Annotated in this window: 56 protein-coding genes (1 of these 56 cut by a window edge); 37 read left to right on the top strand and 19 right to left on the bottom strand. The window is 72.5% G+C overall.

The annotated features are described in order from the left end of the window. The 6 genes from ftsZ to NOD94_RS12870 form a co-directional block, all read left to right on the top strand. Positions 1–663 carry the 3' portion of a cell division protein FtsZ gene (gene ftsZ, locus NOD94_RS12895; RefSeq protein WP_281206003.1) on the top strand. 540 nt of this gene lie to the left of the window's left edge, so only the last 663 of its 1,203 coding nucleotides appear in the window; its start codon lies off the left edge, out of view; the stop codon is at positions 661–663. Next, on the top strand, positions 660–1,409 hold the full coding sequence (pgeF, locus tag NOD94_RS12890; protein ID WP_281206002.1) for a peptidoglycan editing factor PgeF: 750 nt from the start codon (positions 660–662) through the stop codon (positions 1,407–1,409). Before ftsZ ends, pgeF begins: the two co-directional genes overlap by 4 nt. Continuing rightward, positions 1,396–2,115, top strand: a complete 720-nt coding sequence (locus NOD94_RS12885) for a YggS family pyridoxal phosphate-dependent enzyme (RefSeq protein ID WP_281206001.1) — start codon at positions 1,396–1,398, stop codon at positions 2,113–2,115. The genes pgeF and NOD94_RS12885 overlap by 14 nt, the downstream gene beginning before the upstream one ends. Before the next feature lie 170 nt (positions 2,116–2,285). Beyond that, complete coding sequence (gene sepF / locus NOD94_RS12880; RefSeq protein ID WP_281206000.1) at positions 2,286–2,903, top strand: cell division protein SepF; 618 nt, start codon at positions 2,286–2,288, stop codon at positions 2,901–2,903. 60 nt (positions 2,904–2,963) lie between these two features. Next, on the top strand, positions 2,964–3,260 hold the full coding sequence (locus tag NOD94_RS12875) for a YggT family protein (RefSeq protein WP_030155988.1): 297 nt from the start codon (positions 2,964–2,966) through the stop codon (positions 3,258–3,260). A gap of 76 nt (positions 3,261–3,336) precedes the next feature. Beyond that, positions 3,337–4,569, top strand: coding sequence for a DivIVA domain-containing protein (locus NOD94_RS12870; protein ID WP_281205999.1), 1,233 nt, complete (start codon positions 3,337–3,339; stop codon positions 4,567–4,569). A 379-nt stretch (positions 4,570–4,948) separates the two neighbouring features. Here the strand turns inward: NOD94_RS12870 and ileS are convergent, their stop codons facing one another. Further along, a complete protein-coding gene (gene ileS, locus NOD94_RS12865; RefSeq protein ID WP_281205998.1) occupies positions 4,949–8,095 on the bottom strand; it encodes an isoleucine--tRNA ligase in 3,147 nt (1,048 codons plus the stop codon). A gap of 514 nt (positions 8,096–8,609) precedes the next feature. Beyond that, positions 8,610–9,032, bottom strand: a complete 423-nt coding sequence (locus NOD94_RS12860; RefSeq protein ID WP_281205997.1) for a hypothetical protein — start codon at positions 9,030–9,032, stop codon at positions 8,610–8,612. Between NOD94_RS12860 and NOD94_RS12855 the strand changes: the two genes are divergently transcribed. From NOD94_RS12855 to NOD94_RS12835, 5 genes are all read left to right on the top strand, one after another. Then, a complete protein-coding gene (locus NOD94_RS12855) occupies positions 9,022–9,513 on the top strand; it encodes a TraR/DksA C4-type zinc finger protein (protein ID WP_281205996.1) in 492 nt (163 codons plus the stop codon). The genes NOD94_RS12860 and NOD94_RS12855 overlap by 11 nt on opposite strands. A 215-nt stretch (positions 9,514–9,728) precedes the next feature. Further along, positions 9,729–10,295, top strand: coding sequence for a signal peptidase II (gene lspA, locus NOD94_RS12850; RefSeq protein WP_281205995.1), 567 nt, complete (start codon positions 9,729–9,731; stop codon positions 10,293–10,295). A gap of 52 nt (positions 10,296–10,347) precedes the next feature. After that, positions 10,348–11,289 (top strand): RluA family pseudouridine synthase, encoded by a 942-nt coding sequence (locus NOD94_RS12845; protein ID WP_281205993.1) that lies wholly within the window; start codon positions 10,348–10,350, stop codon positions 11,287–11,289. Beyond that, positions 11,286–11,762, top strand: a complete 477-nt coding sequence (locus tag NOD94_RS12840) for a GNAT family N-acetyltransferase (RefSeq protein WP_281205992.1) — start codon at positions 11,286–11,288, stop codon at positions 11,760–11,762. The genes NOD94_RS12845 and NOD94_RS12840 overlap by 4 nt, the downstream gene beginning before the upstream one ends. A gap of 290 nt (positions 11,763–12,052) precedes the next feature. Further along, positions 12,053–13,645 carry a Na+/H+ antiporter gene (locus tag NOD94_RS12835; protein ID WP_281205991.1) on the top strand — a complete coding sequence of 531 codons (1,593 nt, stop codon included), beginning with the start codon at positions 12,053–12,055 and terminating at the stop codon, positions 13,643–13,645. Between the two features lie 19 nt (positions 13,646–13,664). On the opposite strand, the gene NOD94_RS12830 is transcribed toward NOD94_RS12835, so the two are convergent. Then, positions 13,665–14,702, bottom strand: a complete 1,038-nt coding sequence (locus NOD94_RS12830) for a mechanosensitive ion channel domain-containing protein (RefSeq protein WP_281206014.1) — start codon at positions 14,700–14,702, stop codon at positions 13,665–13,667. Positions 14,703–14,750: 48 nt separating this feature from the next. On the opposite strand from NOD94_RS12830, the gene NOD94_RS12825 reads away from it, so the two are divergent. Continuing rightward, positions 14,751–15,329 (top strand): dienelactone hydrolase family protein, encoded by a 579-nt coding sequence (locus tag NOD94_RS12825; protein WP_281205990.1) that lies wholly within the window; start codon positions 14,751–14,753, stop codon positions 15,327–15,329. Positions 15,330–15,455: 126 nt separating this feature from the next. On the opposite strand, the gene NOD94_RS12820 is transcribed toward NOD94_RS12825, so the two are convergent. From NOD94_RS12820 to NOD94_RS12800, 5 genes are all read right to left on the bottom strand, one after another. Then, positions 15,456–16,409, bottom strand: coding sequence for a zinc metalloprotease (locus NOD94_RS12820; protein WP_281205989.1), 954 nt, complete (start codon positions 16,407–16,409; stop codon positions 15,456–15,458). 221 nt (positions 16,410–16,630) lie between these two features. Continuing rightward, on the bottom strand, positions 16,631–18,304 hold the full coding sequence (locus NOD94_RS12815; protein WP_281205988.1) for an alkaline phosphatase D family protein: 1,674 nt from the start codon (positions 18,302–18,304) through the stop codon (positions 16,631–16,633). A gap of 108 nt (positions 18,305–18,412) precedes the next feature. Next, the gene (locus NOD94_RS12810; RefSeq protein ID WP_281205987.1) at positions 18,413–19,207 is read right to left on the bottom strand and encodes a DsbA family protein; all 795 of its coding nucleotides are present in this window, start codon (positions 19,205–19,207) and stop codon (positions 18,413–18,415) included. A 49-nt stretch (positions 19,208–19,256) separates the two neighbouring features. Next, positions 19,257–19,946, bottom strand: coding sequence for a hypothetical protein (locus NOD94_RS12805; protein ID WP_281205986.1), 690 nt, complete (start codon positions 19,944–19,946; stop codon positions 19,257–19,259). A 62-nt stretch (positions 19,947–20,008) separates the two neighbouring features. Next, positions 20,009–21,343: a DUF2252 domain-containing protein gene (locus NOD94_RS12800; RefSeq protein WP_281205985.1), complete on the bottom strand. Its 1,335-nt coding sequence runs from the start codon at positions 21,341–21,343 to the stop codon at positions 20,009–20,011. Positions 21,344–21,510: 167 nt separating this feature from the next. Between NOD94_RS12800 and dnaE the strand changes: the two genes are divergently transcribed. Continuing rightward, entirely contained in the window at positions 21,511–25,053 is a 3,543-nt protein-coding gene (gene dnaE, locus NOD94_RS12795; protein ID WP_281205984.1) for a DNA polymerase III subunit alpha, read from the top strand. A 70-nt stretch (positions 25,054–25,123) separates the two neighbouring features. Here the strand turns inward: dnaE and NOD94_RS12790 are convergent, their stop codons facing one another. Beyond that, positions 25,124–25,291 (bottom strand): hypothetical protein, encoded by a 168-nt coding sequence (locus NOD94_RS12790; protein ID WP_281205983.1) that lies wholly within the window; start codon positions 25,289–25,291, stop codon positions 25,124–25,126. Between the two features lie 213 nt (positions 25,292–25,504). Here NOD94_RS12790 and NOD94_RS12785 point away from each other — a divergent pair, with 213 nt between their 5' ends. The 4 genes from NOD94_RS12785 (at position 25,505) to NOD94_RS12770 (ending at position 29,435) form a co-directional block, all read left to right on the top strand. Next, positions 25,505–26,809: an NYN domain-containing protein gene (locus NOD94_RS12785; RefSeq protein WP_281205982.1), complete on the top strand. Its 1,305-nt coding sequence runs from the start codon at positions 25,505–25,507 to the stop codon at positions 26,807–26,809. Between the two features lie 85 nt (positions 26,810–26,894). Next, positions 26,895–27,869, top strand: a complete 975-nt coding sequence (locus NOD94_RS12780) for an ABC transporter ATP-binding protein (protein WP_281206013.1) — start codon at positions 26,895–26,897, stop codon at positions 27,867–27,869. After that, the gene (locus NOD94_RS12775; protein ID WP_281205981.1) at positions 27,866–28,639 is read left to right on the top strand and encodes an ABC transporter permease; all 774 of its coding nucleotides are present in this window, start codon (positions 27,866–27,868) and stop codon (positions 28,637–28,639) included. The genes NOD94_RS12780 and NOD94_RS12775 overlap by 4 nt, the downstream gene beginning before the upstream one ends. Positions 28,640–28,673: 34 nt before the next feature. Next, on the top strand, positions 28,674–29,435 hold the full coding sequence (locus tag NOD94_RS12770) for a hypothetical protein (RefSeq protein WP_281205980.1): 762 nt from the start codon (positions 28,674–28,676) through the stop codon (positions 29,433–29,435). A 96-nt stretch (positions 29,436–29,531) separates the two neighbouring features. Here NOD94_RS12770 and ybaK read toward each other — a convergent pair whose 3' ends face one another. Genes ybaK through NOD94_RS12755 form a run of 3 tightly spaced genes read right to left on the bottom strand, consistent with a single transcriptional unit; the run spans position 29,532 to position 32,410 of the window. Beyond that, entirely contained in the window at positions 29,532–30,029 is a 498-nt protein-coding gene (ybaK, locus tag NOD94_RS12765; RefSeq protein ID WP_281205979.1) for a Cys-tRNA(Pro) deacylase, read from the bottom strand. Between the two features lie 16 nt (positions 30,030–30,045). Next, the gene (locus NOD94_RS12760) at positions 30,046–30,786 is read right to left on the bottom strand and encodes an LON peptidase substrate-binding domain-containing protein (RefSeq protein ID WP_281205978.1); all 741 of its coding nucleotides are present in this window, start codon (positions 30,784–30,786) and stop codon (positions 30,046–30,048) included. 34 nt (positions 30,787–30,820) lie between these two features. Further along, entirely contained in the window at positions 30,821–32,410 is a 1,590-nt protein-coding gene (locus NOD94_RS12755; RefSeq protein ID WP_281205977.1) for an oxidoreductase, read from the bottom strand. Between the two features lie 123 nt (positions 32,411–32,533). Here NOD94_RS12755 and hisD point away from each other — a divergent pair, with 123 nt between their 5' ends. The 9 genes from hisD (at position 32,534) to NOD94_RS12710 (ending at position 39,600) form a co-directional block, all read left to right on the top strand. Beyond that, positions 32,534–33,865, top strand: a complete 1,332-nt coding sequence (hisD, locus tag NOD94_RS12750) for a histidinol dehydrogenase (protein WP_281205976.1) — start codon at positions 32,534–32,536, stop codon at positions 33,863–33,865. Then, positions 33,862–34,977 carry a histidinol-phosphate transaminase gene (locus NOD94_RS12745; protein ID WP_281205975.1) on the top strand — a complete coding sequence of 372 codons (1,116 nt, stop codon included), beginning with the start codon at positions 33,862–33,864 and terminating at the stop codon, positions 34,975–34,977. Before hisD ends, NOD94_RS12745 begins: the two co-directional genes overlap by 4 nt. Next, positions 34,974–35,567, top strand: coding sequence for an imidazoleglycerol-phosphate dehydratase HisB (hisB, locus tag NOD94_RS12740; RefSeq protein WP_031148346.1), 594 nt, complete (start codon positions 34,974–34,976; stop codon positions 35,565–35,567). The genes NOD94_RS12745 and hisB overlap by 4 nt, the downstream gene beginning before the upstream one ends. Before the next feature lie 2 nt (positions 35,568–35,569). Beyond that, positions 35,570–35,737: a hypothetical protein gene (locus tag NOD94_RS12735; protein WP_281205974.1), complete on the top strand. Its 168-nt coding sequence runs from the start codon at positions 35,570–35,572 to the stop codon at positions 35,735–35,737. Between the two features lie 5 nt (positions 35,738–35,742). Further along, the gene (gene hisH / locus NOD94_RS12730) at positions 35,743–36,384 is read left to right on the top strand and encodes an imidazole glycerol phosphate synthase subunit HisH (RefSeq protein WP_281206012.1); all 642 of its coding nucleotides are present in this window, start codon (positions 35,743–35,745) and stop codon (positions 36,382–36,384) included. Next, positions 36,384–37,124, top strand: coding sequence for a bifunctional 1-(5-phosphoribosyl)-5-((5-phosphoribosylamino)methylideneamino)imidazole-4-carboxamide isomerase/phosphoribosylanthranilate isomerase PriA (gene priA / locus NOD94_RS12725; protein WP_281205973.1), 741 nt, complete (start codon positions 36,384–36,386; stop codon positions 37,122–37,124). The genes hisH and priA overlap by 1 nt, the downstream gene beginning before the upstream one ends. After that, on the top strand, positions 37,121–37,501 hold the full coding sequence (locus NOD94_RS12720; RefSeq protein ID WP_281205971.1) for a RidA family protein: 381 nt from the start codon (positions 37,121–37,123) through the stop codon (positions 37,499–37,501). The genes priA and NOD94_RS12720 overlap by 4 nt, the downstream gene beginning before the upstream one ends. After that, positions 37,498–38,253, top strand: coding sequence for an imidazole glycerol phosphate synthase subunit HisF (gene hisF / locus NOD94_RS12715; protein WP_281205970.1), 756 nt, complete (start codon positions 37,498–37,500; stop codon positions 38,251–38,253). Before NOD94_RS12720 ends, hisF begins: the two co-directional genes overlap by 4 nt. Before the next feature lie 84 nt (positions 38,254–38,337). Then, the gene (locus NOD94_RS12710; RefSeq protein WP_281205969.1) at positions 38,338–39,600 is read left to right on the top strand and encodes an MFS transporter; all 1,263 of its coding nucleotides are present in this window, start codon (positions 38,338–38,340) and stop codon (positions 39,598–39,600) included. A 544-nt stretch (positions 39,601–40,144) separates the two neighbouring features. Here NOD94_RS12710 and NOD94_RS12705 read toward each other — a convergent pair. Further along, positions 40,145–40,777, bottom strand: a complete 633-nt coding sequence (locus NOD94_RS12705; RefSeq protein ID WP_281205968.1) for a TIGR03085 family metal-binding protein — start codon at positions 40,775–40,777, stop codon at positions 40,145–40,147. Positions 40,778–40,861: 84 nt separating this feature from the next. Here NOD94_RS12705 and hisI point away from each other — a divergent pair, with 84 nt between their 5' ends. The 11 genes from hisI (at position 40,862) to lgt (ending at position 49,963) form a co-directional block, all read left to right on the top strand. After that, positions 40,862–41,227: a phosphoribosyl-AMP cyclohydrolase gene (hisI, locus tag NOD94_RS12700; RefSeq protein WP_281205967.1), complete on the top strand. Its 366-nt coding sequence runs from the start codon at positions 40,862–40,864 to the stop codon at positions 41,225–41,227. Positions 41,228–41,242: 15 nt separating this feature from the next. Then, positions 41,243–42,733 carry an anthranilate synthase component I gene (locus NOD94_RS12695; protein WP_281205966.1) on the top strand — a complete coding sequence of 497 codons (1,491 nt, stop codon included), beginning with the start codon at positions 41,243–41,245 and terminating at the stop codon, positions 42,731–42,733. 14 nt (positions 42,734–42,747) lie between these two features. Then, positions 42,748–43,386, top strand: coding sequence for a TIGR02234 family membrane protein (locus NOD94_RS12690; RefSeq protein ID WP_281205965.1), 639 nt, complete (start codon positions 42,748–42,750; stop codon positions 43,384–43,386). 79 nt (positions 43,387–43,465) lie between these two features. After that, the gene (locus NOD94_RS12685) at positions 43,466–43,717 is read left to right on the top strand and encodes an HGxxPAAW family protein (protein WP_281205964.1); all 252 of its coding nucleotides are present in this window, start codon (positions 43,466–43,468) and stop codon (positions 43,715–43,717) included. A gap of 89 nt (positions 43,718–43,806) precedes the next feature. After that, complete coding sequence (locus NOD94_RS12680; protein WP_281205963.1) at positions 43,807–44,325, top strand: DUF2752 domain-containing protein; 519 nt, start codon at positions 43,807–43,809, stop codon at positions 44,323–44,325. Between the two features lie 169 nt (positions 44,326–44,494). After that, complete coding sequence (gene trpC, locus NOD94_RS12675) at positions 44,495–45,304, top strand: indole-3-glycerol phosphate synthase TrpC (RefSeq protein ID WP_281205962.1); 810 nt, start codon at positions 44,495–44,497, stop codon at positions 45,302–45,304. Positions 45,305–45,312: 8 nt separating this feature from the next. Beyond that, positions 45,313–45,522, top strand: a complete 210-nt coding sequence (locus tag NOD94_RS12670) for a tryptophan synthase subunit(beta) (RefSeq protein WP_281205961.1) — start codon at positions 45,313–45,315, stop codon at positions 45,520–45,522. A 208-nt stretch (positions 45,523–45,730) separates the two neighbouring features. After that, on the top strand, positions 45,731–46,984 hold the full coding sequence (gene trpB / locus NOD94_RS12665; protein WP_281205960.1) for a tryptophan synthase subunit beta: 1,254 nt from the start codon (positions 45,731–45,733) through the stop codon (positions 46,982–46,984). Next, positions 46,981–47,796 (top strand): tryptophan synthase subunit alpha, encoded by an 816-nt coding sequence (gene trpA / locus NOD94_RS12660; protein WP_281205959.1) that lies wholly within the window; start codon positions 46,981–46,983, stop codon positions 47,794–47,796. The genes trpB and trpA overlap by 4 nt, the downstream gene beginning before the upstream one ends. A 95-nt stretch (positions 47,797–47,891) precedes the next feature. Continuing rightward, positions 47,892–48,821 carry a thioredoxin domain-containing protein gene (locus NOD94_RS12655; protein ID WP_281205958.1) on the top strand — a complete coding sequence of 310 codons (930 nt, stop codon included), beginning with the start codon at positions 47,892–47,894 and terminating at the stop codon, positions 48,819–48,821. A 110-nt stretch (positions 48,822–48,931) separates the two neighbouring features. Beyond that, positions 48,932–49,963 (top strand): prolipoprotein diacylglyceryl transferase, encoded by a 1,032-nt coding sequence (gene lgt / locus NOD94_RS12650; RefSeq protein WP_281205957.1) that lies wholly within the window; start codon positions 48,932–48,934, stop codon positions 49,961–49,963. A gap of 91 nt (positions 49,964–50,054) precedes the next feature. On the opposite strand, the gene NOD94_RS12645 is transcribed toward lgt, so the two are convergent. The 6 genes from NOD94_RS12645 to NOD94_RS12620 all read right to left on the bottom strand — a co-directional run. Beyond that, a complete protein-coding gene (locus NOD94_RS12645) occupies positions 50,055–50,864 on the bottom strand; it encodes a CoA ester lyase (RefSeq protein WP_281205956.1) in 810 nt (269 codons plus the stop codon). Then, entirely contained in the window at positions 50,861–52,114 is a 1,254-nt protein-coding gene (locus NOD94_RS12640; protein WP_281205955.1) for a CoA transferase, read from the bottom strand. Before NOD94_RS12640 ends, NOD94_RS12645 begins: the two co-directional genes overlap by 4 nt. Further along, positions 52,111–53,019, bottom strand: coding sequence for a ribokinase (gene rbsK, locus NOD94_RS12635; RefSeq protein WP_281205954.1), 909 nt, complete (start codon positions 53,017–53,019; stop codon positions 52,111–52,113). Before rbsK ends, NOD94_RS12640 begins: the two co-directional genes overlap by 4 nt. Continuing rightward, positions 53,016–54,404 carry an ADP-ribosylglycohydrolase family protein gene (locus tag NOD94_RS12630; protein ID WP_281205953.1) on the bottom strand — a complete coding sequence of 463 codons (1,389 nt, stop codon included), beginning with the start codon at positions 54,402–54,404 and terminating at the stop codon, positions 53,016–53,018. The genes rbsK and NOD94_RS12630 overlap by 4 nt, the downstream gene beginning before the upstream one ends. Further along, a complete protein-coding gene (locus tag NOD94_RS12625) occupies positions 54,401–55,555 on the bottom strand; it encodes an ADP-ribosylglycohydrolase family protein (RefSeq protein ID WP_281205952.1) in 1,155 nt (384 codons plus the stop codon). The genes NOD94_RS12630 and NOD94_RS12625 overlap by 4 nt, the downstream gene beginning before the upstream one ends. Positions 55,556–55,562: 7 nt before the next feature. Then, a partial coding sequence (locus NOD94_RS12620; RefSeq protein ID WP_281205951.1) for an ADP-ribosylglycohydrolase family protein occupies positions 55,563–56,761 on the bottom strand: 1,199 nt, incomplete at its 5' end.

Below are 56,761 nucleotides of genomic sequence, written 5' to 3'. Positions count from 1 at the left end.
AAGTCGGCCGACCAGGTCCTCCTGTCGGGCGTCCAGGGCATCACCGACCTGATCACCACCCCGGGTCTGATCAACCTCGACTTCGCGGACGTCAAGTCCGTGATGTCCGAGGCGGGCTCGGCCCTCATGGGCATCGGCTCGGCCCGCGGCGACGACCGCGCGGTGGCCGCCGCCGAGATGGCGATCTCCTCGCCGCTGCTGGAGGCGTCCATCGACGGCGCCCGCGGCGTGCTGCTCTCCATCTCCGGCGGCTCGGACCTCGGTCTCTTCGAGATCAACGAGGCCGCGCAGCTGGTCAGTGAGGCCGCGCACCCCGAGGCGAACATCATCTTCGGCGCCGTCATCGACGACGCGCTCGGCGACGAGGTGCGCGTCACCGTGATCGCCGCCGGCTTCGACGGCGGACAGCCCCCGGCCCGCCGGGACAACGTCATCGGTGCCGCGTCCACCAAGCGCGAGGAGCCGGCCCCCGCGCCGGTCCGCGCCCCCGAGCCGGTCCGTCCGGCCTTCGGCGGGCTCGGTACGGTCACCCCGCGTGAGGAGCCCCCGGCTCCGGTGGAGGTCCCGGTCGAGGCGGCGCCGCCCGCGCCGCAGGTCCCGACGGCCCGTCCGTACCAGGACAGCCCGGCCGAGGAGCTGGACGTCCCGGACTTCTTGAAGTGACCCTGGGGCAGCACAGCGAGAGCGGCGCCCACTTCGCCTTCACCGACCGGTGGGGCGGAGTGAGCGCCGTTCCGTACGAGGAGCTCAATCTCGGCGGCGCGGTCGGAGACGACCCGGCCGCCGTTCGTGCGAACCGGGACGGCACGGCACGCGAGCTCGGCATCGATCCGGACCTGGTGGTCTGGATGAACCAGGTGCACGGGCGGGACGTGGCCGTGGTCGACGGACCGTGGGGCGCCGGGCAACCGGTCCCCGCCGTCGACGCGGTGGTGACGACCCGCCGGGGCCTGGCCCTGGCCGTGCTCACCGCCGACTGCACGCCCGTCCTGCTCGCCGACCCCGTCGCCGGGATCGTGGGCGCCGCCCACGCCGGGCGGCCGGGGCTGGTCGCGGGGGTGGTCCCCGCGGCGGTCGAGGCGATGGTGGCCCTCGGCGCCGACCCCGGGCGCATGGTCGCCCGTACGGGACCGGCGGTCTGCGGGCGCTGCTACGAAGTACCGGCCGAGATGCGGGAGGCCGTCGCCGAGGTGGCGCCGGCCGCGTGGGCCGAGACCAGCTGGGGGACGCCGGCCGTGGACGTGGTCGCCGGAGTGCACGCGCAACTGGCGGAAGCGGGGGTGGCTTCCGTCCACCGTTCCCCGGTCTGCACACTGGAGTCGCGGGACCACTTCTCGTACCGCCGTGACCGGGTGACCGGGCGGCTCGCCGGATATGTGTGGTTGGAACGGATTGATGACAGACCGTAAGTCGGAACTCGCGGAGAACCTCGCGCGGGTGGAGGAGCGCATCGCGTCCGCCTGCGTCGCCGCGGGTCGTTCGCGGCAGGAGGTGACCCTCATCGTGGTCACCAAGACCCACCCCGCGAGCGACGTACGACTGCTGGCGGACCTGGGCGTCCGTCATGTTGCGGAAAACCGCGACCAGGACGCCGCCCCCAAGGCCGCGGCCTGCGCGGATCTGCCGCTCGACTGGCACTTCGTCGGCCAGTTGCAGACGAACAAAGTCCGTTCCGTGGCGGGATACGCGCATGTGGTGCAGTCGGTCGACCGGCCGAAGCTCGTCACGGCGCTGTCGGCGGCCGCCGAGGGCGCCGGTCGCGAACTCGGCGTCCTCGTACAGATCGCCCTCGACGCCGAGTCGGGCGAACGGGGCACCCGGGGCGGCGCGGCCCCCGACCTCCTGCCGGAGTTGGCCGACCTCGTGGCGCGGGCGCCCGGACTGCGGATCGACGGTCTCATGACCGTGGCCCCCCTGTCCGGCGAGTACGCGGGACGCGAACAGGCGGCCTTCGAGCGGCTGGTGGAATTGTCATCCAGCCTGCGCGCGGACCATCCGACTGCCACGATGGTGTCGGCCGGAATGAGTGCGGACCTGGAACAGGCGGTGAGGGCGGGTGCGACACATGTACGCGTCGGCACTGCGGTGCTCGGCGCGAGACCCCGGCTCGGGTAACGTCGCGAAGAAAGTCGGACCACAGCAGAAAATATGGTCATTTCCGCAGATGAGCGGACAGACCAAGTGGATCGCGGGCAGTTGGTGACTTTGGTGACACAGCGACCTTGCTGACTGACACAGCGACACCTGCGACAGGGCGATCCACCACAGAGCGGAGGACTCGGAGAATGGCCGGCGCGATGCGCAAGATGGCGGTCTACCTCGGCCTCGTGGAGGACGACCGGTACGACAACCCTGGGTACGACCCCGATGACGAGTTCGAGCCCGAGCCGGAACCGGAACGTCCGCGAGACCGCGACCACCGGCAGCAGCCCGTGCACCAACCGCCCGTAAGGGACGAACCGGTACGAGCCGTACAGCCTCCGGCACAGAGGGAACCCCTCCCGATGCCGGTAGAAAGCGGACGTCCGGCACGAATTGCCCCCGTGGCATCCATCACACCTGACCGCACCAACCTGGAGAAGAACGCCCCCGTGATCATGCCCAAGGTCGTCTCCGAGCGGGAGCCGTACCGCATCACGACGCTGCACCCCCGGACCTACAACGAGGCCCGTACCATCGGGGAACACTTCCGTGAGGGCACTCCGGTGATCATGAATCTCACGGAGATGGACGACACGGACGCGAAGCGTCTGGTCGACTTCGCCGCCGGCCTCGTGTTCGGTCTGCACGGCAGCATTGAACGCGTGACACAGAAGGTGTTCCTGCTGTCGCCTGCTAACGTCGATGTCACGGCGGAGGACAAGGCCCGCATTGCGGAGGGCGGGTTCTTCAACCAAAGCTAGACCGATCCGTCAGATACGGGACCGGGAACAGAGCGGAAGCAGGGGAGAGGGAAGCGCGGGATGGGCGTCGCACTGCAAGTGGTCTACATCGCGCTGATGTGCTTCCTCATCGTGCTGATCTTCCGACTGGTCATGGACTACGTGTTCCAGTTCGCACGTTCATGGACACCCGGCAAGGCGATGGTGGTCGTCCTGGAGGCCACCTACACTGTCACCGATCCACCGCTCAAGCTTCTTCGGCGTTTCATCCCGCCGTTGCGTCTCGGGGGCGTGGCACTCGACCTGTCCTTCTTCGTTCTGATGATCATCGTTTACATCCTCATCAGTTTCGTGAGCACCGCTGCGAGAAGCGTGTGAACGATGTGCTCCCCACACGCGCGGGGATGCTCCAGGTCTTGCCGACTGCCGACGACTACGTAGAGGTGAAGAAGACATGCCGCTGACTCCCGAGGACGTGCGGAACAAGCAGTTCACGACCGTCCGCCTGCGAGAAGGCTATGACGAGGACGAGGTCGATGCCTTCCTCGACGAGGTCGAGTCCGAGCTGACGCGCCTGCTGCGCGAGAACGAGGACCTGCGCGCCAAGCTGGCCGCCGCCACGCGCGCCGCCGCGCAGAACCAGCAGAACCAGCAGCAGCAGCAGGGGATGCGCAAGCCGGAGCCCCAGGACCAGCGCGGCCCCGGTGCCCCCGTGCCCGCGGCCATATCCGGCCCGCCGCAGCAGCAGCAGCAGCCGCAGATGGGCCCGCCGCAGCTGCCGGGCGGCCAGCCCCAGCTGCCTCCGGGCCCCGGTGGACAAGGACCGCAGGGTCCGGGCCCGATGGGCGGCCCCATGCAGCAGCAGTCCATGGGTGGCCAGCACCCCATGGCACCGCAGCAGCAGCAGATGCAGCAGCCCATGCACCAGCAGATGCAGCAGCAGCAGTCCATGGGTGGCCAGAACCAGCTCGGCCAGCCGATGGGCCAGCAGATGCAGCCGATGGGGCAGCAGATGCAGCCCATGGGCCAGCCGATGCACCAGCAGCAGCCGCAGCTCCCGCAGCAGGGCCCCGGTGGCGACAGCGCCGCCCGCGTCCTGTCGCTCGCGCAGCAGACCGCCGACCAGGCGATCGCGGAGGCCCGCTCCGAGGCCAACAAGATCGTCGGCGAGGCCCGTTCGCGCGCCGAGGGCCTGGAGCGGGACGCCCGCGCCAAGGCCGACGCGCTGGAGCGGGACGCGCAGGAGAAGCACCGCGTCGCGATGGGCTCCCTGGAGTCCGCCCGCGCCACGCTGGAACGCAAGGTCGAGGACCTGCGGGGCTTCGAGCGCGAGTACCGCACGCGTCTGAAGTCCTACCTGGAGTCGCAGCTGCGCCAGCTGGAGACCCAGGCCGACGACTCCCTGGCTCCGCCGCGCAACCCCGCCGGTCCCGCGCTGCCGCCGTCGCAGTCCCCGTCCATGGCTCCGGCCGGTGCGATGGGTCACTCGATGGGGAACCCGTCCATGGGTGGCCCGTCCCCGATGGGCGGCCCCTCCCCGATGGGTGGCGGACCGTCCTACGGTGGCCAGCAGCAGATGTCCCCGGCCATGACCCAGCCGATGGCTCCGGTTCGGCCGGCCGCGCCGCAGCCGATGCAGGCGCCGTCGCCGATGCGCGGCTTTCTGATCGACGAGGACGACAACTAGGCGTCGTCGCCGCCCGATCCGTCGGGTCGGCAGTCTTACGGGCCGGGCCCGGTTCCCCTGCGGGGGTGCCGGGCCCGGCCCGTTTCCGTACCCGGGGGTGGGTGGGGGTGCCGTTCCCGTACCGGGGGTGGTGGTGGGTGCCGCTGCGCGGGGCGTCTCCCCGACCCGCCCTTCCTCCGTTCCCCGGGCCGTGCCCGGACCCCGTGCGCGTGCGGCGCCGTTGCCGGGGGCGCCGCCCCCGGGCCCCCGCGCCTCAAACGCCGGCGGGGCTGGGTCGGGGACGGTGGGGCCGGATCGGGTGCGGCGGGGTGGTGTGGGGAACGACGACGGCCCGCACCCCCCCGTCGGGGGAGATGCGGGCCGTTCGCGCTCGGAGGGGTTATGCCTTGCGGAGGCGGAACGTCAGGGACAGGGACTCGTCCGTGAACGGGTCGCCGTACGTGGCGTCGGCCTCGCCCCGGGCGAAGTCGGTGGCCAGGACCTCGTCGGCGATGAGTGCCGCGTGGTCCGTCAGGGCCGTGACGACCTCCGCGTCGGGGGAGGTCCACCGCAGGGCGATCCGGTCCGCGACGTCCAGCCCGGAGTTCTTGCGGGCCTCCTGGATCAGCCGGATCGCGTCACGGGCCAGGCCCGCGAGCCGCAGTTCCGGGGTGATCTCCAGGTCCAGGGCCACCGTGGCTCCGGAGTCCGAGGCCACCGACCAACCCTCGCGCGGGGTCTCGGTGATGATGACCTCCTCCGGGGTGAGGGCCACGGTCTCGCCGTTCACCTCGATCTCCGCGGAGCCGCCGCGCAGCGCCAGCGACAGCGCCGCCGCGTCGGCCGCGGCGACGGCCTTCGCGACGTCCTGCACGCCCTTGCCGAAGCGCTTGCCCAGGGCGCGGAAGTTGGCCTTCGCCGTCGTGTCCACCAGGGACCCGCCGACCTCCGAGAGCGAGGCCAGGGAGGAGACGTTCAGCTCCTCCGTGATCTGGGCCTGGAGCTCCGGCGACAGGGCGTCGAAGCCCACCGCACCGACCAGCGCGCGCGAGAGCGGCTGACGGGTCTTGACGCCCGACTCCGCACGGGTCGCCCGGCCCAGCTCCACGAGGCGGCGTACCAGCAGCATCTGCTGGGACAGGCCCCGGTCGATCGCCGCGGTGTCCGCGACCGGCCAGCTCGACAGGTGCACCGACTCCGGGGCCTCGGGGGTGACCGGGACGATCATGTCCTGCCAGACCCGCTCGGTGATGAACGGGGTCAGCGGGGCCATCAGCCGGGTGACCGTCTCCACCACGTCGTGCAGGGTGCGCAGCGCGGCCGCGTCGCCCTGCCAGAAGCGGCGGCGCGAGCGGCGGACGTACCAGTTCGACAGGTCGTCGACGAACGCGGAGAGCAGCTTGCCGGCGCGCTGGGTGTCGTACGCCTCCAACGCGTCCGTGACCTCGGCGGTCAGGGTGTGCAGCTCCGACAGCAGCCAGCGGTCCAGGACCGTGCGGTCGGCCGGGGCCGGATCCGCGGCGGAGGGCGCCCAGTTGGAGGTGCGGGCGTACAGGGCCTGGAAGGCGACCGTGTTCCAGTACGTGAGGAGCGTCTTGCGGACGACCTCCTGGATCGTGCCGTGGCCCACGCGCCGCGCCGCCCACGGCGAGCCGCCGGCGGCCATGAACCAGCGGACGGCGTCGGCGCCGTGCTGGTCCATCAGCGGGATCGGCTGGAGGATGTTGCCCAGGTGCTTGGACATCTTGCGGCCGTCCTCGGCGAGGATGTGGCCGAGGCAGACCACGTTCTCGTAGGAGGACTTGTCGAAGACGAGGGTGCCGACCGCCATCATCGTGTAGAACCAGCCGCGAGTCTGGTCGATGGCCTCCGAGATGAACTGCGCCGGGTAGCGCTTCTCGAAGATCTCCTTGTTCTTGTACGGGTAGCCCCACTGCGCGAACGGCATCGAACCCGAGTCGTACCAGGCGTCGATGACCTCCGGCACGCGGACCGCTTCGAGCGAGCAGCCCTCGGCGGTGCAGGGGAAGGTGACGGCGTCGATGTACGGGCGGTGCGGGTCCAACCGCGACTGGTCCGTGCCGGACAGCTCGCTCAGCTCGGCGCGGGAGCCGACGCAGGTGAGGTGGTCGTCCTCGCAGCGCCAGATCGGCAGCGGGGTGCCCCAGTAGCGGTTGCGGGACAGCGCCCAGTCGATGTTGTTGTTCAGCCAGTCGCCGAAGCGGCCCTGCTTGACGGAGTCCGGGAACCAGTTGGTCTTCTCGTTCTCCCGCAGCATCGCGTCCTTGACGGCGGTGGTGCGGACGTACCAGGACGGCTGCGCGTAGTAGAGCAGGGCGGTGTGGCAGCGCCAGCAGTGCGGGTAGCTGTGCTCGTAGGCGATGTGCTTGAAGAGCAGGCCGCGCGCGTCGAGGTCGGCGGTCAGCTTCTCGTCGGCCTTCTTGAAGAAGACGCCGCCGACGAGCGGGACCTCCTCCTCGAAGGTGCCGTCGGGGCGGACCGGGTTCACGACCGGCAGGCCGTACGCGCGGCAGACCGCGAGGTCGTCGGCGCCGAAGGCGGGGGACTGGTGGACGAGACCGGTGCCGTCCTCCGTCGTGACGTACTCGGCGTTCACGACGTAGTGGGCGGGCTCGGGGAACTCGATGAGGGAGAACGGGCGCTCGTACGTCCAGCGCTCCATCTCCTTGCCCGTGAAGGACTCGCCGGTGGCCTCCCAGCCCTCGCCGAGGGACTTCTCCAGCAGCGGCTCGGCGACGACGAGCTTCTGCACGCCGTCCGTCGCGACGACGTACGTGACCTCGGGGTGGGTCGCGACCGCCGTGTTGGACACCAGGGTCCAGGGGGTCGTCGTCCACACCAGCAGCGAGGCCTCGCCGGCGAGGGGGCCGGAGGTCAGCGGGAAGCGGACGTACACCGAGGGGTCGACGACGGTCTCGTAGCCCTGGGCCAGCTCGTGGTCGGAGAGGCCGGTGCCGCAGCGCGGGCACCAGGGGGCGACGCGGTGGTCCTGGGTGAGGAGGCCCTTGTTGAAGATCTCCTTCAGCGACCACCACACGGACTCGACGTACTCGGGGTCCATGGTCCGGTAGGCGTCGTCCAGGTCGACCCAGTAGCCCATCCGGGTCGTCAGCTCGGCGAACGCGTCGGTGTGGCGGGTCACCGACTCGCGGCACTTGTCGTTGAACTCGGCGATGCCGTACGCCTCGATGTCCTGCTTGCCGTTGAAGCCGAGTTCCTTCTCGACGGCGAGCTCGACGGGCAGGCCGTGGCAGTCCCAGCCGGCCTTGCGGGCGACGTGGTAGCCGCGCATGGTGCGGAACCGGGGGAAGACGTCCTTGAAGACGCGGGCCTCGATGTGGTGCGCGCCGGGCATGCCGTTCGCGGTCGGCGGGCCCTCGTAGAAGACCCACTCGGGGCGGCCCTCGGACTGCTCCAGGGTCTTGGCGAAGGTCTTGCTCTCGCGCCAGAAGTCGAGGACCGCGTGCTCTAGGGCAGGCAGGTCGACCTGGGCGGGTACCGGGCGGTATTGCGGCGGTGTGGTCATGAGGCTGAACTCTTCCTCCGGCGGGGTGTCACTTCCGTCCGGAGGGACGAGAGCGCAGACGGCTCCCGCGGTACCACCCTCCTTGGCCCCCGGACGTGCCGGCGGCCCCCTCATTGGGGTGCGAAGCCGGTTCTACGGGCCCTGGGGGCTTTCTTCCGGCGGCTCCGGGGTGATCCTTCACATCGCGCTCGCCCCCGGGCTCTCACCGTCCCCGGGTCGCTCCTGGCTGCGTCCGACGCTACTCGTCCCCATCCATGCCTCTCGCTGGGCCCAGTGTACGGGCCGGTGCGCCGCGCGGCCGACCGCTTTACGCCGGTCGGCGGCGGGGCGGGGGGCCGGTGCCGGTATGACCCGAATGGGCCGACGGGCGGGTGCGGGATCCGCCGGGGCGGGCGGGGCGGATTACCGGGCGTCACGCTGGGCACAACGGATGCAGGTTGACCTCGACGGACGCGTGCCCCGTTGCCGTGGGGTCGGAGCCGATTTATCGTTCCGGCACGATTCACAAACAAGATCACAGTATGTGAAAAGGGGCCGCGGCCATGGTGGCGAAGAAGACGGCGACGCAGGAGGTGGCTGCTGTGCCAGGCTCCACGCCTGCCGCCAAGCGGGCTGCTCCGGCCAAGAGGGCGACCGCGAAGAAGACCCCGGCCAAGAAGTCCCCGGCGGTGGAGCCCACCGCGGACGGGACCGGTCCGGCCCCGGCCGGGGAGGCTCCGGCGGAGTCGGCCACCAGAACGGCGAAGGCCACCACGGCCAGAACGGCGAAGGCCACCACGGCCAGGACGGCCAAGACGGCCGGGACGGCGCAGGCGGCCCGGTCCGTCGGGTCCCCGGCGGCGAAGCGCACCACGAGCAAGGCCACGGCCAAGGCGGCCGCGGCCGAGGGGGCGGCCCCGGCCGCGCAGAAGACGGGAGCTCGGAAAGTGGTTGCCAAGAAGACTGCGGGAACGGCCAGGAAGACGGCCACTGCCGCCACCAGCGGGCTCCCCAAGGCGCACGCCACCGCGCCCCTCGCGCCCGGGGAGCTCGCCGTACGCCCCGGTGAGGACCCCTGGACGACCGAGGAGGTCGAGGAGGCCCGTACGGAGCTGCTCTCGGAGGTGCTGCGGCTGCGGGCCGAGCTGGAGGCCTCCGAGGTGGCGATCACGGGCCTGATGCGGGACTCGGGCGACGGCGCGGGCGACGACCAGGCGGACACCGGCACCAAGAACATCACCCGGGAGTCCGAGCTCGCCCTCGCGGCGAACGCCAGCTCGATGCTGGAGCAGACCGAGCGGGCCCTGGAACGCCTGGAGGCGGGCACCTACGGGCTCTGCGAGAACTGCGGGCAGCCGATCGGCAAGGCGCGGATGCAGGCCTTCCCGCGGGCCACGCTGTGCGTGGACTGCAAGCAGAAGCAGGAGCGGCGGCACTAGGGGTTGTCGTCGGACCCGGGGCGTCGTCGGCCTCCTTCACGTTCCGGGCCGTCGCGGCGGGGTCCCGGCCGGATCCCGGGCGGCCCGCCGGCGCGCGAGGAGGCCCGGGCCGGGGCGCCCGCGCACACCCTGACGTACTCTCGTGTACCAGTCAGGGTCCAGGCATCCGGCGCCGTGCGCCGGCCACCTGGTTCGCGCTAGTTCGAGGGACTCACGTGGCAGAGGCGGAGCGCATCATCGGTACGCCGCAGATCGGGGACGGCGCCGAGCCGCAGGCGGAGCCGGACGCGCCCAAGGGGCACCGGCGGATCGTCGCGCTGCTCGTCGTGGCGCTGCTTGCGTACCTGCTCGACCTCGGCAGCAAGATGCTCGTCGTGGCGAAGCTGGAGCACCAGCCGCCGATCGAGATCATCGGCGACGTGCTGAGGTTCGAGGCGGTCCGCAACCCCGGAGCGGCCTTCGGCTTCGGCGAGGCCTTCACGATCATCTTCACCTGCATCGCGGCGGGCGTGATCGTCGTGATCGTGCGGCTGGCGCGCAAGCTCTACAGCCTGCCGTGGGCGATCGCGCTGGGCCTGCTGCTGGGCGGCGCGCTGGGCAACCTCACCGACCGGATCTTCCGCTCGCCGGGCGTGTTCCGCGGCGCGGTCGTCGACTTCATCGCCCCCACGCACTTCGCCGTCTTCAACCTCGCCGACTCGGCGATCGTGTGCGGCGGCATCCTGATCGTCCTGCTCTCGTTCAAGGGTCTGGACCCGGACGGCACCGTCCACAAGGACTGATCGCGGGGCGCTCGCGGGAATCGCCGTCTGTCGAGTCCTGCATACTCGACAGGTGAGTACGATTCCCGAGATCCGCACCCTGCCCGTTCCCGATGGCCTCGAAGGCGAGCGCGTGGACGCCGCCATCGCCCGTATGTTCGGTTTTTCCCGGACGAAGGCGGCCGAACTGGCGTCCGAGGGGAAGGTGTCGGTCGACGGCAGCGTCGTCGGGAAGTCCGAACGCGTGCACGGTGGCGCCTGGCTCGAAGTCGAGATGCCCGCACCGCCGCGTCCGGTCGAGCTCGTCGCCGAGCCGGTCCCCGGCATGGAGATCGTCCACGACGACGACGACATCGTGGTCATCATGAAGCCGGTGGGCGTCGCCGCCCACCCGAGCCCCGGCTGGACGGGCACCACCGTCATCGGCGGCCTCGCCGCCGCCGGCTACCGGATCTCCACCTCCGGCGCCGCCGAGCGCCAGGGCATCGTGCACCGCCTCGACGTCGGCACCTCCGGCCTGATGGCCGTGGCCAAGTCCGAGCGCGCGTACACGTCACTCAAGAACCAGTTCCGCGAGCGCGTCGTGGACAAGCGCTACCACGCACTGGTGCAGGGACACCCGGACCCGATGAGCGGCACGATCGACGCCCCCATCGGCCGCCACCCGAACGCCGACTACAAGTGGGCCGTGACGCAGGAGGGCAAGCCCTCCGTCACCCACTACGACCTGATCGAGGCCTTCCGCGCGGCCTCGCTGCTGGACATCAAGCTGGAGACCGGGCGCACGCACCAGATCCGCGTGCACATGTCCGCGCACCGTCACCCCTGCGTCGGCGACCTGACCTACGGCGCCGACCCGACCGTCGCCAAGCGGCTGGGGTTGACCCGGCAGTGGCTGCACGCGGTGCGCCTCGGCTTCGAGCACCCCTCCGACGGCCAGTGGGTGGAGTTCGAGAGCGGTTACCCGGCGGACCTCCGGCACGCGCTGGACGTGATCCGGGCAGAGAGCCAGTGACGGCTCCCGCCGTCACCGTCCGGGTCGCGTCCTCGGACGCCGACCTGGCCGCCTGCTACGCCGTGCGGACCGAGGTGTTCGTGGTCGAGCAGTCCGTGCCCGAGTCCATCGAGTACGACGCCTACGACGCGGTCGCCCTGCACGTGCTGGCCACCGGCCCGGACGGCGAGCCGCTCGGCACCGGCCGGTTGCTGTACGGGCCCGAGGCCCTGGGCAAGACGGGCTCCCCCGAGGTCGGCTCCCTCGGACGGCTGGCCGTCACCAAGTCCGCGCGCGGGCTGGGCGTCGGGGTGGCCCTCGTCCGCGCGATCGAGGCGGAGGCGGCGCGGCTCGGGCTGGCCGCCGTCGAGCTGGGCGCGCAGACGCATGCGCTCGGCTTCTACGAGCGGCTCGGGTACGTGGCCTACGGGCCGGAGTTCCTCGACGCGGGCATCCCGCACCGCTCCATGCGCAGGGCCCTGGCCGGGCGGTGAGTCGGGGAGGGTGCCGCTGAGCCCCTGACCCCCCGGATCCCCCCGGGGCGGAGCCTCGGCTCGTGCCCCCTTTTTCGTGCGGCGCCGTTGCCGGGGGCGCTGCCCCCGGGACCCCCGCGCCTCAAACGCCGGCGGGGCTGGGATGGGGGTGGGCCGGGACGGTTCGGTGGCCTTTGCGGCCCGGGGCCCCCGCGCCTCAAACGCCGGCGGGGCTGGGATGGGGGTGGGCCGGAGGGGCGACACGGGTTGTGGCTGCTTCGGTGGGCGTGGTGGGCCGGCAGGGTGGGGGAGTGGATCAGCTCGCCCTGTTGTTCGTACTGCTGCTCGGAGCCGTCGTCACCGTTCCGCTCGGGGACCGGCTCGGGCTGCCCGCGCCGGTACTGATGACCCTCGGCGGGATCGTGCTGGCGCTGGTGCCGGCCGTGCCGAACGTGGACATCCCGCCGGACTACATCCTGCCGCTGGTGCTGCCGCCGCTGCTGTACGCCTCGGTGCAGCGGACCTCCTGGCGGCAGTTCGCCGCGAACGTCCGGCCGATCCTGCTGCTGGCCGTCGCCCTGGTGTTCGTGACCACCGCCGCCGTCGCCGCCGTGGCGAACGCCGTCGTCCCCGGCCTGCCGATCGCCGCCGCGGTCGCGCTCGGCGCGCTCGTCGCCCCGCCCGACCCGGTCGCGGCCACCGCGGTCGCCGGGTCGCTGGGGCTGCCGCGCCGGATGGTGTCCGTCCTGGAGGGCGAGGGGCTGTTCAACGACGTCACCGCGATCGTGCTCTACCACGTGGCCGTCGCCGCGGTGGTGAGCGGCAGCTTCTCCTGGCCCGAGGCCCTCGGTGAGTTCGTGCTGTCCGCCGTGGTCGCCGTGGCGGTCGGGCTGGCGCTCGGCTGGGCCACCCAGCGGCTCATGGGCCGGCTCGACGACGCCACGCTCCAGATCGGCCTGACGCTGCTGGTGCCCTTCGTCTCGTACGTCGTCGCGGAGGAGATGCAGGGCTCGGGCGTGCTGGCCGTGCTCACGACGGCGCTGTTCCTCGCCGAGTACGCCTCCGACGCCGATGACGTCCTGGGGCGCCTCGCGGGGCACACGTTCTGGGAAGTCGTCGACATGCTGGTCACCGGGGTGGCGTTCGGGCTGATCGGCCTGGAGCTGCACAACGTCTTCGGCGTCGCCAAGGGCCGCGCCTGGGAGATGGTGGGCTGGGCCGGCGTGGTGATCGCGGTCGTCGTCGGCGTACGGCTGCTCTGGCTGCTGCCGGCCGGCTGGCTGGCGCGGAAACTGCACCGGCGGCGCGACTACGACGAGGAGATCCCGGTCAGCTGGCGGGAGAGCGTCGTCATGTGGTGGGCCGGGATGCGAGGGGTGGCCTCCGTGGCCCTGGCCCTCGCCATTCCGTTGAAAACCGAGGCCGGCGAACCCTTCCCCGGACGCGACGAGATCGTCTTCATCGCCTTCGCGGTGATCATGGCGACCCTGGTCTGCCAGGGGCTGACCCTGCCCTGGCTGGTGCGGCGGCTGGGCGTGGAGGCGGACGTGGACGCCGAGCGGGAGACCGAACGGCAACTGGCGGTCCGCGCCGCGAAGGCCGCCAAGCGGCGCCTGAAGGAGATCGAGGAGGTCGAGGACCTGCCCGACGACCTGGTGGAGACGCTGTACCGGCGGGCCTACGACGTCGGGGCCAGGATCAGCCCCGACATGGTCGACGAGGAACGGCGCGAGGCCTACGCCCAGCGGGTGGAACGCATCCGGCACATCCAGCGGATCCAGCGGGAGATGATGTCCGCCGCCCGCCACGAGGTACTGGCCGCCCGCAGTGAACCCGGCTCCGACCCCGAGATCGTGGACCGCGTCCTGCGCCACCTGGACGTACGCAGCCTGCGCAGCCCATAGGGCGCCCGGCCGGCGCCGACTACGGGCGGGGGACGGCCTCCGACGTCGTGACGCGGGGGAGGGCGTAGGGGTGGTGCTCGGTCAGCCAGGTGATCATCCGCTCGCGCACCGCGCAGCGCACCGTCCAGATGTCGTCGGCGTCCTTCGCGGTGGCCACCGCGCGGACCTGGATGGTGTGCGGCGTGGTGTCGGTGACGACCAGGCCGCAGGAGCGGCCGTCCCATTCGGGCACGTCCTTGAGGATCTCCGTGAGCCGCTCGCGCATGAGGGCGACGGGCGCCGAGTGGTCCAGGTGCCAGAAGACGGTGCCGGTCATCTCCGCGCCGCCGCGCGACCAGTTCTCGTACGGCTTGCTGGTGAAGTACGAGACCGGCATCGTGATCCGGCGCTCGTCCCAGGTGCGGACCACCAGGAAGGTGAGGGTGATCTCCTCGACCTTGCCCCACTCCTTGTCCACGACCACGGTGTCCCCGATGCGGACCGTGTCGCCGAAGGCGATCTGCAGTCCGGCGAAGAGGTTGCCGAGGGCGGCCTGGGCGGCGATGCCCGCGACGATGCCGAGCACGCCGGCCGAGGCGAGCAGCGAGGCGCCGAGGGCGCGCATCGGGGGGAAGGTCAGCAGCATGGCGGCGAAGGCGACCACCACGACCACCGCCGTGACCACCCGCTGGATCAGCGTGACCTGGGTGCGGACCCGGCGGACCCGGGCGTCGTCCGGGGCGCCCGAGGCGTAGCGCGCGTACGAGGCGTCGACGATGGCCGTCGCGATGCCCACGAGCAGCCAGGCCGTCGAGGCGATCATCACCAGGGTCAGCGCGCGGCCCACACCCACGGTGTGGTCGGGCAGGACGCCGGCCTCCCGGTAGCTGCCGCGCAGCAGGGCCGTGCCCAGGACCAGCCGGAACGGCAGGCCGCAGCGGCGCAGCAGCCCCCACAGCGGGGTTTCCGGATGTCGGTCGTCCGCCTTGCGCAGCAGCAGGTCGAGCACCCACCCGGCGAGCAGGGCGAGCGCCAGGGCGAGGCCGATGACGAGGAGGGGACGCAGGACGTTCTCCATATCCATGCCGGAGAACCTAACCGGGGAACCCACCGGGAAACTGGCACGATGGGAGACATGAACATCATGCTCTTCCATTCGACGTACGGGCTGAGGCCCGCGGTGCACGCGGCGGCCGACCGGCTGCGGGCGGCCGGACACCGGGTGGAGGTGCCCGACCTCTTCGAGGGCCGCACGTTCGCGACGGTCGAGGAAGGCATCGCCCACCAGGAGGAGATCGGCCGGGACGAGCTGCTCAAGCGGGCGGTGCTGGCCGCTGCGCCCCACTCCGACCAGGGCCTGGTCTACGCGGGCTTCTCCTTCGGCGGGTCCGTCGCCCAGCACCTGGCGCTGGCCGACGACAAGGCGCGCGGGCTGCTCCTCCTGCACGGTACGGCGGACCTGGCGGAGGACGCCTCGGCCGACGAGCTGCCGGTGCAGCTGCACATCGCCGACCCGGACCCCTTCGAGCCGCACGACTGGCTGACGGCCTGGTACCTGCGGATGCGGCGGGCCGGCGCGGACGTGGAGGTGCACACCTATCCCGGCGCCGGGCACCTGTTCACGGATCCGGACCTCGACGACTACGACGCCGAGGCGGCCGAGGAGGCCTGGAAGGTGTCGCTGGGGTTCCTCGACACGCTGTAGGCGACCCGCGCCCCCGGCGGCGCGATGCCGCGATGCCGGGGTGACGCGGTGACGCGGTGACGCGGGGCACGGTCCGGCGCTCTCCGGTCCGTGCCCCGCGCCCGTCGTCGCCGGGGAGGCGGTGGGTCAGCCCGCCCGGTAGGCGGTCCAACTGCTCGTCATACGAGCCACCTGGCCGCCGGTGAACTGGTACATGCAGGAGTCGTACGTGTAGTCCATGAAGTTGCGGATCGGGTCGACGCCCGGCTTGTTCGCGCAGCTGTCACGGCCGGTCGGGCACTCGTACGCGGCGGTCTTCTCGGCCGGGGTGTCGGAGACGTAGTCGCCGTTGCCGCTGCAGCCGCCCTGGAAGGTGTGGTACAGACCCAGCCAGTGGCCGACCTCGTGGGTGGCGGTGTCGCCCTCGTTGTAGTTGGCGGAGGAGCCGCCGGGCAGCGAGCTGTCGAGCACGACCACGCCGTCCATCTTGGGGCTGGAGGCGTAGGAGGTCGGGAAGGTCGCCCAGCCGAGCAGGCCGCCCGACAGGTTGGCGGTGTAGAAGTTGAGCGCGCCCGGGCCGCCCTTGCGCAGGGTGTTCTTCATGTTCTTCTCGGCGGTGGAGCCGGAAGCCAGGTTGTACCAGCTGCTGTTGTCCGTGTAGTCGGTCGAGGCCAGGGTGAACTGGAAGTTGGAGTTCACGTTGCCGGTGCCCTGGCCGCCGTAGGCCGCGTTCAGGACCGCCAGCTGCTTGCCGATGTCCGTGGCCGTCAGCTTTCCGGTGGTGCCGGAGTGGATGACGTGGAAGTACACGGGAACGTTCGTGACGGCCTCGGCGGCGCGCAGGCTGCGCTGAGGCTGGTTCTTGAGGGCCTTGTCGAGCTTCGACTTGAGGTCGGCGTCCATGGCCTGCGCCTGGCCGTCGGTGACCTCGTTGGGCTCGGCCGCGTGCTCGTCGTGGGGGCGGGCGACGCGGGCGTTGGCGGGCGCCCCGGTCGTACCTTCCTCGGCGCACACCTCGGCTGGGGTCTTGGCGGCGGCGAGCGTGGTGGGCGTGGCGAGCGGGGTGAAGGCCAGGGTTCCGGCCAGGACCGCCGTGGTCATCAGGCGACGGCGGAGAAGGGGGGATATGCGGGCAGAAGCGCGCACGTGTGCTCCTCGCGGTGGGGGGTGTTGGCCGGAGGATCTCTCCGACTGGCGCGAAGCTTATGTGTGCATGACATATTCAGGTCAAGATCCCGACGTAAAAGATTTGTTGCTTCTGATGCCGAAGGGGCGCTTGGGATGAACCAAGCGCCCCTTTTGGCAATAAGATTGACGGTTCGTCAGTGGCTGGGCTGGTACACCCGCTCCACCTTCTGCGTGCCGTTCGGCGTGCGGTACGAGCGGGCCCAGGCGGAGGTCGCGTCCTGTCGGCGCTTGTCGGAGACCACGTAGTAGTCCATCTGCGAACGCTCGGCCGTGACGTCCAGGACCCCGTAGCCGTGGGAGTCCATGTCCAGCCACTTCACGTGCCAGTTCGCGGCCTTGATGGCCGATTCGGCGACCAGCGAGGCCGTGTCCGCCGGCACGTGGAGGATGTCGTCCACGTTGTCGGAGGTCACCGAGGTCACCACGAACTCGGTCGCCGCGCTGCCCGAGCCCGGGTACGTCGCCTTGTGCGCCGGGACCTCGTTCGCCCACGCCATGTGGATGTCGCCGGTCAGGAACACGGTGTTCTTGATGTTCCGGTCCTTCAAGTGGTTCAGGAGTTCCTTGCGGTCGTCCGTGTAGCCGTCCCACTGGTCCACGTTGGCGGCGATGCCGCCCTCGGGCAGGCCGAGCAGCTTCGTGAGCGGCTGCAGCAGGTGCGCGGGCAGCGCCCCGAAGGCCACCGGCGAGATCATCACCGAGGTGCCGACCAGTTTCCAGGTCGCGTTCGAGCCCGCCAGCCCCTGCTTCAGCCAGTCCAACTGCGCCCGCCCGGTGAGCGTGCGCTCCGGGTCGTCCACCGACCCGGAGCCCACCTTGACCTGCTGCGAGCGGAAGGAGCGCAGGTCGAGTAGGTGCAGGTCGGCGAGGGTGCCGAAGCGCAGGCGTCGGTAGACGGTGCCGGCGACGGAGGCGCGTACGGGCATCCACTCGAAGTACGCCTGCTTGGCGGCGGCCGCGCGGGCCGCCCAGTCGCCCTCGGCTCCCGGGGTGTGGTTCTCGGCGCCGCCCGCCCACGCGTCGTTGGCGAACTCGTGGTCGTCCCAGATCGCGACGATCGCGTGGGCCGCGTGCAGCGCCTGGAGGTCGGCGTCGGTCTTGTACTTGCCGTGCCGGGTGCGGTAGTCCGCCAGGGTCACGATCTCGTGCCTCGGCTCGTGCGCGCGGACGGTGTACTTCGCCTCCGGGTAGCCGCCGCTCGGGTACTCGTAGATGTAGTCGCCCAGGTGCAGGATCGCGTCCAGGTCGGCGCGGGCGGCGAGGTGCCGGTACGCCGAGAAGTAGCCGGCCTCCCAGTTGGCGCAGGAGACCACGCCGAAGCGCACCCCCGCCGTCGTGGTGTCGACGGCCGGAGCGGTCAGGGTGCGGCCGACGGGGGAGAGGCCGGCGCCGGCGGTGAACCGGTACCAGTACGGGGTGTGGGGGCGCAGTCCGCGCACGTCGACCTTGACCGTGTGGTCGGAGGCGGCGGTCGCGGTGACGGTGCCGGCGGCCACGACGCGGGAGAAGGCCTTGTCCTCGGCCACCTCCCAGCCCACGGCCGTGGCCGGGCCGAGTCCGGAGCCGGGCACGGCCTCCGGGGTCGGGGTGACCCGGGTCCACAGCAGGACCCCGTCGGGGAGCGGGTCGCCGGAGGCGACGCCGTGCGGGAAGGTGGGCGCGGTCCCCGCCGCGTGGGCGGCCGGGGCTCCCAGGGCGGTGATCGGCGCGAGTGCGGCGGTGGCCGCGGCGGCCAGGACGACCGTACGGCGGCGCGGGTGGGCCGGGCGCTCGGCGGAGCCGGCGGAAGGGATGAGATGACTGGTCACGGACAAGGATATTACTGATCGGTACACGTCCGGGAACAGTCATTGAACGGCAACGGGCGGGCGAACTCCAGGAGTTCGCCCGCCCGTGTGCGGTGGTGTGACGGCGGATCAGCCGGCGAGGGCCTTGTCGAGGGCCGCCGTGAACGCCTCGGCGGTCTGCGGGGTCTCGATCTTCTTCCCGTCCATCTTCAGCGTCGGGGTGCCCTTGACGTCGGAGTTGTTGAAGACCTTCGACATCTCCAGCGCCCACCGGTCGTACGTACCGTCCTCGACGGCCTTCTTGAACTCGGCGTTGCCCTTGAGCGCGGGCACCGTGTCCGCGACCTTGAGCAGGTAGTCGTCCTTGGCGAAGCTGTCGACGGTCTCCTCCGGGTGCAGCTCCTTCGAGTAGAGCGCGCCCTTGTAGTCGAGGAAGGCCTGCGGGCTGACGTTCAGCGCGGCGCCGAGCGCGCTCAGCGCGTTCTTCGAGCCCTCGCCCTTGACCGCGTTGTCGATGAAGGTGGCGCCGAAGTACTGCAACTTGTACTTGCCGGCGTCGACGTCCTTCTTGACCTGCTCGCCGACCGCCTGCTCGAAGGAGGCGCACGCCGGGCAGCGCGAGTCCTCGTACAGCTCCAGGGTCTTCTTCGCCTCGGCCTTGCCGATGACGACCGTGGTGCCGTCCTCGCCCGTGGTGTTCTTCGGCTTCACCAGGGCGGCGTCGGCCGCCTTGTCCCAGTAGCCGGGCTGGTTGGCCTGCACGACCGCGTAGCCGACGCCACCGGCCAGCGCGAGGACACCGACGACCGCTCCGGCCACGACCAGCTGCCGGCGCGCCCGGTCCTTCTTGGCCTGCTTCTCGCGCTCGATCCGCAGCTTCTCGCGGGCCGCCGCCTTGTTCGCCTGGCTGTTGCGTGAACTCATGATGATCTCCGTGGGATGTGCGAGTGGATGGGGAACCGCCGTACGTACGTCAGACGCTCGTGAGCGCCGCGCGTACGGGAGGTCCCCGCCGTCCCACGGAATGCGCGGGGAACCGGGTACGGCTCCCCGCGCGGGCGAGCAGCGGGCGCAGCGCCCGCCCGGCCGTCCCGACGGCCACCGAGCCCGCGGCCACCGCCAGCAGCAGCGGCCGGAACGCGAAGGCGGCGACGGCCCGCAGCAGCCGGGCCAGGGACCGCTCGCCGCCCCGCAGCCAGGCCGCGGCCAGCAGTCCGACGGTGACGTGGGCGCCCAGCAGCAGCCAGGGCGTCCACGGCCCGGGCGCGGCCAGCAGCGCCGCGGGGTCGGAGGCGGGTCCGGAGACCTCGGCCAGCGGACCGCCCACCGGGGTCCCGCCGCACAGCTCGTCCAGGCCCATCGCGCGCAGCGGGCCGGAGACCGGACCGCCCGCCGGGCCGTAGCAGAGGTGCTGCCCGGCGGTGAAGACGGTGTCGGCCGCCAGCTCCAGCGGCACCAGCAGGGCGGCGATCGGACCGAAGCCCCGTTCCCGGCCCGCCAGCGCGAAGGCGATGACGAACACGCCGACGAAGGCCCCGGCCACCAGGGCGGGCGGCAGCGGCACCCGGGACATCAGCACGTGGGACCCCGCCGAGAGCAGCACGACGAGCGCGCTGAACAGCGCGGCCCGCAGCCCTCGGAGTCCCGTCCCTGATACGTCCATCGTCGCGAGTGTGCCATGACTCCCTGTGAACCCGGGCCCTGGGGCCCGGGCCCCGTGGGGACCTACGACGTGATCCGGCCGTTGCGGAACAGGTCCACGAAGATCTGGTGGTCGGCGCGCGCCCGGGCCCCGTAGGCGTGGGCGAAGTCGACCAGCAGCCGGGTGAAGCCCTCCTCGTCGGCCGCGATGGCCGCGTCGATGGCGCGCTCGGTGGAGAACGGGACCAGGGACTGGCCGCTCTCCGCCTCGTCGGCCGCCGCGTGCATGGTGGCCGTGGCCCGGCCGAGGTCGGCGACCACCGCCGCGATCTCCTCCGGGTCGTCCAGGTCGGACCAGTCCAGATCCACCGCGTACGGGGAGACCTCCGCCACCAGCTGCCCGGCGCCGTCCAGCTCGGTCCAGCCGAGCCACGGGTCGGCGTGCGCCTGGAGGGCCCGCTGGGAGATCACCGTGCGGTGCCCCTCGTGCAGGAAGTACTCCCGGACCGCCCGGTCGGTGATGTGCCGGGACACGGCGGGGGTCTGCGCCTGCTTGAGGTAGATCACGACGTCGTTCTCCAGGGCGTCGCTGTGCCCCTCCAACAGGATGTTGTACGAGGGCAGGCCCGCCGAGCCGATGCCGACGCCCCGGCGACCCACCACGTCCTTGACCCGGTAGGAATCCGGCCGGACCAGGGACTCCTCCGGCAGTGTCTCCAGGTACCCGTCGAAGGCGGCCAGCACCTTGTAGCGGGTCGCCGCGTCCAGCTCGATCGCCCCGCCGCCCGACGTGAAGCGGCGCTCGTGGTCGCGGATCTCCGTCATCGAGTCCAGCAGGGAGAACCGGGTGCGCGAGCGGGCCGAGCGCAGCGCCGACAGCAGCGGTCCCTCGGCGCTGTCCAGGGTGAAGGAGGGGACCTCCTCGTCGTAAGGGGCCTCGCCCCGGACGGCCAGCCGGTGGATCCGCTCCCGGTAGGAGGTGGCGTAGGTCCTGACCAGCTCGCTGATCTGTTCGTCGCTGAGCGCCTTGGTGTAGCCGATCAGGGCGACGGAGGCGGCGAACCGCTTGAGGTCCCAGGTGAAGGGGCCGACGTACGCCTCGTCGAAGTCGTTCACGTTGAAGATCAGCCGACCTTCGGAGTCCATGTACGTGCCGAAGTTCTCGGCGTGCAGGTCGCCGTGGATCCACACCCGGCCCGTCCGCTCGTCGAGGAAGGGGCCGCCGTGCCGGTCCCGCTCCAGGTCGGCGTAGAACAGGCAGGCCGTGCCCCGGTAGAAGGCGAAGGCGGAGGCGGCCATCTTCCGGAACTTGACCTGGAAAGCGGCGGGGTCGGCGACGAGCAGCTCACCGAACGCGGTGTCGAAGACATCGAGTATCTGCTCGGCGCGCTGCTCGTCGGTCGTCTCGGGAACCGCCATGGCGGATGCCTCCTGGTGGTGCTGGTGGATCACGGTGCCCGTCGGATTCCGGACACCGTCCTTGGCTCTGCAACGGATGACCGTACCCGTCGGTGCCCGTGATCTGTCACCCGCCCGACGTAGACTTCGGGGCTGCCCCCCTCACTCCCGGCCGGAGGACTCCCACTGTGACCAAGCCGCCGTTCACGCACCTGCACGTCCACACCCAGTACTCCCTGCTGGACGGTGCCGCGCGGCTGAAGGACATGTTCAACGCGTGCAACGAGATGGGCATGACGCACATCGCGATGTCCGACCACGGGAACCTGCACGGGGCCTATGACTTCTTCCACACCGCCCAGAAGGCCGGGATCACGCCGATCATCGGCATCGAGGCGTACGTCGCCCCCGAGTCCCGCCGCAACAAGCGCCGCGTCCAGTGGGGCCAGCCGCACCAGAAGCGGGACGACGTCTCCGGTTCCGGTGGTTACACCCACAAGACGATCTGGGCGTCGAACGCCACCGGCCTGCACAACATCTTCCGGCTGTCCTCCGACGCGTACGCCGAGGGCTGGCTCACGAAGTGGCCGCGCATGGACAAGGAGACGATCTCCAAGTGGTCCGAGGGCCTGATCGCCTCCACCGGCTGCCCGTCCGGCGAGGTGCAGACGAGGCTGCGGCTCGGCCAGTTCGACGAGGCCGTGCAGGCCGCCTCCGACTACAAGGACATCTTCGGTGAGGGGCGCTACTTCCTGGAGCTGATGGACCACGGCATCGAGATCGAGCGCCGGGTCCGTGACGGGCTCCTGGAGATCGGCAAGAAGCTCGGCATCCCGCCGCTGGTGACGAACGACTCCCACTACACGTACGCGAGCGAGTCCGTCGCCCACGACGCCCTGCTCTGCATCCAGACCGGCAAGAACCTCTCCGACCCGGACCGCTTCCGCTTCGACGGCACCGGCTACTACCTGAAGTCCACCGACGAGATGTACGCCATCGACTCCTCGGACGCCTGGCAGGAGGGCTGCGCCAACACGCGGCTGGTCGCGGACCAGGTCGACACCGAGGGCATGTTCAAGTTCCGGAACCTGATGCCGAAGTTCGACATCCCGGAGGGCTACACCGAGGTCAGCTGGTTCCGTGAGGAAACCATGCGCGGCATGCACCGCCGCTACCCGGGAGGCATCCCGGAGGACCGGATGCAGCAGGCCGAGTACGAGATGGACACGATCATCTCGATGGGCTTCCCCGGCTACTTCCTCGTCGTCGCCGACTTCATCATGTGGGCCAAGAACCAGGGCATCGCGGTCGGCCCCGGCCGAGGCTCCGCGGCCGGCTCGATCGTCGCGTACGCCATGGGCATCACCGACCTCGACCCGCTCACCCACGGTCTGATCTTCGAGCGCTTCCTGAACCCCGAGCGCGTCTCCATGCCCGATGTCGACATCGACTTCGACGAGCGCAGGCGCGTCGAGGTGATCCGGTACGTGACCGACAAGTACGGCGCCGACAAGGTCGCCATGATCGGCACGTACGGCACCATCAAGGCCAAGAACGCGATCAAGGACTCCGCGCGCGTCCTCGGCTACCCGTACGCCATGGGCGACCGGCTCACCAAGGCCATGCCCGCCGACGTCCTCGGCAAGGGCATCCCGCTCTCCGGCATCCTCGACCCGACGCACCCCCGCTACGGCGAGGCCGGTGAGATCCGCGGGATGTACGAGAACGAGCCCGACGTGAAGAAGGTCATCGACACCGCCCGGGGTGTCGAGGGCCTGGTCCGCCAGATGGGCGTGCACGCCGCCGGCGTGATCATGTCCAGCGAGACGATCACCGACCACGTGCCCGTCTGGGTGCGGCACTCCGACGGCGTCACCATCACCCAGTGGGACTACCCGAGCTGCGAGTCGCTCGGCCTGCTGAAGATGGACTTCCTCGGCCTGCGCAACCTCACGATCATGGACGACGCCGTCAAGATGGTGAAGGCCAACAAGGGGATCGACATCGATCTCCTCGGCCTCCCGCTCGACGACCCCAAGACCTTCGAACTGCTCGGCCGCGGTGACACCCTCGGCGTCTTCCAGTTCGACGGCGGCCCCATGCGCTCCCTGCTGCGCCTGATGAAGCCCGACAACTTCGAGGACATCTCCGCCGTCTCGGCCCTGTACCGGCCGGGCCCGATGGGCATGAACTCGCACACGAACTACGCCCTGCGCAAGAACAAGCAGCAGGAGATCACCCCGATCCACCCGGACCTGGAGAAGCCCCTCGAAGAGGTGCTCGCGGTCACCTACGGCCTGATCGTCTACCAGGAGCAGGTCCAGAAGGCCGCCCAGATCATCGCCGGGTACTCGCTCGGCGAGGCCGACATCCTGCGCCGCGTGATGGGCAAGAAGAAGCCCGAGGAGCTGGCGAAGAACTTCACGATCTTCCAGGAGGGCGCCCGGAAGAACGGCTACAACGACAAGGCCATCCAGGCCCTGTGGGACGTCCTGGTCCCCTTCGCCGGCTACGCCTTCAACAAGGCCCACTCGGCCGCCTACGGCCTGGTCTCCTACTGGACCGCCTACCTCAAGGCCAACTTCCCCGCCGAGTACATGGCCGGCCTGCTCACCTCGGTCAAGGACGACAAGGACAAGTCCGCGATCTACCTGAACGAGTGCCGCCGTATGGGCATCAAGGTGCTCCCGCCGAACGTGAACGAGTCCGAGCCGAACTTCGCCGCCCAGGGCGACGACGTGATCCTGTTCGGGCTCACCGCCGTGCGCAACGTCGGCCAGAACGTCGTCGAGTCGATCATCAAGACCAGGAAGGCCAAGGGGAAGTTCTCCTCCTTCCCCGACTTCCTGGACAAGGTCGAGGCCGTCGTCTGCAACAAGCGGACCGTCGAATCGCTGATCAAGGCCGGCGCGTACGACGAGATGGGCCACACCCGCAAGGGCCTCGTCGCCCACCACGAACCGATGATCGACAACGTGGTGGCGGTCAAGCGCAAGGAGGCCGAGGGACAGTTCGACCTCTTCGGCGCAATGGGTGACGAGGGCGGCGCCGACGAGCCCGGCTTCGGGCTCGACGTGGAGTTCTCCGACGTCGAGTGGGAGAAGTCCTACCTGCTCGCCCAGGAGCGCGAGATGCTCGGCCTCTACGTCTCCGACCACCCGCTCTTCGGCCTGGAGCACGTCCTCTCCGACAAGACCGACGCCGGCATCTCCCAGCTGACCGGCGGGGAGCACTCCGACGGCGCGGTCGTCACCATCGGCGGCATCATCTCCGGCCTCCAGCGCAAGATGACCAAGCAGGGCAACGCCTGGGCCATCGCCACCGTCGAGGACCTGGCCGGCTCCATCGAATGCATGTTCTTCCCCGCGACCTACCAGCTCGTCTCCACCCAGTTGGTCGAGGACACGGTCGTCTTCGTCAAGGGCCGCCTGGACAAGCGCGAGGACGTCCCCCGCCTGGTCGCCATGGAGATGATGGTCCCCGACCTCACCTCGGCCGGCACCAACGCCCCCGTCGTCCTCACCATCCCCACCGTCAAGGTCACCCCGCCGATGGTCACCCGCCTCGGCGAGATCCTGCGCCACCACCGGGGCAACACCGAGGTGCGGATCAAGCTCCAGGGTCCGCGCAGCACCACCGTGCTGCGGCTCGACAAGCACCGCGTCCAGCCCGACCCGGCGCTCTTCGGCGACCTCAAGGTGCTGCTCGGACCGTCCTGCCTGGCCGGCTAGCGGTCGACGCGACGTACGGAGGGGCGCACCCGGAAGCCGGGTGCGCCCCTCCGTGTACGCGCGGGGGCCGTCAGTTGTGGCCGAACTTCTTTTCCTTGCGCTTGTGCGCCATGTCCATCGGGCTCGGCGACGGCGAGAGCGACTCGCCCTGCGGCTGACCCGAACTCTTGCCCGGATCCTGCGCCGAGGTGCGCTCCTGGGACTTCGCGGGCTGCTTCTGGTTCTTGTTCTTGGCCATGGAATGCCTCCGTGGGGGGTGTAGGGGCCAGGGCCGCCTTCACACTCACACAGCACCACAACCCGCGCATTTTGGATCATTACCGCGCGTGGTGACCGTGCCTTCCCCACCGCCCCGGGAGATCCGCCACGCCGATGATCGAGTTCCGGCCTTCAACGCCCGCGCGGTCGGGCAGACTCGGGGAATCCCAATCGAGGACCCCCAGGGAAGAGGGTGGAACGCGTGGACCGCTGCGTCGTCCTGGTGGACGCCGGCTACCTGCTCGGCGCCGCCGCGAGCCTCCTCGCGGGGGAACCCTCCCGCTCCCGCATCACCGTCGACCACGCCGCCCTCATCCAGGGCCTGCGCGAGCGGGCCGAGGCCGACACAGAACAGCCCCTGCTGCGGATCTACTGGTTCGACGGCGCGCCCGATCGGGTGCCCCAACCCGAACACCGCCGGCTGCGCGTCATGCCCCGCGTCACCGTCCGGCTCGGGGCCCTGACCCGCAGCGACGGACGCTGGGCGCAGAAGGGCGTCGATGCGGCCATGCACGCCGAGCTCACCGAACTGGCCCGCAACCGGGCCTGCTCCGACGTGGTGCTCGTGACCGGCGACGGCGACCTGCTGCCCGGGTTGATGTCCGCCAAGGAACACGGGGTCGCCGTCCACCTCTGGGCCGTCCAGGCCGCCGACGGGGACTACAACCAGTCCGAGGACCTCGTCGCCGAGGCCGACGAACGCCGCGTCCTCGACCGCGCCTGGATCACCCGCGCCGTCCGCGCCCGTGACCTCACCGGACTGTGCGCCCCCGCGCCGGCCCCGCGCCCCGAGATCGCCGCGATCCTCTCCGCGCCCCTGCCCGAGGCGGCCCTCGCCGAAGCCGCCCGCAACGGCTCCCCGCCCGCCCCGGCGCCCCCCGACGGGGCCTCCGTACCGGCCCCCGCCAACGAGGGCGCCAAGACCGTCCCCACCCCCAAGGACCTCGCCTCGCTGCGCGCCCCCGGCCAGGCCCAGGGACCCGCCGGACACCCCGGGCAGGGCGCCCCGGCACCCGCCGGGAGCGCCCTGCGCTGGTCCTCCGACAAGGGCTGGATCGACCGGGCCGGCCCCCTCGGCGAGCCCGCCGAGACCGCCTCCCTGCCCACCCTCGCCCAGCTCACCAGCGCCGAACAGCGCTGGGCGGACCGCGAGGAGGACATCACCACCGTCGGCGGCGACCCCTTCGAGGTGGGCCAGGTCTTCGCCCGCCGCTGGATGGAACGCCTCCCCGAAACCGTCCACCTGCAGAAGCTCGCCACCATGTACCCGCGCGTCCCGCACCGCATCGACGGGGAGCTGCTGCGCTACGCCGCCCGTTTCGGGCTGCTCGCGCACAAGGACGACCAGATCGACGAACACGACCGGTACGCCATCCGGGCCGGCTTCTGGCGGGAGATCGACGTCCGGGCCGCGGCTGAGCACGTGAGCGGCGCCCATGGCGCCGCGAGCGCCCCGCTGCCCGCGAGCCCGAGCACCCCGGCGGCCGACCAGGGGTGAAAGCCGCGTAGGCTGCTCCCTCGTGAGTACGGGCACAGCACAGGCAGGGCACACCGCGGCAGCAGCCGCGGACGCGGCCTCCGACGTGGTCTGCGCGGTGCGTGACCTGGTCAAGACCTACCCCGCGGTCCGCGGCCGGCGAGGGGCCCCCGCACTGCCCGAGACCCGGGCCACCGACGGGATCTCCCTGACCGTCCGCCGCGGCGAGGTGTTCGGCCTGCTCGGGCCCAACGGCGCCGGCAAGTCCACCCTGGTCCGCCAGCTCACCGGCCTGCTGCGGCCCGACAGCGGCTCCGTGACCCTGCTCGGCCACGACCTCGTACGCCACCCCGAACGCGCGGCCCGGCTGCTCGCCTACCTGGGGCAGGAGTCCACCGCCCTCGACGAACTCACCGTCGCCCTCGCCGTCGAGACCACCGGCCGGCTGCGCGGGCTCGCACTGCGGGACGCGCGGTCCGCACGGGACGACGTACTGGAGGAACTCGGGCTGACCGGGATCGCCGGCCGGCCCCTGAAGAAGCTCTCCGGCGGCCAGCGGCGCCTCGCCTGCTTCGCCACCGCACTGGTGGGGGAGCGGCCGCTGCTGGTCCTCGACGAACCCACCACCGGCATGGACCCGGTGGCCCGACGGGCGGTGTGGGCGGCCGTGGACCGCCGTCGAGCCCGGCACGGTGCGACGGTCCTGCTCGTCACCCACAACGTCATCGAGGCCGAGACCGTCCTCGACCGGGTCGCCGTCGTCGACCACGGCAAGGTCATCGCCTGCGACACCCCGACCGGGCTCAAGGCCATGGTGTCCGACGAGGTCCGCCTCGAACTGGTCTGGCGCAACGCCCCGCCCCTGGACGTGCCCGCGGTCGCCGCGCTCGCCCCCGCCGCCGCCGAATCGGGCCGCCGCTGGGTCCTGCGGCTCCCGCAGGACGAGGCGCGCGCCGCGGTGGCCGCGGTGACGGGCGGCCCCGCCTTCGCCGCCCTCGACGATTTCACGTTGGCCACGCCGAGCCTGGAGGACGTCTACCTCGCGCTGGGTGGACGGATGAAGGGTCTGGTCAAGTCGTGACCACCGCTGTCGTTCCCGGGACGCTCGCACCCCGCGCCCGGTTCTTCCCGGCGCTCGCCGCCGTCTACCGGGCCCAACTGTCCCGCGCCCGCGTCGCCCGGATCCCGCTGCTGTTCGTGGCCACCTTCCAGTCCGTCGGCATCATGATCCTGATGCGGGGCGTCGTGGACGGGGGCTCCGAGGCGCGGGCCGTCGTCGCCGGATCCTCGGTGCTCGTCGTCGCCTTCGTCGCGCTGAACCTGCTCGCCCAGTACTTCGGGCAACTGCGGGCCGGCGGCGGACTCGACCACTACGCCACCCTGCCCGTGCCGCCCGCCTCGGTGGTGCTCGGCGCCGCGGCCGCGTACGCGTCCTTCACCCTGCCGGGGACCCTCGTCACCGCCGTCTTCGGGAGCCTGCTGTTCGGGCTGCCGATGGGCGGCCTGTGGATCCTCGCGGCGGTGGTGCCGCTGGCCGGGGCCGCGCTCGCCGGGCTCGGGGCGGCGCTCGGACTGCTCGCTCCGCGCCAGGAGCTCGCCACGCTGGCCGGACAGCTCGGCATGTCCGCCGCACTGCTGCTGGGGGTGCTGCCGCCCGAGCGGATGCCGGACGTGATCGTGTGGGCCCGGGACCTGCTGCCCTCGACGTACGGGGTCGAGGCCTTCGCGGAAACCTTCGCCCCGCACCCCGACTGGGCGGCCGTCGTCGTCGACCTCGGGGTGTGCGCCGCCGTCGGAGTGCTGTCGCTGGCCCTCGCGACGTGGGCGTACCGCCGGGCGGCGGTCCGCTGAAGCCGGTGCCGGTCGTACCTGGCACGATGTGGGGGTGACCGAAGCCGTGACCCCGCCGCCGTCCCCGCACGACCCGCCGCACCCCCCGCCCGCGGCGGAGCGCGCGGACCGGCCCGGGCAGAACCACACCGGGCAGCACCCCGAACAGCCGAACCCGGAGCGGGCCCACCCGGAGAAGTCGGAACCGGGGCCGGTGTCGGAGCCGGACGGGCCCGGAGGGACGGCCGACGGCATCACCGCCGCGGACATCCGTGACGGCGCCGCCGTCACCCTGGTGGTCGGCGTGACCGGAGTTCTCCTCGGGCTGCTGTGGGCGTGGCTGGCGCCCCGCGCGCAGTACGTCTCCAACGGCGAGGCGGTCTTCCTGCGCGACACCGAGAGCGAGGCGCGGATCGGCGCCGACGGCACGTTCTTCCTGCTGGCCCTCGGCTTCGGCGTGCTCAGCGCCGTCGCCGTCTTCCTGTGGCGCCGGCGCGGGGGAGTCCCCCTGGTGATCGGGCTGACGCTCGGAGCCTGCTTCGCCTCACTGGCGGGATGGCGGCTGGGGCTGCTCCTCGGACCGAGCGCGAACCTGCCGGCGGCGGCCGCCGCGGCGGGCAAGGGCGTGCCGTTCGACGCCCCGCTCCAACTGCTGGCCCACGGGGTGCTGCTGGTGTGGCCCATGACGGCCGTCGCCCTGCACCTGGGCCTGACCGCCCTGGGGTCCCCGCGGGAGCCCCTCCCGGCGGAGGAGTGGGAGACCTACCCGCCGCCGCACGTCCACGTCGACCTGACGAAGGACGCCCCGCGCGACTGACGCCGGCGGTCGTCGCCCGGACCCAGACCCTGTCGTCGAACTTCCGGACGCCGTGAGGCCGCCCTCCGGGCGACGGCGGGAGTCCGACGCAAGCCCCTAGGTCCGGGCGATCGGGGCCACCACCGCGCCCGTGAGCGCCGTCAGGTCCGTCGGGGTCAGTTCGACCTCCAGGCCCCGGCGGCCGGCCGAGACGCAGACCGTCGGGTGGGCGGTCGCCGAGGCGTCCACGACCGTGCGCAGCCGCTTGCGCTGCCCCAGCGGGGAGATCCCGCCCCGGACGTAGCCCGTGGTGCGCTCCGCGAGCGCCGGATCCGCCATCGCGGCGCGCTTGCCGCCCGACGCCGAGGCGAGCGCCTTCAGGTCCAGGGAACCCGAGACGGGCACCACCGCCACGGTGAGGACCCCGTCCACGTCCGCGACGAGGGTCTTGAAGACCCGTTCGGCGGGGACGCCGAGGGCTTCGGCGGCCTCCTCGCCGTACGAGGGGTGGGCCGGGTCGTGCTCGTAGGCGTGGGTGGTGAACTCCACGCCCGCCGCTGTGAGGGCGACGATCGCCGGGGTGCCCGCCGGACCGGCCGGCTTCTTCTTCGCCATCAGTTCGGGCTCGCCATCAGTTCGGGCTCGTCGGGGTGCGGGTGAGTTCCACCGCCGGGAGCGACGGGAGGTGCCGGATCACGGCGGTCTCCGAGCGCAGCAGTTTCAGCTCCTCGGCGAGCCGGGTCGCGGTGTCCGGGGCCTGGAGCAGGCGCTGCTTCGAGGGGATGTCCAGTACGGCGGCGGCCGCCACCAGGTACGACACCACCGACGGCTCGTCCGGCAGGTCGGGCGCGGAGGTCAGCGACCGTTCCCGGGCCCCGGCCAACCGCTTCTGGTAGCTCCGGAACGCCCGCAGCACCCCCTCGGACAGGGCGCCCGCACCGTCACCCGCGTCCTCCGCGAGCTCCTCCAGCTCCGCGACGAGGAAGGGCCCCGACGCGTCGACGGAGAGCAGCCGGACCCGGGTCGTGCCGGTGGCGAGGACCTCGAAGCTGCCGTCCTCGCGCTCCCGGATCGTCGCCGCGTCGGCGACGCAGCCGACCCGGTGGAAGGCCTGGATCGGGTCCGCGCCGAAGCCCGCCGCCGGGCCCCGTTCGGGCACGGCCGTCTGGTCGGGCAGGCCGGGGGCGGTCGGGGCCACCTCCCGGCCGTCGCGGATCGCGACGACCGCGAAGCGGCGCGGCTCGTCCTCGCCCGACTTCAGCAGTTCGCGCATCATGGCGCGATAGCGCTCCTCGAAGATGTTCAGCGGCAGCACGAGGCCCGGGAACAGTACCGAGTTCAGCGGGAAGAGGGGCAGGCGAACGGTGGTCACGAGGCACAGGGTAGTGGCCGGACGGCCGGAGCCGTCACCCCCGCCTCAGCAGCCGTGACGCGCCCGCCGCCACCGTCGTGGCCAGGATCCAGCCCAGGAGGACCAGGGCCGCCGAACCCCACTGCCAGCCGCCCGCCATCTTCCAGTGGCCCTCCTGGCCGAGGTTGATCACCGGCAGCAGGAGGTCCAGGGCGTACAGGGCGGCGTTCCAGTGCGGGTGCTCGTCCGCCTTGACCGGCTCCGGACGGTGTCCGAGGAAGAGCAGGGCCCCCGCCGCCCACAGGAGCGCCATCCACAGCGCGGCCCGGCCCGGCCGGTAGCCGTAGACCACCGTCCAGTCCTGGAGCAGGCCCCATGCCCGGGCCGCGGGCGGCAGGGTGGCCCGCCGCCGGCGCTGCTTGGCGAGCAGCACCTCGCGGGCCTCCGCGTCCTCCCCGCCGTCCCGCAGCACGGTCGCGAGCCGCTCGTACGGCTCGGGGGAGTACTCCGGAGTCGCCGCTTCCACCCAGGCGAGGCGCCGGGCGAGGGTGAAGTCGCCGCGGGGCGCGACCTTCTCGTAGACGAACCCCTCCATGGACAACCGGCCCGGTCCCGGCCAGCTCGTGTGCCGGTCGACCAGCTTGTCGACCTTCGAGCCGGAGACCACGACCCGGCCCCGTTCCGGCGCCTCCCCGACGAAACGGAACTCCGGGGTCTGGATCCGCCGCAGCGAGACCTCCTGGTCCGGCGCGAGCTCGAAGCGGGCCCCGTAGAAGTCGACGGAGTCACCGAAGCGCCCGTCGTCCAGCCGCAGCGGCCCCCGGCACTCGAAGGCCCGCCCCGGGCCGCCGTTCGTGGGCGTCCGGCTCCAGTCGTTGCCGAAGGCCGGACCGCCGTTCGCGGTGGTCAGGGCGATGGAGGTCAGGTAGAGCGTCCGCTCGACGGTCAGGGTCGGCGCGTTCAGGGCCCGCTGCCCGCCCACGGCGGTCAGCCGCGCGCCGCGCATGCTCATGGAGGCGCCGACCTTCGCCCCGCGCAGACTGACCTCGCCGTGCGTCTCCACCATGTCGGCGTGCAGGTCCTGCGCCACCGAGATCCCGTCGGCCGAGATCGCCAGGCCCCGGTGGTCGGCGCGCACGACGGCCCGGCCGACCAGCAGGTCCGTCCCGATCTGCGCGTCGGTCAGCCGGATGCCGCGCGCCACCCGCGAGGCCACCAGGTGAAGGTCCCCCTCCGTGTGCAGCCGGGCCGCCTCCAGCCGGGGTATCGCGCAGTTGTGGAGCCGCAGCGTGCCGCAGCGCGTTTCGGACAGCCGGACGTCGTCGTCGAAGCGGCACGAGCGGATCTCGACGTACGGGGCGACCGTGCCGCCCGACAGGTCCAGCCGCCCGGTGATCCGCGCCCCGCGCAGCTTCAGGCAACCCACCCGGCCCGGCACCGGAGCGGGACCGGCCAGCAGCAGCAGGGCCACCACCTCGGCCCGCACCGACCGCTCGGGTCCCCACGGCGACCCGTCGTGCGGCGCTTCCGGCCCCTCCGCGGGCGGCCGGAGGTCACAGACCGTGCCGCCGCGGAAGGTCTCCCACATGTCCCGCTCGGCCTCGGTCAGGTCCCCCGGCGGTGCGTCCGTCATCACTTCGGTCATGGCAGCCCCCCGCCTGTCACGTGCGCGTACGCCCACGCTATGCGGCGCCTGTGACATCCGGGGCGCGTATCAGCCAGTGATACGGGCGAACGGTCGCGGGAGACGGTCTGAGAGAATTGGGACGTGATCTCTCGTATCGACCTGCGCGGTGACACCCTCCCCGAGGGTGGCGCCCTGCGCGATCTGCTGCCCCGTGCCGAGTTCGACGTCGAAGCCGCCCTGGAAAAGGTGCGGCCCATCTGCGAAGACGTCCATCATCGTGGCACGGCGGCGCTGATCGAGTTCGCGCAGAAGTTCGACGGCGTCGAACTCTCGCAGGTCCGGGTGCCCGCGGAGGCCATCACGGCCGCCCTGGAGCAGCTGGATCCGGCCGTCCGCGCCGCCCTGGAGGAGTCGATCCGGCGCGCCCGGATCGTGCACCGCAACCAGCGCCGCACCGAGCACACCACCCAGGTGGTCCCCGGCGGCACCGTGACCGAGAAGTGGGTTCCGGTCGAGCGCGTGGGGCTGTACGCCCCGGGCGGCCGCTCCGTCTACCCGTCCTCCGTCGTGATGAACGTCGTCCCGGCCCAGGAGGCGGGCGTCGAGTCGATCGCGCTGGCCTCCCCGCCGCAGCGCGAGTTCGACGGGCTGCCGCACCCCACCATCCTCGCGGCGTGCGCGCTGCTCGGCGTGGACGAGGTGTACGCGGTCGGAGGTGCCCAGGCCGTCGCGATGTTCGCGTACGGAACCACCGGACCGGACGGCTGCCCGCCGGCCAACATGGTGACCGGCCCCGGCAACATCTGGGTCGCCGCCGCCAAGCGGTACTTCACCGGGAAGATCGGCATCGACACCGAGGCCGGCCCCACCGAGATCGCCGTCCTCGCGGACGCCACGGCCGACCCGGTCCACGTCGCGGCCGATCTGATCAGCCAGGCCGAGCACGACCCGCTCGCCGCGGCCGTCCTCGTCACGGACTCCGCCGAGCTCGCGGACGCCGTCGAGAAGGAACTGGAACCGCAGGTCGCGGCCACAAAGCACGTCGAGGACCGGATCAAGCCGGCCCTCGCGGGCAGGCAGTCCGCGATCGTCCTCGTCGACAGCCTGGAGGACGGCCTCAAGGTCGTCGACGCGTACGGCGCCGAGCACCTGGAGATCCAGACCGCCGACGCCGCCGCCCGGGCCGCCCGGGTGCGCAACGCCGGCGCGATCTTCGTCGGCCCGTGGTCCCCGGTCTCCCTGGGCGACTACTGCGCGGGCTCCAACCACGTGCTGCCCACCGGCGGCTGCGCCTGCCACTCCTCCGGCCTGTCCGTGCAGTCCTTCCTGCGCGGCATCCACATCGTCGACTACACGCGCGACGCCCTCGCCGAGGTCGCCCACCACGTGGTGACGCTCGCCGAGGCCGAGGACCTGCCCGCGCACGGGGCCGCTCTGAAGGCCCGCTTCGGATGGAAGGTTCCCCAGCAGTGACCGCGGACATCGGAATCGACGACCTCCCCATCCGGGACGAACTCCGCGGCAAGACCCCGTACGGCGCCCCGCAGCTCGACGTGCCCGTCCAGCTGAACACCAACGAGAACCCGTACGAGCTCCCCGCCGAACTCGTCGCCCGGATCGCCGAACGGGTGGCCGACGCCGCCCGCACCCTCAACCGCTACCCGGACCGGGACGCCGTCGAGCTGCGCACCGAACTCGCCGCCTACCTCACCCGTACCGGCAAGCACCCCGTGGCGCGGGAGAACGTCTGGGCCGCCAACGGCTCCAACGAGGTCCTCCAGCAGCTGCTGCAGACCTTCGGCGGGCCCGGCCGCACCGCGATCGGCTTCGAGCCCTCGTACTCGATGCACGCGCTGATCGCCCGCGGCACCGGCACGCAGTGGATCTCCGGCCCGCGCCGCGAGGACTTCACCATCGACGTCACGGCGGCGGAATCGGCGATCGCCGAGAACGCCCCCGACGTCGTCTTCATCACCTCGCCCAACAACCCCACGGGCACCGCCGTCGCCGCGGAGACCGTCCTCGCGCTCTACGAGGCCGCCCAGGCGGCCAAGCCGTCCCTCGTCGTCGTCGACGAGGCGTACGTGGAGTTCAGCCACCGGGACTCGCTGCTGCCCCTCATCGAGGGCCGCCCCAACCTGGTGGTCTCCCGGACCATGTCCAAGGCCTTCGGCGCCGCGGGCCTGCGCCTGGGCTACCTGGCCGCGCACCCCGCCGTGGTGGACGCCGTCCAACTGGTGCGCCTGCCGTACCACCTGTCGGCCGTCACCCAGGCGACCGCGCTGGCCGCCCTGGAGCACACCGACACCCTGCTCGGCTACGTCGAGCAGCTCAAGGCCGAACGGGACCGCCTCGTCGACGAGCTGCGGGCCCTCGGCCACGAGGTCACCGACTCCGACGCGAACTTCGTCCAGTTCGGGCGGTTCGAGGATTCCCACACCGCCTGGCAGAAGATCCTCGACCAGGGCGTCCTGGTCCGGGACAACGGCGTACCGGGATGGCTGCGGGTCACCGCCGGCACCCCGGCAGAGAACGACGCGTTCCTGGAAGCGGTTCGCGCACTGAAGAAGGAGCAGCAGGCATGAGCCGCATCGGACGGGTCGAACGGACCACGAAGGAGACCTCGGTCCTCGTCGAGATAAACCTCGACGGCACGGGCAAGGTCGACGTGTCGACCGGCGTGGGCTTCTACGACCACATGCTCGACCAGCTCGGCCGCCACGGCCTCTTCGACCTCACCGTCAAGACCGAGGGCGACCTGCACATCGACAGCCACCACACCATCGAGGACAGCGCCCTCGCGCTGGGCGCCGCCTTCAAGCAGGCCCTCGGCGACAAGGTCGGCATCTACCGCTTCGGCAACTGCACGGTCCCGCTGGACGAGTCCCTCGCCCAGGTGACCGTCGACCTGTCCGGCCGCCCGTACCTCGTGCACACCGAGCCCGAGAACATGGCGCCGATGATCGGCACGTACGACACGACGATGACCCGGCACATCTTCGAGTCCTTCGTCGCGCAGGCCCAGATCGCCCTGCACATCCACGTCCCGTACGGCCGCAACGCCCACCACATCGTGGAGTGCCAGTTCAAGGCCCTCGCCCGGGCCCTGCGCTACGCCGCCGAGTTCGACCCGCGCGCCGCCGGCATCCTGCCCTCCACGAAGGGCGCCCTCTAGCCGTGAACGGCCTCAACACCATCCTGATCGTCGTCGGCCTCTTCCTGGCCGGCGGCGTCTACTCCTTCCAGAAGCAGAAGATGCCGCTGTCGCTCATCATCCTGCTCACCATCGGCTCCGTGATGTGCCTGGCCGCCGGAGTCCTGCGGATCCAGGGAATTTGGGAGTGAGCCCGGTGACCCCCACCAAGAAGGTCGTCGTCTTCGACTACGGCTTCGGCAACGTCCGTTCCGCGGAACGCGCCCTCGCGCGCGTCGGCGCGGACGTCGAGATCACCCGCGACTACGACGAGGCGATGGACGCCGACGGCCTCCTCGTGCCCGGCGTCGGCGCCTTCTCCGCCTGCATGCAGGGACTCAAGGACGCCCGCGGCGACTGGATCATCGGCCGCCGGCTCTCCGGCGGCCGCCCCGTCATGGGCATCTGCGTCGGCATGCAGATCCTCTTCGAGCGCGGCATCGAGCACGGCGTGGAGACCGAGGGCCTCGACGAGTGGCCCGGCACGGTCGGCCCGCTCAAGGCCCCCGTCGTCCCCCACATGGGCTGGAACACCGTCGACGCCCCCGCCGACAGCCAGGCCTTCGCGGGACTCGACGCCGACGCCCGCTTCTACTTCGTGCACTCCTACGCCGCGCACGACTGGAGCCTGGAAGTCACCAACCCGCTGATCCGCGCCCCCAAGGTCACCTGGGCCACCCACGGCGAACGCTTCGTCGCGGCCGTGGAGAACGGGGCCCTGTGGGCCACCCAGTTCCACCCCGAGAAGTCCGGCGACACCGGTGCCCAGCTCCTCACCAACTGGATCGAGACCCTGTGATGACCGCACCCACCCTCGAACTCCTCCCCGCGGTCGACGTCCGCGACGGCCAGGCCGTACGCCTCGTCCACGGCGTCTCCGGCAGCGAGACCTCCTACGGCTCCCCGCTGGAGGCCGCCCTCGCATGGCAGCGCTCCGGCGCCGAATGGCTCCACCTCGTCGACCTGGACGCCGCGTTCGGCACCGGTGACAACCGCGCCCTCGTCGCCGAGATCACCGGCGCCATGGACATCAAGGTCGAGCTGTCCGGCGGCATCCGCGACGACGCCTCGCTCGCAGCGGCCCTGGCCACCGGCTGCACCCGCGTCAACCTCGGCACCGCGGCCCTGGAGACCCCCGAGTGGGCCGCCAAGGCCATCGCCGACCACGGCGACCGCATCGCCGTCGGCCTCGACGTCCGCGGCACCACCCTCAAGGGCCGCGGCTGGACCAGCGAGGGCGGCGACCTCTACGAGACCCTCGCCCGCCTGGACTCCGAGGGCTGCGCCCGCTACGTCGTCACCGACATCGGCAAGGACGGCACCCTCACCGGCCCCAACCTGGAGCTGCTGCGCAACGTCTGCGCCGCCACCGACCGGCCCGTCGTGGCCTCCGGCGGCATCTCCTCCCTCGACGACCTGCGCGCGCTGTCCGAGCTCGTGCCGCTCGGCGTCGAGGGCGCGATCGTCGGCAAGGCCCTGTACGCCAAGGCCTTCACCCTGGAAGAAGCCCTGAACGTCACGAAGGCGGGCCCCGCATGAGTTCCGTACGTCGTATCTCCTCCGGCGGCCCGTACGAGGACGTCATCGCGTACTCGCGCGCCGTCCAGCTCCCGAACGGGCTCGTGCTCGTCTCCGGCTGCACCGCGGCCGACGCGGGCGGCCCGTACGACCAGGCCATCGCCGCCTTCGGCGTCGCCTTCAAGGCCCTCGCCCAGGCCGGACTCGGCCCCGAGGACGTGGTCCGCACCCGCCTGTACCTCACCCACGCCCGTGACGTGGACGAGGTGGGCCGCGCCCACAAGACGCTCTTCGACACGGTCCGCCCCGCCGCGACGATGCTCATCGTCTCCGGCTTCGTCGACCCGTCGATGGTCGTCGAGGTGGAGGTAGAGGCGTACCGGGAGCCGTCCGCATGAGCCTCGCCGTACGCGTGATCCCCTGCCTCGACGTCGACAACGGCCGCGTCGTCAAGGGCGTCAACTTCCAGAACCTGCGCGACGCGGGCGACCCCGTCGAGATGGCCAAGCTGTACGACGCCGAAGGCGCCGACGAGCTGACCTTCCTCGACATCACCGCCTCCTCCGGCAACCGCGAGACGACCTACGACGTGGTGCGCCGCACCGCCGAGCAGGTCTTCATCCCGCTGACCGTCGGCGGCGGCGTCCGTACCGCCGACGACGTGGACAAGCTGCTGCGGGCCGGAGCGGACAAGGTCGGCGTCAACACCGCCGCCATCGCCCGCCCCGAGCTCATCCAGGAGATCGCCGAACGCTTCGGCCGTCAGGTCCTGGTCCTGTCGGTCGACGCGCGCCGCACCGCCACCGGCTCCTTCGAGGTCACCACCCACGGCGGCCGCAAGGGCACCGGCATCGACGCCGTCGAATGGGCCCACCGCGCCGCCGAACTCGGCGCCGGGGAGATCCTGCTCAACTCGATGGACGCCGACGGCACCAAGGACGGCTACGACACCGAGATGATCGCCGCCGTCCGCAAGCACGTCACCGTCCCGGTGATCGCCTCCGGAGGCGCCGGCACCCTCGCGCACTTCCCGCCGGCCATCGCGGCCGGAGCCGACGCGGTGCTCGCCGCCTCGGTGTTCCACTTCGGCGACCTGCGGATCTCCGAGGTCAAGTCGTCGCTGCGCGAGGCGGGCCACCCCGTCCGCTGAGCGGCTCGCCTCCTCGGGAAAACCACCTGCCGCGTCCCGCCCGCCCCGCCTACTCTGGTCCAGACCAGTCGAGGAGGGGGTGCGGTGGGCGCGGCAGCCGTGTTGCGTGACGGGAACGTCCTGCGGTGGCTCGGGGCGTACGCGGCCTCCCTCATCGGGGACGGCATCTACTTCCTCGCCCTCGGCTGGGCCGCCGCGCAGACCGCCGGACCCGGCGAGGTCGGCCTGGTCATGGCCGCCGGAGCGGTGCCCCGCGCCCTGCTCATGCTGGGCGGCGGGGTCGTCGCCGACCGGTTCGGGCCGCGCCTCGTCGTCCTCTCCTCCGACGCCGTCCGGTGCGCGGTGATCCTCGCCCTCGCGGCGGTCGTCGCCCTCACCTCGCCCGGCCTGTGGCTCCTGGTCGTCGTGGCCCTCGTGTTCGGGCTGGTCGACGCCCTGTTCATGCCCGCCGTCGGCGCGCTGCCGCCGCGGATCGCCGAGCCCGGGCACCTCGTACGCGTCCAGGGCCTGCGGAGCCTCGCCGAACGCGTCGGCCACACCGCCGGGCCGCCGGCCGCGGGCCTCGCCATGGGCCTGGGCGGCCCCGCGACGGCCTTCGCGGTGGCCGCCGCCCTGTTCGCGGCGTCGCTCCTCCTCCTGCTCACGGTCCGCATCTCCCCCCTCCCGGGGGCGGGGGCGCCGGGGGACGCCGCGCGGGATGCCCGCGCCGGGGCTCGGGCGCGGGGCAGCGGGAGTGGCGCCTGGCAGCAGCTGCGCTCAGGGCTGGCGTACATCCGGCGGCACGGGCTGATAGGGCCCCTCGTCCTCTCCGGTGCGCTCAGCCAACTCGGCACCTCGGCCCCGCTCACCCTCGGGCTGATCCTGCTCGCCGGGGAACGCGGCTGGGGCGCCGGCGGGGTCGGCTGGGTCGTCGGCTCCCTCGGCGCGGGAGCCGCCGCCAGTGCCCTGCTGCTCACCCTGATCCCGCGCTTCCCCCGCGCCGGGGCGTGGCAGAACGCCACCCTGATCGCCGGCTCCGCCGGCATCGGGGCCCTGGCCCTGGCGCCGACCCTCACCTCGGCGGTGGCGCTGGCGCTGGTCACCGGGCTCGTCTGCGGGATCTGCGGAGGGCTGGCCGTCGCCCTGATCCAGACCGCCACCGACCCCTCCTATCTGGGCCGGGTCAGCTCCGTCATGGCCTTCACGGCGGTGGGGCTGGCCCCGCTGGCCTACCCCGTCTTCGGGCTGGCGGCCGAGCTCTGGGGGATCACCCCGGTGTTCCTCGCCGGCGGCGCGCTGAGCATGGCGGGAGCGGCCGTAGGCACCTGGGCCCCCGCGGTCCGCCGAGCGGAACTCTCCCTGACCTGACCGTTTCGGCCCCGCCGGTCCTCCCGGGACCCCGCGCCAATCGCCGGCGGGGCTGGATGTGCGGCGGGGTCGGGTTTGCTGCCGGGGTTCGGCTTGCGGAGCCGTGCGGGTACAGGCCCCTGGGGCTCCGCCCCGGACCCCGCGCCTCAAACGCCGGCGAGGCTGAATGGTGCGGCGGGACTGATGGTGCGGCGGGATTCGGTGTGCGGCGAGGCTGGATATGAGGCGGGGGCCGGAACGGGGCGGTGTGCCGTAGGTCGGGGTCGGGGACGGGGTGGGGTGTCGTCCGGGACCAAAACGTGATTTGTTGGCGCGCGGTACCGCCCGGCGAATCCCGCTCGGACAGGGCGCCATAAATCATGCCCGTCCCGGACGACACCCCACCCCGGCACCGGCCCCGACCCACCCACAGCCGCCCCGCACCCGCACGCCCCGACCCCACCCGCAGCCACCCCACACCCACACCCGCACCCGCACGGCCCCGACCCCACCCGCAGCAGCCCCCCGCACCGCCCCACCATCACACCCCCCCCGACCGGCCAGGTCAGAGGCCCAGGCGGGCCTCCGTCAAGCGGGCCACCGCTTCCTTCGGGCCGTCGAGTTCCACCGCGGCAGCGGCCTGGCGGCCGAAGCAGAACAGTGTCAGTTCCCCCGGCTCCCCGGTGACCGTCACCACCGGGGTGCCCTTGTGCGCCACCGACGTCTGACCGTTCGGGCGGCGCAGGACGAGCCCGACGGGGGACTTGCGTCCCGTGAGCCGGGCCAGGCGCTCCAGGCGCGACCACAGGACGTCCGAGAACACCGGATCGAGCTCCCGCGGCGACCAGTCCGGCTGAGCGCGCCGGACGTCCTCCGCGTGGACGTAGAACTCCACCGCGTTCGCCGCCTCGTCGATCTGCTTCAGCGCGTACACCGACATCCTCGGCGGCCCGGTCCGGATCAGTTGGAGGAGTTCCTCGTACGGCTTGGCGGCGTACTCCTCCATGACCTTGTCCAGCCGCGCCTTGAGGGCGTTCAGCAGCAGACCCCCCGCCGCGTCCGGCCGCCGTTCCCGGACGACCACGTGCGCGGCCAGCTCCCGCGTCCGCCAGCCGTCGCACAGCGTCGGCGCCTCCGGTCCCGCGGCTTCCAACAGGTCGGCCAGGAGCAGTCGTTCACGCTTCGCATGGGTAGACATGGCGGCAAGCCTACGGCTGGAAGCAGCCCCTCGCCCGCTCATCAGCTGGACAGTGATCCGTAACCGCCGCCCCGACCCGGCACAATGGCCCACATGAGTACGTCCTCCCTCGATCCCGCCGTCGCCGCCCGCCTCAAGCGCTCCGCGGACGGTCTGGTACCGGCCATCGCCCAGCAGTACGACACCGGTGAGGTGCTCATGCTCGGCTGGATGGACGACGAGGCCCTGCACCGCACCCTGACCACGGGACGCTGTACGTACTGGTCCCGCAGCCGCGGCGAGTACTGGGTCAAGGGGGATACTTCCGGCCACTTCCAGCACGTGAAGTCCGTCGCCCTGGACTGCGACGCCGACACCGTGCTCGTCAAGGTCGACCAGGTCGGCGCCGCCTGCCACACCGGCGCCCGCACGTGCTTCGACGCCGACGTCCTGCTCTCCGACGCCGAATAGGTAGGGTCCCACGCCATGGATCTTGAGACGTTCCGCAAACTCGCGGTGGACCGCCGCGTCATCCCCGTCAGCCGCAAGCTGCTCGCGGACGGGGACACCCCCGTAGGGCTCTACCGGAAGCTGGCGGCCGAACGCACCGGCACCTTCCTGCTGGAGTCCGCGGAGAACGGCCGGTCCTGGTCCCGGTACTCCTTCATCGGCGTGCGCAGCGACTCCACCCTCACCGTCCGGGACGGGCAGGCGCACTGGATCGGCACCCCGCCCGTCGGCGTCCCCACCGACGGCGACCCCCTCGACGCGCTGCGCGCCACCGTCGAGGCCCTGCACACCCCCCGCGACCTCGCGGCCGGCATGCCCCCCTTCACGGGCGGCATGGTGGGCTACCTCGGCTACGACATCGTGCGCCGCCTGGAACGCATCGGGGAGCACGGCCGCGACGACCTGGAGCTGCCCGAGCTGACCATGCTGCTCACCTCCGACCTGGCGGTCCTGGACCACTGGGACGGCACGGTCCAGCTCATCGCCAACGCGATCAACCACAACGACCTCGACACGGGTGTGGACGAGGCGTACGCGGACGCGGTCGCCCGGCTGGACGCGATGGAGGCGGACCTGGCCCGCCCCGCCCCCTACCTCCCCACCCCGCTGCCGGTCTCCGAGCTGCCCGAGTTCTCCGCGTTGTGGGGCGGCGAGCAGTACCAGGCCGCCGTCGAGGACATCAAGGAGCGGATCCGGGCCGGCGAGGCGTTCCAGGTGGTGCCCTCGCAGCGGTTCGAGACCCCCTGCGAGGCCTCCGCGCTGGACGTGTACCGGGTGCTGCGGGCCACGAACCCGTCGCCGTACATGTACCTCTTCCGTTTCGAGAACGGCTTCGACGTGGTCGGCTCCAGCCCCGAGGCGCTGGTGAAGGTCGAGGACGGGCGGGCCATGGTCCATCCGATCGCCGGCACCCGCCATCGCGGCGCGACCCCGCAGGAGGACAACGACCTCGCGGACGAGTTGCTGGCCGACCCCAAGGAGCGGGCCGAGCACCTGATGCTCGTCGACCTGGGCCGCAACGACCTGGGCCGGGTCTGCGAGCCGGGTTCCGTCGAGGTCGTCGACTTCATGAGCATCGAGCGCTATTCGCACGTCATGCACATCGTCTCGACGGTCACCGGACGCGTCGCCGAGGGCCGCACGGCCTTCGACGTGCTCACGGCCTGCTTCCCGGCCGGCACCCTGTCCGGGGCGCCCAAGCCGCGCGCCATGCAGATCATCGAGGAGCTGGAGCCCACCCGCCGCGGCCTGTACGGCGGATGCGTCGGCTACCTGGACTTCGCCGGCGACTCCGACACGGCCATCGCCATCCGGACCGCGCTGCTGCGCGACGGGACGGCGTACGTGCAGGCGGGCGCGGGTGTCGTCGCGGATTCGGTGCCCGAGCTGGAGGACAACGAGTGCCGCAACAAGGCGGCCGCCGTGCTCCGGGCGGTCGGAGCGGCGAACCGCCTCCACCGGGGCTGAGGCCGTAGGGGATAGTGGGGTACGTGAGTGCCGTACCCCACCCCCGCAACGAAGTCGAGGCCCCCGAGAGCAAGGCCGGCCGCCGCAGCGTGGCCGTCGCCCTGCTGCTCGGCGCGCTCGGCGCCACCGTCGTCCTGCTGGCCTCCGGCCGGGTCTGGGCCCGGGGCAGCGCCGCCGTCGGCGGCGACCGGCTCCCGCTGACCGCGGACGGGCAGGCCGTCACCGGTCTACCGGCGGCGCTGGCCATCGTCGGCCTGGCCGCCCTGGTGGCGGTGTTCGCCGTACGCGGCCGCAGTCGGCTGTTGGTGTCCGGGCTGCTCGCGCTGAGCGGTCTGGGCGCGGCCCTGGCCGCCCTGGCCGCCGCCGACGACCGCCGCACCCTGGACGACCGGGCCGCCACCGCCACGGCGGACACCGCCGCCCGGGTGGCGGAACTGAGCCATACGGTCTGGCCGTACGTCGCGGCCGGCGGCGCCGTCCTGATCCTGCTCGCCGGGCTGCTGGCCCTGCGCTTCGGTCGGACCTGGCCGGCCATGGGCGGGCGCTACGAGCGTGACGGCAGCCCCCGGACGCGCAAACCCGCCGCGGTGGACCCGGACCGGCCGGAAGACTTGTGGAAGGCTCTGGACCGCGGCGAGGACCCGACCCGCTGAAGAATCATCCCGCCCGGTGCGGGACAATGTCACCGAGCGTGCGGCACAGCACGTGCGACAGAGCAACGAGGAGCAACTCATGGCGGGCACGAGCCACGGACACACCCCGGCCGCCTGGACCGGTGTCATCATCGCCTTCATCGGTTTCTGCGTCTCCGGCGCCTTCATGGTGCTGGCGAACCCGCTCGGGTTCTGGGCGGGCCTCGTCGTCGTCGTGCTCGGCGGTGTCGTGGGCATGGCGATGCGGGCGGCGGGCATGGGCGCGCCGAAGGCCACCCACCGCGACCTCGCCGAGGTCATCGCCGCCAACCGGGTTCCCGCCAAGGTCTGAGCGCGGCACCCGTGGTCCGGCAGGGACACGGTTCGAAAGGCGCGGCCCGTCGGGCTGCGCCTTTTGTCATGACCGGCGAGAATCGGCGGGTGGACGCCCCTCGCACCCCCTCCGCTCCGCCGCCGCCCCGCGCGCCCGCGCCCCCGCCCGCCCCCGGCCCGGCTCCGTCCTGGTCGCTCCCGGTGCCCCCCGCCGACCCCGTACGGGCCTCCCGGGCCCGGCGGCTGGTGGCCCCGGTGCTCACCCTGGCGGGGGTCGCGGCCGCCTTCGCGTACGTGGGGGCGGTCGATCCGAACGAGCCCGGCCACTACCCGGTCTGCCCGCTGTTCCGGCTGACCGGGGTGCTGTGCCCCGGCTGCGGCGGGCTGCGCAGCGCGCACGCCTTCGCGAACGGCGACCTGGTGACCGCTCTCGGGGCGAACGCCGTGGCGGTGGTCGGTTACCTCGTCTTCGCCGGGTTCGCGGCGCTGTGGCTCGTACGGGCCTTCCGCGGCCGGCCGGCGCCCCGGCTCGCCCCGGGCCGGGCCGCCTGGTGGGCGGTCGCCGTCCTGACGACAGGTTTCGCGATTGTCCGGAATTTCCCCTTCGGTTCCGCACTGGCTCCCTGACGGCGCGCGGAGCCTGGAGGAAGGCCGGATTCCGTGTCCAGCCATTGGGAAACGTTGAAGTCCGTGCGGAGGCCGCGGCGACCTGCGGATACCATTTGAGTGCTGACCTTGCAGTGGTACGTGTCCGCAAGGCGGCCGACCGTCATCAACCCGGAAGGGGGCCGCTCGCGTGAGTGTGCTCGACGAGATCATCGAAGGGGTCCGCGAAGACCTTGCCGAACGGCAGGCCCGCGTCAGCCTCGACGAGCTCAAGGAGCGTGCCGCCAAGGCGCCCCGGGCCAAGGACGGTGTCGCCGCCCTGCGCGGCGACAGCGTCAAGGTGATCTGCGAGGTCAAGCGGTCCAGCCCGTCCAAGGGTGCGCTGGCCGCGATCGCCGATCCGGCCGGGCTCGCCGCCGACTACGAGGCGGGCGGTGCGTCGGTCATCTCCGTCCTCACCGAGCAGCGTCGTTTCGGCGGCTCGCTGGCCGACCTGGAGGCCGTCCGCGCCCGCGTGGACATCCCGATCCTGCGCAAGGATTTCATCGTCACGGCCTACCAGCTGTGGGAGGCCCGCGCCTACGGCGCCGACCTCGCGCTGCTGATCGTGGCGGCCCTGGAGCAGGAGGCGCTCGTCTCCCTCATCGAGCGGGCCGAGTCCATCGGTCTCACCCCGCTCGTCGAGGTCCACGACGAGGAGGAAGTCGAACGCGCGGTGGCCGCGGGCGCCAAGATCATCGGCGTCAACGCGCGCAACCTGAAGGACCTCAAGGTCGACCGCTCCACCTTCGAGCGCGTCGCCCCGGAGATCCCCGCCCATATCGTGAAGATCGCCGAGTCCGGCATCCGCGGACCGCACGACCTGATCGCCTACGCCAACGAGGGCGCGGACGCCGTGCTCGTCGGCGAGTCCCTGGTCACCGGCCGCGACCCGAAGTCGGCCGTGGCCGACCTCGTCGCCGCCGGCGCCCACCCCGCCCTGCGCCACGGCCGGAGCTGACCCTTCCCATGCCGCCCTTCCGTTCCCCCGTCCGCACCCGGCCAGGCCACGGCCCGGCCGGTGTGCCGACGGCGCACGCGCCGCTGGCGCGCGGTTGCCGCCCCCGCGGCTGCCGCGCCCCCGCCCGACGCGTGCACGGCCGGCGGGTGCGCTACGTGATCGGCTCCGAGCCCGGTCAGGTCAACGGCATGCGATGGCGCGGCGGAGCCGCGCGCTGACGACGGCCCTCCCCGGCCCGTTACCCCCTCGGGTACCGGCCGGAGGCCGCGTACGGTCCCACGCCCCCGGCCCCGGCCGCCGGCGCGGACCGCTCCGTCCGTACGCCCGTGACCCCCGTTGGGGTGCTCGGGCGGCGGGCCGGCGGCGCGATACGGAGCACTCCTGTCACCCGTAGGTACCGCTTCCGCACCCGTAGGAGTAGTGGCCATGCCCACCAGCTCGTTCTTCATCCCGGACCCCGAGGGTCACATCCCGAACGCCGAGGGGTACTTCGGCGACTTCGGCGGCAAGTTCATCCCGGAGGCGCTCGTCGCCGCCGTGGACGAGGTCGCCGTCGAGTACGAGAAGGCCAAGGGCGACCCCGCCTTCGCCGCCGAGCTCGACGAGCTCATGGTCAACTACACCGGCCGGCCCAGCTCCCTCACCGAGGTGCCCCGCTTCGCCGAGCACGCGGGCAACGCGCGGATCTTCCTCAAGCGCGAGGACCTGAACCACACCGGCTCGCACAAGATCAACAACGTGCTGGGCCAGGCGCTGCTCACCAAGCGCATGGGCAAGACCCGGGTCATCGCCGAGACCGGCGCCGGCCAGCACGGCGTGGCCACCGCCACCGCCTGCGCCCTCTTCGGCCTCGACTGCACCATCTACATGGGCGAGATCGACACCCAGCGCCAGGCCCTCAACGTGGCCCGGATGCGGATGCTCGGCGCCGAGGTCATCGCCGTGAAGTCCGGCTCCCGGACCCTCAAGGACGCCATCAACGAGGCGTTCCGCGACTGGGTCGCCAACGTGGACGAGACCCACTACCTCTTCGGCACCGTCGCCGGCCCGCACCCCTTCCCGGCCATGGTCCGCGACTTCCACCGCGTCATCGGCGTGGAGGCCCGCCGGCAGATCCTGGAGCGCGCCGGCCGGCTGCCCGACGCCGTCGCCGCCTGCGTCGGCGGCGGATCCAACGCCATCGGCCTCTTCCACGCCTTCATCCCGGACGCCGACGTCCGACTGGTCGGCTTCGAGCCCGCCGGACACGGCGTCGAGACCGGCGAGCACGCCGCGACCCTCACCGCGGGCGAGCCCGGCATCCTGCACGGCTCCCGCTCCTACGTCCTCCAGGACGAGGAGGGCCAGATCACCGAGCCCTACTCGATCTCCGCGGGACTGGACTACCCGGGCATCGGCCCCGAGCACTCCTACCTCAAGGACAGCGGCCGCGGCGAGTACCGAGCCGTCACCGACGACGCCGCCATGCAGGCCCTGCGCCTGCTCTCCCGCACCGAGGGCATCATCCCGGCCATCGAGTCGGCGCACGCCCTCGCGGGCGCCCTCGACCTGGGCAAGGAACTGGGCAAGGACGGCCTGATCGTGGTCAACCTGTCCGGCCGCGGCGACAAGGACATGGACACGGCGGCCCGCTACTTCGGGCTGTACGACGGCGAAGGCGCCGAGGGGGAGTCGAAGTGAGCAACGGCAACATCGAACTGCTGAGCAGCACCCTCGCGAAGGCCAAGTCCGAGGACCGCGCGGCCCTCGTCGCCTACCTGCCGGCCGGCTTCCCGACCGTCGACGGCGCCATCGAGGCCGTCAAGGCCGTCATCGAGGGCGGCGCCGACGTCGTCGAGATCGGGCTGCCGCACAGCGACCCGGTCCTCGACGGCGCGATCATCCAGACCGCCGACGACATCGCCCTGCGCGGCGGCGTGAAGATCGCCGACGTCATGCGGACGGTCCGCGAGGCGTTCGAGGCCACCGGGGTCCCGATCCTGGTCATGACCTACTGGAACCCCATCGACCGCTACGGCGTCGAGCGGTTCACCGCCGAACTCGCGGCGGCCGGCGGCGCGGGCTGCATCCTGCCCGACCTGCCGGTCCAGGAGTCCGCGCTGTGGCGCGAGCACGCGGCGAAGCACGGTCTCGCGACCGTCTTCGTCGTGGCCCCCAGCAGCCAGGACGCCCGGCTCGCCACCATCACGGCCGCCGGTTCCGGCTTCGTCTACGCCGCCTCCCTCATGGGCGTCACCGGCACCCGCGAGTCCGTCGGCAACGAGGCCCAGGAGCTGGTGCGCCGCACCCGCGGGACGACCGAGCTCCCCGTCTGCGTCGGCCTGGGCGTCTCCAACGCCGTGCAGGCCAAGCAGGTCGCGGGCTTCGCCGACGGGGTCATCGTCGGCTCGGCCTTCGTGAAGCTGCTGCTGGACGCCCCGGACCTGCCGTCCGGCCTGTCCGCCGTGCGCGCGCTGGCGGGCGAACTTGCGGAAGGCGTACGCAGGTCCTGACGCAGGGCGGCCCCCACGGGGGGTTCTGTAGCCCGATCGGGTGGAAGTGGGAGCGGGGAGGCACGCGAGTGCCTCCCCGCTTCGTTTGGCCGAACGTGAGCGAGAAGAACGACGGTGCGAACCGCGATGCGACGAAACGATCGGCCCGGGAGCGACTCCAAGCGGAGCGCGAGCGGCAGAAGACCCGGGACAAGCGCCGGCGGACCCTCGTCGTGTCGGCGGCGGTGGTCGGCGTACTCGGCCTGGCGGCCGTCGTCGGCCTGATCGCGGCGAATGCCGGGTCCGGCGACAAGTCCGCGAAGGCCGGGCCGGTGGTCGTGCCGTCCGGGGCCACCGGGAAGGACGCGCTCGCCATCCAGACGGGCCAGAGCGGCGCCCCCTCCCAGCTGACCGTCTGGGAGGACTTCCGCTGCCCCGCCTGCAAGTCCTTCGAGACCAACTACAAGGACACCATCCACGAACTCGAAGCCAAGGGGCTCCTCAAGACCGAGTACCACATCGTCACCCTCATCGACGGGAACATGGGCGGCAGCGGCTCGCTGAAGTCGGCGAACGCCGCCGCCTGCGCGCAGGACGCCGGCAAGTTCGCCGCCTACCACGACGTGCTCTTCGAGAACCAGCCGGAGGAGGTCGACGACGCCTACGGCAAGAACGCCAAGCTGCTGGAGCTGGCCGGCAAGGTCGACGGGCTCGACACCCCCGCCTTCCGCGCCTGCGTCGAGGACGGCACGCACAACAGCTGGGTCGGGAAGTCGCAGGACGCCTTCCGCGCCGGGAACTTCCGGGGCACCCCCACGGTGCTGCTCGACGGGAAGGACATCTTCGCGGACCAGGCCGACCCGCTGACCCCCCAGAAGCTGAAGGCGAAGGTCGAGGCGGCGGCGAAGGCCCCGAGCGGGGCCTCCGGAGCCCCGAAGACCACCGGCAAGGGCTCGCCCTCGGCGCAGGCGTCCCCGTCGGGATCGGGCAGGACGTCCCCCGCGACCGGCTCGAAAGCGGTGTCCGAGGGGACCGCGCGGGACTGAGCGCGGACCCGGGCGCGGTTTCGAGCGGGCCGGGCCGTGTGTGGGTTTGATGTCAGCTTGCCGGGTGGGTTGCGGTCCGTACCGCCCGGCAAGGTAGCGTCAGGTCTGCCATGACCCTTGCCTATATCCCCAGTCCGTCGACCGGCGTGATCCATCTCGGACCGATCCCGCTCCGCGGCTACGCGTTCTGCATCATCATCGGCGTCTTCATCGCCGTCTGGCTCGGCAACAAGCGCTGGATCGCGCGCGGCGGAAAGCCGGGCACGGTCGCGGACATCGCCGTGTGGGCGGTGCCGTTCGGCCTTGTCGGCGGTCGCCTCTACCACGTGATCACCGACTACCAGCTGTACTTCGGCGAAGGCCGCAACTGGGTCGACGCCTTCAAGATCTGGGAGGGCGGCCTCGGCATCTGGGGCGCGATCGCGCTGGGCGCGGTCGGTGCCTGGATCGGCTGCCGGCTGCGCGGCATCCCGCTGCCGGCCTGGGCCGACGCCCTGGCCCCCGGCATCGCCCTGGCCCAGGCCTGCGGCCGCTGGGGCAACTGGTTCAACCAGGAGCTGTACGGCCGGGCCACCGACCTGCCGTGGGCGGTGCGGATCACCGAGGGGCCGAACCGCGAGGCCGGCACCTACCACCCGACCTTCCTGTACGAGTCGCTGTGGTGCGTCGGCGTCGCCGTGCTGGTCATCTGGGCCGACCGCCGCTTCAAGCTCGGGCACGGGCGGGCCTTCGCCCTGTACGTCGCCTCGTACTGCGCGGGCCGCGGTTGGATCGAGTACATGCGTGTCGACGAGGCCCACCACATCCTGGGCCTGCGACTGAACGTGTGGACCGCGATCGTGGTCTTCATCCTGGCCGTGACCTACTTCGTGCTGTCGGCGAAGCTGCGTCCGGGCCGCGAGGAGGTCGTCGAACCGCAGGCACCCGTCATCGCCGGGGACGCCCCGGCCGAGGGCGGGGCGAAGGACGCCGCGGCCGACGCCAAGGCGGTCAAGGACGCACCGCGCAAGCCGGCCGAGCCCGCGAAGCCGGCCCGGCCCGGCGCGAAGCCGGGCGCCGAGGCACCGAAGCCCGCGGGCGCCGTCAAGGCCGACCTGACCAAGGGCGGCGAGGACGAGGCCGCGGAGGCCGGGAAGAGCTGAAGCGGGCGAACAGCCGAAAGGGTCTGCTCCGGAAGGGGGCGCCGCGCGGGTCGCGGCGCCCCCTTCCGGCTGCCCCGGCGGGTTCGTCCGCTCAGGACGACCGCCGCGACAGGGTCAGCGTCCGGTGCGCGGCCGCAACCACCGCCGGGTCCACGAACCTGCCGTCGGGCAGCGCCAGGGCCCCCGACATCGCCCGCGCGGCCGACACGATCTCCTCGGCGGCCGTGACCTCCTCCGGCCCCGGCAGGTAGCACCGTTCGATGACCGGGAGCTGACGCGGATGGATGGCCGCCCGGCCCAGGAACCCCAGCGAGCGGCCGCGCACGCAGGAGTCGGCCAGCGCCTCCAGATCCCGGACGTCGGGGAACACCGACTGCGCCGGCGGCGCCAGACCCGCCGCCCGCGCGGCGACCACCACCCGGGAACGGGGCCAGTCCAGCCCCGCCTCCGCGCTCACCCCCAGATCGGCCCGCAGGTCCGCCTCGCCGAGGGTCAGCCCGTGCAGGCACGGGTGGGCGCGGGCGATCTCGTACGCCCGCTCCACCCCGAGTGCCGACTCCAGCAGCGCGTACAGGGCCACCCCGCCGGTACGGTCGGCGACCCGGGTGATCTGCTCCGGGGCGTCGACCTTCGGCAGCCGCAGCCCGGCGAGGCCGTGCAGCCGGGCCAGCGCCGTCAGGTCGGCGCCCGCCCAGGGCGAGCCCGGGGCGTTGACCCGGACGTGGACGGGGACCGGCGGCCGCTCGGTGAGGAGTTCGGCGGTGGCGGCCCGGGCGTACTCCTTGCGGGAGACCGACACGGAGTCCTCCAGGTCCACGATGACGGCGTCGGCCCCGCAGTGCAGGGCCTTGGCCACCACCTCCGGACGGTCTCCGGGTGCGTAGAGCCAGGTCAGGATCACAGTGCCCCCTCGGTGCGCAGCGCGGCGATCTCGTCCCGGGTCAGGCCGAGCTCGGTCAGGACGTCCTCGGTGTCCGCGCCGTGCGGGCGGCCCGCCCAGCGGATCCCGCCGGGCGTCCCGGACAGTCGGAAGAGGACGTTCTGCATGCGGATCGGGCCGAGTTCCGGGTCCTCGACCTCGGTGATCGTGTCGAGGGCCGCGAACTGCGGATCGGTCATGACGTCCCGTACGTCGTACACCCGGGCGACGGCCGCCTCGGCGGTCTCGAAGGCGGCCACGACCTCGTCCGCCTTGCGCAGGGCGATCCAGCCGCCGACGGCCCCGTCCAGGACGTCGGCCTGCTCGGCCCGGCCCGCGCCCGTCGCGAACCAGGGCTCGTCGGCCAGCTCGGGCCGCCCGACCAGCCGGACGACCCGCTCGGCGACGGACCGGGCCGAGGCGGACACCGCCAGCCAGCGGCCGTCCGCGCTGCGGTAGGTGTTGCGGGGGGCGTTGTTCACGGACCGGTTGCCGGTGCGCCGCTGCACGTAGCCCAGCTGGTCGTACCAGAGGGGGTGCGGGCCGAGGGCGGTCAGGATCGGCTCGATGATGGCCAGGTCCACGACCTGCCCCCGCCCGGTGCGGTCGCGGCCGGCCAGCGCCGTCATCACCGCGTACGCGGCGGTCAGCGCGGCGATCGAATCCGCGAGCCCGAAGGGCGGCAGCGTCGGCGGGCCGCCCGGTTCGCCGGTGATCGCGGCGAAGCCGCTCATGGCCTCGGCGAGGGTCCCGAAGCCGGGGCGGTGGGCGTACGGGCCGTGCTGGCCGAAGGCCGTGACGCGGGCCAGGACCAGGCGCGGGTTGGCCGCCGACAGCTCGGTCCAGCCCAGACCCCACCGCTCCAGGGTGCCGGGACGGAAGTTCTCGACGACCACGTCGGCGGAGGCGGCGAGCCGCAGCAGGGTGTCCCGCCCGCCCGGCGTCGACAGGTCGAGGGTCATCGTCCGCTTGTTCCGGCCCAGCAGCTTCCACCACAGGCCGGTGCCGTCCTTGGCGGGGCCGTGGTCACGGGACGGATCTGGCCGGCCGGGGTGCTCCACCTTGATCACCTCGGCGCCGAAGTCGCCGAGCAGGGTGGCGGCCAGCGGCCCCGCGAACAGGGTGGCCAGGTCGAGGACGCGGAGCCCGGCGAGCGGGCCGGGCGCGGGGTCCGTGAGGGGGCCGGGGTCGGGGTCGAGGTCGGGCCGGGGGTGCGTGAGGGAGCCGGTCATCGGGGGTCGTCCTGTCCGGCGGCGAACGCCGCGAGGTCGGCGCGGTCCGGCATGGAGTCCTGGGCGCCGGGCCGCTGCACCGACAGCGCCGCCGCGCACGCGGCCCACACGAGGGCCTGCGGCATCGGGCGGCCCTCGCCGAGGGCCACGGCGAGCGCGCCGACGAAGGTGTCCCCGGCGGCGGTGGTGTCCACGGCCCGGACCCGGGGCGCGGGCACCGTCAACGGCTCCCGCCCCCGCACGGCGTGCAGCACCCCCGCCGCGCCCAGGGTGATCACCACCTCCGGGACGTCCTGGAGCAGCGCCTCGGCGGCCCGGTGCGGATCGGTGAGTCCGGTGAGGGCGGCCGCCTCGTGCTCGTTCGGGACGAGCAGGTCGGTGGCGGCCAGCAGTCCGGCGGGCAGCGGCTGGGCGGGCGCCGGGGTGAGGATCGTACGGACCCCGTGGGCGCGGGCGGCCAGGGCGCCCGCGAGGACCACCTCCAGGGGCAGTTCGAGCTGGAGGAGGAGCGAGTCGGCGGCCGCGATGCGGGCGTCGTCGCCCGTCTCCAGGGCGGTGACGAGGGCGTTGGCCGCCGGGATGACGATGATGCTGTTCGCGCCCTCGTCGTCGACCGTGATGTGGGCGGTGCCGCTGGCGCCCTCGACGGTGCGCAGCGCGGCCGTGTCGACGCCCCGGGCGTGGAGCGCGGCGCGCAGCCGCACCCCGAACTCGTCGGCCCCGACCGCGCCGATCATCACCACCTCCCCGCCGAGGCGGGCTGCGGCGACCGCCTGGTTGGCGCCCTTCCCGCCGGGGACGGTGCGGAACTCGCGGCCGGTGACCGTTTCCCCGAGACGGGGGGCCTTGGGCACGTAGGCGACGAGGTCCATGTTCGTACTGCCGAGCACGGCGATGGCCGTCATGAGCGGGCTGCCTCCTGGGCGGTGAGGTGGGCGAGGGCGTCGAATCCGATGCCGTCGAAGCCGGGCACGCCGGTGGAGAGGCGGTTCTTCAACGGCGCCGTCCACCGGTCCGGGATCCGGCCGGGCGATCCGGCCAGCAGCCCGGCGAGGGAGCCGGCGGTGGCCCCGTTGGAGTCGGTGTCCCAGCCGCCGGACACCGCCCGGCAGACGGAGTGCGTGAAGTCGCCGTCCGCGTGGGTGAGCGCGGCCGCGAGCAGCGCGGTGTTCGGGAGGGCGTGTACCCAGTGGTAGTGGCCGTAACAGTCGTGCAGCCGGTCCACGACCCGGTCGAAGTCGGCCTCGTCGGAGGCGGTACGGATACCGAAGCGCACGGCCTCCGCCAGCCGCGACCGGGGCGGTACGACGGCCAGCCCGGCCCGCAGCGCGCCGTGCACGTCGGCCCGGCCGCCGGCGGCCTCGGCGAGGGCGGCGGCGACGAACAGGGCGGCGTGGACCCCGTTCGCGGTGTGGGTGAGCACGGCGTCACGGTGGGCCTGGGCCGCGGCGGCGGCCGGATCGCCTGGGTTCGTCCAGCCGTGGACGTCGGCCCGGATGAGGGCGCCGATCCACTCGCGGAACGGGTTGTGGTGGCGGGCCGTCAGCGGGGGTTCGAGGCCCTGGAGGAGGTTGCGGTAGGCGATCCGCTCGGCGGTGAAGGTCCGGCCGGCGGGGAGTTCGTCCAGCCAGAGCCGGCCGAGGTCGGCGGTGGTGAAGCCCTTGCCGTGCCGTTGGAGGAGCAGCAGGCCGAGGAGGGGGTGGTTGAGGTCGTCGTCCTCGGGGGCGCCGTCGATGTTCTCGGCGAGGGAGGTGGCGGCGGAGCGGCGGTTCCACGGGTGGGCGGCGAGGAGCTCCGCCGGGACGCCGCGGGCGGTGAACCAGTCGGACAGCGGCCAGTTGCCGGTGGCCCGGGCCAGGGCCCGGATCCCGTCGAGGGGGAGCTTCTCGACCGGCTTCCCGAGGACGCACCCCGCGGCGCGCCCGACCCAGGCGGCCTCCAGGCGCTCCCGCAGCCCGGCGGCCACGTCACGCGCAGGGGCCGGGGGTGCGGGCCAGGAGGCCCGGATCCCGGGCCAGGTGCTCGGTTCGTCGGCGGTCGAGGGGACCGGGAGGGCGTCGAGTTCGCCCAGCAGGCGGGTCGCGAGGGCGCGCAGTTCCGGTGGGGCCGGTTCGGCGGAGGCACCCGCGCGGGCGGGGGCCGGGCGGCCGCCGGCCGCGAGCCACTCCCGCAGTACGGGCCCCGCGTCGCGGCCGTCCTCGTCCGCCTGCCGCAGCTCGTGGCCGAGCAGGTCCTCGGGCTGCGCCCAGGTGAGTCGTACGAGGGCGCCGGGGGGCTCGGCGGCCGTCACCGGGGGGACGCCATCGCCGCGAAGGCGCTCTCGTGGGCCCGGCGCCGGTCCCGGTCCCGGGCGAAGACCTCCCGTGCCACGGCGGCCAGTTCGGCGGCGGGGGCGTGCAGGTCGAGGCGGCTGGCCTCGGCGACCCGCTTGGCCCAGCCGGCCGGCACGGCGGCCTCCCCGCCCAGCGCGCCGGCGATGGCCCCGGCCATCGTCGCGATGGAGTCGCAGTCCCGGCCGTAGTTGACGGCGCCGAGCACGGAGGTCTCGTAGGAGCCGTTGCCGACGAGCAGCATGCCGAGGGCGATCGGCAGCTCCTCGATGGAGTGCAGGCGCGACGGGCGGCGGGCGCCGAGGGAGGGGTTGCGGTAGTCCGGGCCGACCGAGTCGTACGGGGCCACCGCCGCGCGCAGCGGGGCCAGCGCGGACTCGAAGTCCCGGTAGCGGGAGGCGACTTCGCACACGGCCTCGATCGCCGACCGGGTACCGTCCTTGGCCGGCGACAGGGCCGCCGCGACGACGGAGTCCGCCGTCGCGCCGGGCGCGCAGGCCGCCGCCACGGCCGCCGCGAAGACGCCGGCGGCCTCGCGTCCGTACGAGGACTGGTGGGCGCCGGTGATGTCCAGCGCCTCGGCGTACGCGGCGGCCGGGTTGCCCGCGTTGACCAGGCCGACCGGCGCCATGTACATCGCCGCACCGCAGTTGACGATGTTGCCGACGCCGGCCTCGCGGGGGTCGGCGTGCGCGTAGTGCAGCCGGGTCACGATCCACTTCTCGGCGAGGAAGACCCGCTGGAGGGGAAGGGCCTCGGCTTCGAGTTCGGGGATCCAGCGCGGGGTGGACATGAGGTCGGGGACGAGGTGTTCGGCGACGGCGTAGGCGTCGAGGTGGTCGCGCACCGCCGTGTAGACCCGTACCAGCGCGTGGGTCATGAGGGTGTCGTCCGTGACGTGTCCGTCGCCCTTGTGGTACGGCGCGATGGGGCGGGCGGTGCGCCAGTCCTCGTACCAGGGGCCGACGATGTCGTGCACGCGGCCGCCGTGCCGTTCGACGATCCGCTCCGGGGACCAGCCCTCCACGGGGCCGCCGAGCGCGTCTCCCACGGCGGCCCCGACCAGGCTGCCGGTCACCCGGTCGTCGAGGGTGAGGGGGGTGTGCGTCATGTCCGAATCATCCCTTGGGTGAGGTGAGTTCCGTGCGGGTGAGGAGCGCGGCGAGTTCGACGAGGTCGGTTCCGGCGAGCCGGGGCAGGGCGCAGCCGGACAGGACGCGGCAGGCCTCGCGCCAGGAGGCGGGCAGCGAGTCGCCGCCGCCGAGTGCTCCGGTGAGGGCTCCGGCGAGGGCGGGCGCGGAGTCCGCGACGCGCGACAGGCAGGCGGCGGCGGGCACGGCCTCGGAGACCTTGCCCCGGGCGGCGGTGGCCAGGGCGAGGGCCACGGGGACGGTTTCGGCGGCGGCGATGCCGTAGCTGTAGACGTGGTCGACGATCTGGTGTTCCAGGAGCGGGACGAGGGCGAAGGCGCCGCCGTCCGCGTCGGCGCGGGCGAGGGCGACGGCGTGCCGGGCGTTGCGGCCGATCTCGGTGGCCTCCGGCAGTTGCGCGAGGGCGGCCTCGACGGCGGCGTCGGTGTCCGAGCCGCCGAGGGCGGTGGCGAGGGCGGCGGCCATGGCGCGGGCCCCGTGGACGCCGTCGCCGTCCTGGGTGTAGCGGGCGTCGAACTCGGCGAGGTCGGCGGCGGCGCGCGGGTCGCCGGGGTGGACGACGGCGAGGACGCAGGCCCGGACGCAGGCGGCGTCGTCGAAGTAGTGCGGGTTGTCGTGCCCGGTGGCGGGCGGGCGCAGGCCGGCGGCGAGGTTGCCGAGGCCGGCGCGTACGGAGATCCGGGCGCGCAGCGGCAGCACGGCGGACTCGACCTCGGGCGCGCGTTCCGCGGCCGCGGCGACCTCGGAGGCCAGGGCGTTCCAGGCCAGGTCGATGGCGGCGCGCATGCGGCGGGACCGGGAGAGGTCGCTGAGCAGCACCCCGGCGGCGGTGAGCACGGACTCGGCGGCGAAGGCCGCCCATTCGGCGTCGTCGGAGGGGCCCAGGCGCAGGGGCTCGGGGGGCTGGTTCAGGGCGATGGGGACGGGGAGGGTGGTGGTGGCGTTCTGCTCCGCGAAGGTGTCGAGCTCGCGGGTGAGTCGGCGGGTCCACTCGGGCATCCGGCTGGCCCGGTGCCGGGCGGCGGGCCAGCCGGCCGCGTCGCCGGCGGCGAGCCCGAGGAGCAGCCCCTCGATCCGCCGGGCCGCCTGCGGCGGGGCGGCGGTGGCGGGGGAGCCGGTGGGTCGCTCCCGGTCGGTGTCCTCGGCGGGCGCCGCCGCGGGGGCCG

Origin of the sequence: Streptomyces sp. Isolate_45 (assembly GCF_024721315.2) — a bacterium.
In the GTDB taxonomy this organism is placed as follows: Bacteria; Actinomycetota; Actinomycetes; order Streptomycetales; family Streptomycetaceae; genus Streptomyces.
The sequence above is the reverse complement of the archived record's forward strand: the minus strand, read 5'-3'. Positions and strand labels throughout refer to the sequence as shown.

Bases quoted from the DNA above. Each gene is read 5' to 3' on its own strand.
- ileS (WP_281205998.1), bottom strand. From the start codon at position 8,095: ATGACCACACCGCCGCAATACCGCCCGGTACCCGCCCAGGTCGACCTG.
- NOD94_RS12670 (WP_281205961.1), top strand. From the start codon at position 45,313: ATGCCGCCCTTCCGTTCCCCCGTCCGCACCCGGCCAGGCCACGGCCCG.
- NOD94_RS12720 (WP_281205971.1), top strand. From the start codon at position 37,121: ATGAGTTCCGTACGTCGTATCTCCTCCGGCGGCCCGTACGAGGACGTC.
- NOD94_RS12825 (WP_281205990.1), top strand. From the start codon at position 14,751: ATGGGAGACATGAACATCATGCTCTTCCATTCGACGTACGGGCTGAGG.
- ybaK (WP_281205979.1), bottom strand. From the start codon at position 30,029: ATGGCGAAGAAGAAGCCGGCCGGTCCGGCGGGCACCCCGGCGATCGTC.
- rbsK (WP_281205954.1), bottom strand. From the start codon at position 53,019: ATGACGGCCATCGCCGTGCTCGGCAGTACGAACATGGACCTCGTCGCC.
- NOD94_RS12805 (WP_281205986.1), bottom strand. From the start codon at position 19,946: ATGGACGTATCAGGGACGGGACTCCGAGGGCTGCGGGCCGCGCTGTTC.
- NOD94_RS12685 (WP_281205964.1), top strand. From the start codon at position 43,466: ATGGCGGGCACGAGCCACGGACACACCCCGGCCGCCTGGACCGGTGTC.
- trpB (WP_281205960.1), top strand. From the start codon at position 45,731: ATGCCCACCAGCTCGTTCTTCATCCCGGACCCCGAGGGTCACATCCCG.
- NOD94_RS12625 (WP_281205952.1), bottom strand. From the start codon at position 55,555: ATGACGCACACCCCCCTCACCCTCGACGACCGGGTGACCGGCAGCCTG.
- NOD94_RS12695 (WP_281205966.1), top strand. From the start codon at position 41,243: ATGGATCTTGAGACGTTCCGCAAACTCGCGGTGGACCGCCGCGTCATC.
- NOD94_RS12640 (WP_281205955.1), bottom strand. From the start codon at position 52,114: ATGACCGGCTCCCTCACGCACCCCCGGCCCGACCTCGACCCCGACCCC.
- NOD94_RS12810 (WP_281205987.1), bottom strand. From the start codon at position 19,207: ATGAGTTCACGCAACAGCCAGGCGAACAAGGCGGCGGCCCGCGAGAAG.
- NOD94_RS12790 (WP_281205983.1), bottom strand. From the start codon at position 25,291: ATGGCCAAGAACAAGAACCAGAAGCAGCCCGCGAAGTCCCAGGAGCGC.
- hisF (WP_281205970.1), top strand. From the start codon at position 37,498: ATGAGCCTCGCCGTACGCGTGATCCCCTGCCTCGACGTCGACAACGGC.
- NOD94_RS12885 (WP_281206001.1), top strand. From the start codon at position 1,396: ATGACAGACCGTAAGTCGGAACTCGCGGAGAACCTCGCGCGGGTGGAG.
- NOD94_RS12800 (WP_281205985.1), bottom strand. From the start codon at position 21,343: ATGGCGGTTCCCGAGACGACCGACGAGCAGCGCGCCGAGCAGATACTC.
- NOD94_RS12755 (WP_281205977.1), bottom strand. From the start codon at position 32,410: ATGACCGAAGTGATGACGGACGCACCGCCGGGGGACCTGACCGAGGCC.
- hisB (WP_031148346.1), top strand. From the start codon at position 34,974: ATGAGCCGCATCGGACGGGTCGAACGGACCACGAAGGAGACCTCGGTC.
- NOD94_RS12820 (WP_281205989.1), bottom strand. From the start codon at position 16,409: ATGACCACGGCGGTCCTGGCCGGAACCCTGGCCTTCACCCCGCTCGCC.
- priA (WP_281205973.1), top strand. From the start codon at position 36,384: ATGACCGCACCCACCCTCGAACTCCTCCCCGCGGTCGACGTCCGCGAC.
- NOD94_RS12870 (WP_281205999.1), top strand. From the start codon at position 3,337: ATGCCGCTGACTCCCGAGGACGTGCGGAACAAGCAGTTCACGACCGTC.
- hisI (WP_281205967.1), top strand. From the start codon at position 40,862: ATGGCCCACATGAGTACGTCCTCCCTCGATCCCGCCGTCGCCGCCCGC.
- sepF (WP_281206000.1), top strand. From the start codon at position 2,286: ATGGCCGGCGCGATGCGCAAGATGGCGGTCTACCTCGGCCTCGTGGAG.
- NOD94_RS12830 (WP_281206014.1), bottom strand. From the start codon at position 14,702: ATGGAGAACGTCCTGCGTCCCCTCCTCGTCATCGGCCTCGCCCTGGCG.
- NOD94_RS12875 (WP_030155988.1), top strand. From the start codon at position 2,964: ATGGGCGTCGCACTGCAAGTGGTCTACATCGCGCTGATGTGCTTCCTC.
- NOD94_RS12705 (WP_281205968.1), bottom strand. From the start codon at position 40,777: ATGTCTACCCATGCGAAGCGTGAACGACTGCTCCTGGCCGACCTGTTG.
- lgt (WP_281205957.1), top strand. From the start codon at position 48,932: ATGACCCTTGCCTATATCCCCAGTCCGTCGACCGGCGTGATCCATCTC.